Origin of the sequence: Neolewinella antarctica (genome assembly GCF_011927835.1) — a bacterium.
Taxonomy (GTDB): Bacteria; Bacteroidota; Bacteroidia; order Chitinophagales; family Saprospiraceae; genus Neolewinella; species Neolewinella antarctica.
In genome coordinates this window covers 57,672-115,342 of the sequence record NZ_JAATJH010000008.1, presented here as the reverse complement: position 1 = coordinate 115,342, position 57,671 = coordinate 57,672, and the positions used below count along the sequence as shown (strand labels likewise).

Below are 57,671 nucleotides of genomic sequence, written 5' to 3'. Positions count from 1 at the left end.
GGGGCGCTTCCATGCGAAAAGACTGCTGCAAAACGGGGCGGTCGCGGTCGACCTGGCAGGCGAAAAAGAGGAGGGTGGGGAGAAGGTACTTCAGCATGGCCCGGGCGAAGGTAGCGTATCTTGTGCCTTCAATTATCTTCCATGCGTTCGCTGCTTTTCGTTCTCCTCGCCGTATCCTGTTTTGCCTGTGGCGACGGTGCGCCCCCGCCCCCCGCAATGGCCCCGCTGAACGCCCTGCCCCTCGACCCACTGCCCTTCGAGATGAGTGGCCGCGAAGGCTATCTCTGGATCGACCCCGCCGCTAAGTACGATCTTTCGGGCGCGGACGCCGGTGCCGTGGACTACCTGAAGAGCAAGGGTTATGGGAATATCCCCCTAACCACTTACGTCGACGAAGAACTGATGCTCCCCGACGAGGCTTACTTGCTCGATATTTCTCCCGAGGGAATCACTATCACTTCCCCCGCCCCGGTGGGTGTTCTGACGGCCGCAAAGGCACTCGTCCAGATTATCGACCTCAGCCCCAACACCGGGCGGGGAATATTCTTGCCCGCCGGCACGGTGCTCGACCAGCCAATGCAGTGACATTAAGTTAGGTCGTTTCCCTGGTCGTGCGCGGATTCACGAAGAACCAAAAAAGCAGCCCGCCCAGCGCGTATGCGAGAAAATCCCACGGATCATAAGTAAATGCCTCCGACCAACGCGGAAAGAAAACCTCGAAAACTACCGCCAGCACGACCGTGGAAATTACCGTATCCAGCACCGTCAGGCGCTTCCGGTCGAATAACCAATTGCGCTCCACGCTCAGCAGGCCCAGCATGATGGGGATACTAAGGAGGGGATCTAGGTACGCGTGAACGAAGGGCACGTCGATGGAGAACCCTTTCTGGAGAAGCTGATGCACTAGGAAGAGGGCCAAGCAAGCCCAGAATACCGGTCGTATTGCCCTGATCATTACGCCGCGGCCAGGAAACCCAGCATTAAACCCAGGAGGATGAGTGGTGAAAGCGCCAGTAAGATGAGGATGCCGATGAGGCGCACACCGATTTTCATCGCCCCTACCAAGAACGGATCCTCGGCGTTGATCGTCGCCAGGTTATTCCACCACTCGTAGGTATCTTTGACTTTGCTCGTCAATTCCTCAGTGGCCGCCTTGGGTTGTTCCTTCGGCTCGGTGCGTTCGGCTGGTTCCATACTGTTGGGTGGTAGGGTTCGGATGTTGGTTTGCGACAAATTATTTGTTACTACTTTACTACGAAACGACGAACTACGGAACGGCCATCCCCCGTCGCAACGCGCAGTATTTGCACGCCGGCCGAGATATTGTTGGGTAAGTCAACCCGACTGTTACCGGCGGTAATTCCGCGTCCGGTCACCCGGCCGTTAATGTCATAGATAATGTAATCCAGCGCCTGATTGGACAATCCTTGAATGTTAACCACCTCACCCGCACGGACAGGGTTGGGGCTAATGGATATGTTAGTACGCTCAGTCAACTCACCGAGGCTGACCAACTGAACATCGATGTATTGTAGGAAGAAGTTGAGCGATCGCGTAAATGCCGGCGTAGCACAGCTTCTGTGCGTTATCGGCCCGCCGGATTCTAACCTGACGCTGGTCGAGCCATTAGCCCGCATGACAGAATCCGCCAAGATTGCATTTCTGAAGGGGACTTGTTCGTCGGCCGTACAGTAATAAATTACGGTAGGCGCTTCCGGCGCCCAGTCGTAGGTATCGTTGTCCTGAAGCGCTATGACCGTAGGTGAAGTAGGATCATCCGTACGTAACTGTGTTAGGATCGGCTCGCGGATCAGGTCGGAGAGGGAGGCGGTATCTTCACGCAATTGCTGTTCGAGCCGCGCATTGAATCGGCCGAGCTGAATCTGGCCGGTAGCAAAGGAGTCGATATTAGGGATGTACTTGTCCTCAAAGATTTCGCTAAAGTCGTCGAAGAGATCGTACACGTAGTCGTAAGCGATGTAGGTGTACACAATGTAGCCCGGCAGCGTGGCTTGACCTTCGGCGAAAAGCGTCTCGCGCATCACGTCGGAAATGGAGTAGGGGCCTGAATTATGCGTGGCGGCGGTAACGACGAAACCGTCTTCCCCAGGGTTAGTTTGTATGTCACGGTGCAGCGCCTGGGTGGCGTGACCTCCCTGACTGTACCCGGTAAGGAAAAGCTGGTCGTTGTAACTGATGTTCTGCTCATCCATCCACTGACGAGCGGCGAGCAGAAGATCCCGACCGGCGCTGGCCTCCGAATCGGCGTGGACGTACGGGTGGATGCCTTGGTTGTCTCCTAAACCTAAGTAATCGGGGGCAACGGTAATGATTCCGGTGGCGGCCATTCCCTGAGGAAGTAAGCGCTCTAAAACGCCGGTTCTGCTGGGAACCGCTTCGCGGTTGTCCACCGTCCCGTGGCTGTAAACACCGAGGGGGTAAGTATTAGCGCGGTTGGTAGGAATGCAGAGTAGGCCACTGGCCACCGTCGAATCCCCAAACACATCCGTTGTGTTGTAAGTGACCTTGTAATTTTGGACGTCATACTCAAACTGACGCATCAGAAAAATTTGGAGTATGCTTGCCAACGATCCTTCCTGCGGCTCCACGTTAACGTAAGTCTGCGCGGAAAGCTGAAAGGCAAGAAGAAAAAGGAACGAGGTAAAAATTTGCTTCATGCTAGCTAAAGTACGAAGGGCTTGCTTAAGTTTGGAACCGCCGATAATATAAACGTTCTCTACCCCGCGCATCCACCACGAGGCTCATTACCTACGGCCGTAAACAGATGATCTCGATGACCGAAGTTTGAATTTTATTACTCCGGTTTCCCGCCCGGTCCTGAATCTGGATGGCGTACGAGAAAGTATCCACCGGGAAGCGCGGGTCCGAGGCGCAGGCGACGCGATCGAAAATACAGCAGATCCCGGTAGTATTGGCCACCGTGATGAAGATGTCACCGCTGATGCCGTTGCCCGTTCCCTCTTTCGTGATGGTCGGGATGGCAAAGGCCTGTGGTATGCCCAACTGACTGTTGGTGAGAAACATATTGATGCTGTCCCCATTCAGGTCGCTCAAATCACCGTCGCCGTCGGTGAAACTGAACTGAATTTCAATGCTGTCGATTATACCAATGCCGTCCTGAAAGACCCGGTCCTTGTTGACGCCCTCAAAAGTAATGACGGGCTCCACGGGGTATTCGGGCGCATCCACGCAGGATGCCAGGAAGATGGGAAGGGAGCAGAGGATGGCGATGAGGTTGCGCATAGGGTTTGAACGTAAGAAACCATAAATAGGGTAGCGTGGCGTACCGACTTTTTAGCAGCTCGAGCGTTAAGCGGGGGACGTGCCAACGAACACCCAACATACAAACCCCGCCGCGGAACGCGACCGATTGCGAGCGCGAATTCGTGCGGTGGCCCCGGATACTTTCGCTTCCGTAGCCCTCGCGGTCTTTCGTTACCAGGCGCGGCACAACACTATTTACGCCCGCTACCTCGATTTGTTGCGCTGCGACCCCGCCTCCGTCACCGGCCCGACCGAGATTCCCCACCTGCCCATCAGTTTGTTCAAAACCCATTCGCTCGTGACCGGCCCCGGTTGGACGCCCGCCCGCGTTTTCACCAGCAGCGGTACGACCGGCGCCAGTACCAGCCGCCACCCCCTGCGCGATGAAGACTGGTACCGTCAGAACGCTCGCCATACTTTTGAACGGCAGTACGGACCGCTGCGGGGCCGCGCCGTGCTGGCCCTTCTCCCGGCTTACCTCGAAAGAACCGGCTCCAGCCTCGTCTTTATGGCGGATGACTTTATCCGCCAGTCCGGCCACCCGGATTCCGGTTTCTTTCTGGACGACCTGGCCGGGCTCGCCAAAAAACTGAAGTCTTTGGCGGGTGCCGAGCTGCCTACCCTCCTCATTGGCGTCAGCTTCGCGTTACTCGATTTGGCCGACGAATTTCCGCAAGCCCTTAGTAACACCATCATCATGGAAACCGGTGGCATGAAGGGCCGCCGGAAGGAGATGACGCGCGGGGCGCTGCACGGTACGCTCCGCCGGGCTTTTCGGGTTTCGCAAATACATTCCGAATACGGCATGACCGAGCTGCTCAGCCAGGCCTACGCACCGGCGGACGGTGTGTTCTTGCCCGCCCCAACCATGCGGGTTACCGTCCGTGACGTAACCGATCCGCTCACTAATTTACCCTGCGGTCGCAACGGGGCGCTCAACGTCACCGACCTGGCCAATCTCGATACGATTAGCTTCATCGCGACGGATGATTTGGGGCGGGTGCACGCGGATGGCTCGTTCGAGGTGCTGGGGCGGATGGACGCTAGTGACGTGCGGGGGTGTAATTTGTTGGTGCTTTGAATTGTACAGAGGGTTTAAGTCAATGTATGGATGCACGTTAAATGTTAGAGTTAAGACATTTTTTGTGGTTAAAAAGGGTTTCTATCCCAATCATATTGATATGTCCAGATCCGCCACCTATACGATCCTTCTGTTTCTCGCTGCCTTGCTACTTGGGACTATGGCTACCACGTACCACTTCAGTGAGTTGGACCGCCAAGCCGAAGACTTTGTGAACGCAACGACAAAAACGCACACGCAAACGATTGAGCATTACCACCAAGCCATTGAGAATCTGCGGCGCGAGACACAAATAATGTTGCAGGACGACTCCAAAGAAAGGTTTCATCCGTTACTTGAGCTGTTCCTAGTTGCGGAGCAGGGGCGGAACGATTATGCCGATGCTCAAAGCGGCGATTATGCTACTGACCTCATTTGTTCCTTTGTGGGTAGCCTGGATAGAGATGACCTTATTTATTACGCAGCGGGGAATGCTAATCAAAAGTTATTAGACAAGTCCAGCGCATTATTGCACTCCGAAGCCACAAATTTCAACTTAAAGGAAGAGGATGTCATCACCAGAATTACGTGGTTGCGTAAGAATTTTTTGACGAAGCCGCTTGCGCAGCAAAGACATCATGCTAACCTCTTAAAGCAGACCGCCATCGATCTAGTGTACATCGAATTATTACACACGCAGTTTGGCATTTTGCAGGATATGTTATCCCTGATGACCGGGAGAATCATAACTTGTGATATGGGTTTCTTTCCAGTATTTAGCGCTAAAGCTTCTCTAGTTTCCCCGGGCGAGCCACTCCAAGCCAAAGTCTACGTCGGTAGCTATTCTTCCAACCTCGACCCAGAGAACGTGGTGCTGATGGTTGACGGCAAGGTTCTAGAAATTCGGGATGATGGAACTGCTGACTTCAGTCGGATAACGCACCGTAGTGGTCGGCATACGCTGGAAACCGAGGTCAAAATTACCAATCCACTTACCGGTAAGGTGACAACCGGCGAGGGAAGCTTCACCTACGAAGTACGCTAACCAACAACTAAGCCCCACCCCCCACCGTTGCAAGATTCGGACTAAACACACCGCATGCAACGATCGCTACTCACCCTGCTCCTTCCCCTATTTCTCTGCACCAGCGTCCGCGCCCAACTCCCCGGCGAATGGTTCGCGATCCTCGACGCGATGGGGACGGAATTGCCCCTCGGCATCCAACTCGACGAGCAAGACGGGGCAATCACCGGCAGCCTCGTCAGCCCCGGCCAGAGTGAGGCACGCTTCGATTTCACGACGAGTTCCTTCGACGGCCAGCGCCTTCAGTTTACGCTCAACGACCTCGGCGCGAGCTTCTCCGGCGTGCTCGACGGCAAAGAACTGCGCGGCGTTTTTAACCAGGCCCGGGTTGATTTTCCACTGACCTTTTACCGCTACCGGCCCCAGGGTTACCCCGTGAGTGACGGGCCGGTCACCATCACGCAACGGAGCCAGCAGCCGACCGATTTTCCCTACGAACGCGAAGCCGTCACCTTCCCCGGTGGTGCCGCCGGCGTGACGCTCGCCGGCGAATTAACGCTACCCACGAAGGGCAAACCGCGCGCCGCCATCATCCTTGTCTCCGGCTCCGGGCCGCAGGATCGCAACTCCTACCTGGGCAGCCAGATCAACCACAGCCCCTTCCTCGTGCTGAGTGATTACCTGACGCGCGAAGGGTACGCCGTGCTCCGTTACGACGACCGCGGCGTGGGCGAAAGCACGGGGGACCACAACGGGGCCACTACGCGGGATTTTGGCGCGGACGCGGGTGCCGCAGTGGATTACCTGAAGCAGCGCAAGGACTTCCGGAAAATAGCCATCGGTATGGCCGGGCACAGTGAGGGTGGCCTCATCGCGCCCATCGTCGCGGCCGAAAACGAAGACCTCGATTTCGTCATTCTGCTGGCCGCCCCCGGCGTCCCGATTGACAGCCTCATGCTCGAACAACGCCGCCAGGTGGGGACCGCCACGGGCATGCCCGCCCAACTCATCGCCCGCGACGAACCCGGGCTACGGTCCGCTTACACCTTTATCAAGGAAAGCCCCGCGCTCGACCAGGACAGGTACGTCGATGGCCTCTACGCACTTTTTGAAAAGCGGATGGACAACCTCCCCACCGCCCTGCGGAATAGCATTAAGGACCCCCGCGCGTTCAACGCTCAGTACGTGGTGCCGCTGTCCAATCCCTGGCTGCGCAGTTTTCTCGCGATGGATCCCACGCCTTACCTCGAAAAATTAACGATCCCGACGTTGGCCATCAACGGCTTAAAGGATACGCAGGTCGCCGCCGAAAGTAACCTCAACGGCATCAGCATCGCGATGGCGAAAAATGGTAATAAGGACGCAACCGTGCTGCCGCTGCCCGGCCTCAACCACCTCTTCCAACCCGCCGACACCGGTGCGCCGAACGAATACGGCACGATCGAGACGACTTTCGACCCATTGGCGCTGGAGATGATTGGTAACTGGCTGAACGAACGGTTTTAGCGCTTTGCCTCTAAGGGATTTAGGTGCTCCTATGTATCGACCACGGCATGTTTTGGCATCGTGATCTGACGCACGGTAGCTCACCGCGCGGAGCGCCTAGTGAGTACGGGGCACCCGAAAAAGGACGAAGCCCGCCTAACCCCTTGGAAACCAAGAAAACGCAGCGTATCTTCGCCGCCCCTTAGCGCAACCCTTCGCGGCTGCGTAGGGGAATAACCAATTCTTTTCACTAAACATCAGTACGACTGATCCATATGAGAAATTACGAAACAACATTCGTCGTAGATCCAGTGCTGTCGACCGAAGATATCAAGTCGACGGCTCAGACGTACGTAAACGGCCTCCAGGGTGAGGGTTGTGAGATTGTTTTTGTCGACGAAATGGGCCTCCGGACCCTCGCTTACGACATCAACAAACGCAGCAACGGCGTTTACTACAGCATTGAGTACACCGCTCCTGACGGTGCTTTCCTTAGGAATTACGAACTCGGCATGAAGCGCGACGAGCGCATCCTCCGGTTCCTGACCGTCTCGCTCAACAAGTACGGCGTCCAGTACAACGCGGACAAGCGTGCCGGCAAGATCGGCAAGGCCAAGCGTAAGAAGCAGGAGAAGCCCGCCAAGAACGAGCCCGCTGCCCACGGTGTCAGCCGCAAGAAAGCGGACAGCCCGAAACTATCCGGCGTGCCTTCCGGCGACGCGGAAAGCTTCAAGGAAGAAGAGTAATTCGTTAATCCCCCTAAATTAGACAAACCATGGCATCCAGAGATGACATCAAGTTCCTGTCCAATCCTAAGATTGGCGGACGCAGAAAAAAGTACTGCCGTTTTAAGCGTTACGGCATCAAGTACATCGACTACAAAGATCCCGACTTCCTCCTCACGTTCGTGAACGAGCAGGGCAAGATCCTTCCCCGCCGGATTACCGGTAACAGCCTCAAGTACCAGCGTAAGATCGGCACGGCCATCAAGCGTGCGCGTCATTTGGCGATGTTGCCGTACCTGACGGACCTTCTGAAGTAGGCCGTTAGGCGGTAGGCGGTAGTCTTGTACTACGCGCCTACCGCCTAATGACTACCGCCTACAACCTAATTCCTAACCACTTACTCCAATGGGGCACCGCCCCGAAAGAGTGGGACAACATAATTCATTATGAAAGTAATTATGCTGAAAGATGTCGACAAAGTCGGCGACAAGCACGAAGTCATTACGGTAAAGAACGGTTTTGGCCGCAATTACCTACTTCCCCGTGGCCTGGCCATCATCGGTAACGCGTCCAACATGGGCCGTTTGAACGAGATGGTCCGCCGTGAGGACGCTCAGGAATCCAAGCGCCTGGACGTTTACAAAGAAATGGCCCAAAAGCTCGCCGGCCAGACCCTCAAAGTGGGCGTCAAGGCGGGTGCAACCGGTCGTATTTTCGGTTCGATCACCGAGTTGTCCGTTAAGCAGCAGCTGAAGGAGCAGTTCGGTATCACCATCGAGCGGAAGAAGATTCAACTGCCCGAGGATGCCAAGGAAGTCGGTGTGTACACCCTGACCTTGAATCTGCACCCCGAGGTGAAGCAAGAAATGCAGTTGGAGTTAGCGCAGGATTAAACCTGTTGTTAACCCCTCACGGCAAAAGCCGCTACTAACTTAGGTTGGTAGCGGCTTTTTTGTTGTCGTGCGCGCAAGGTCTGTACTTTTTCAAACGCCGTGCGCGTAACAACTTATTACCAAGCTTCTCCGTAGGCGTTTGCTCCCAAAGAAGAGGCGTGCGGGAACTGTAGATTATTTGGTTCGAGCAGTGATGCCAAAGGCACGCGTTCAACTCCGCATGGCTTCCACCGGGTCCATCCCCGCCGCCTGCCAGGCCGGTACGGCACCGGCGAAGATGCCCACCATCGCCGAAAGTCCAATGCCCAACAGGGCGTTCTTCATCGACAGGTTGATGGCAAAATCATCGATGAAACCATTAATTGCCAGCGTGCCGAAATAGACCAGGACCAAGCCCATCAAACCACCGATCACGCAAAGGATGACGGATTCCGTCAGAAACTCTAGCAGGATGACGAACTGCCGCGCGCCGAGGGCTTTCTTAACGCCAATCAGGCTCGTCCGTTCCTTGACGGAGACGAACATGATGTTGGCCACGCTGATCATACCGACGATGATGGAAAAGCCACCGATCATCCAGCCCATGAGGTTGAGCACACCGAAGAAGGAACCCAGGGCGTCGGCCATCATACTGAGTTCGTTGAGGGCAAAATTATCGTTCTCCCGGGGGCGGAGTCTTCGGTTCGCCCGGATGACGCCGCGAATCTCGTCCTGTAGTTGTGCCGTAGTGATGCCATCCTTTGCTTTGACGCCAACCGTCCCGCCGTACTGACTGCGGTTCTTCAGGTTGACGAAGCGGCCCGCGTTGTTGTAACTCACGACGATTGCGTCGTCAAAATCGAGGGGGTTAATCAAGTCGCCGCCGGATTCTTTGAAGACCCCGACAACTTCGTACTTACGTCCGCCCATCTTCACGGTTTTACCGACGGGTTCGATACCCTGAAAGAGCTCCGTGGCAATCTTCGCACCGATCAGCAGTTTATCGGCGCCGATGTTGTATTCATTCGGCGTCCAGTAGCGCCCCTTTTCGATCTCGATGTTGAAAATGCGGTCGAGCTCGTAGGTGGTGACGAAGAGGTAGCCCCCTTCAACGCTGTTTTTGTTGTACTTAAGGGCCTTGGAGCCGGGCACGGTCCAGTAGGAAACCAGGGAGGCAGTGGCGAGGTTTTTCTTGAGCGCTACGTAATCATCGTGGTCGGGGTAGGGGCGTTGAAAGAACTCCCACCAATCGCCACTATTATCTTTCCAGGGCCACTTGTCGATGTACACCACGTCGTCGCCGAGTTTGGCGAGGCTACCGTTGAGGCTGTCTTCGAGAGAGTCGACGGCGGAAAAAACACCGATGATGCAGAAGATACCGATTGAGATGCCGAGCAGGGAAAGAAAGGCACGGAGCTTGTTGCCCACCAACTGGGCCCATGCCTGGCGGATGCTCTCGGTAAAAACTTTGAGAAATAGCATGGGTGAGGATTTTGGACTGCAAGAATAAATGCCCCGACGGCCGCGGGCAGGGCTGCCAAAGATAAACACGGTACGCGGGGCCACGCGCGCGGATCGACGAACGATCGTTTAGAATAGATGAGTGACACCGGAGAGGAGGTAATTTTCCGCGCGCTCGAGCTCAATTCGCGGACACGGCGCAAGTTCACGCCACGCCCATAACACTACGAACCCGGAATTAGAACTTTAGCCCATTGCGGGGCTTTACAAAGGAGCGCCGCGCGGAAAGGGTGGGAGTTTAGTAAATCACCTACCTTTGCGCGTTATTTGCCGGCACCGTGCCACCTACAGAAAATTTAAACTTCGGGAATGAGGACTAAACTATCACAATTCAAATTCGAGCTCAACGAGAAACTCATCGCCAAAACCCCGACCAAACGGCGGGACGACAGCCGCCTCATGATCGTTAACCGGGAGACGGGTAGCATCGAGCACAAAATGTTTAGTGACCTACTAGATTACTACGATGAAGGTGATACTTTGGTTTTTAACAACACCAAAGTTTTTCCCGCCCGGATGTACGGCCTCAAGGAAAAAACCCAGGCGGAGATCGAGGTATTTCTGCTCCGCGAACTTAACCCCCAGGCTCGTTTGTGGGACGTCCTCGTCGACCCCGCCCGTAAAATTCGCGTAGGTAACAAGCTTTACTTTAACGATAAGAAAGGTAACAACAAGCTAATCGCCGAAGTCGTCGACAACACGACCAGCCGCGGCCGCACGATCCGCTTTCTCTACGAAGGCCCTAACGACGAGTTCCGTAAGGAACTTCACGCCCTGGGTAACACTCCCCTGCCAAAAGTCCTGGGCCGTGACCCCGACAGCCGCGACGTGGAGCGCTACCAAACCGTTTTCGCCGAAGAGATCGGTGCCGTTGCCGCCCCCACCGCCGGACTCAACTTTAGCCGCGAAACCCTGATGCGAATGGAGCTAAAGGGCATCAAAAAAGCGGACATTACGCTGCACCTCGGTTTGGGTACGTTCCGCGACATCGAAGTGGAGGACTTGTCTAAGCACAAGATGGACGCGGAATACTTCAAGGTCAACCAGAAAGCCGTCGACATCGTAAACGCTACGAAGAAGGATGGCGGCACGGTCTGCGCCGTCGGCACTACCGCCCTGCGCGCGTGTGAAGACAGCGTCAGCGCCGAACGCCTGCTCGCCACGAACGAGGGGTGGACGAACCGATTCATCTTCCCCCCTTACGACTTTCACATTCCCGATCACTTGCTGACGAGCTTTCACCTGCCGAAGAGTAGCCTTTTCATCGTCACTTGTGCCTTCGGTGGCATCGATTTGATTCTGGAAGCTTACGCCGTGGCGCAGAAAGAGAAATACAAGTTTTTTGCCTACGGGGATGCGATGTTGATTATCTAAAAGCATTTACCGTGATGAATGAGGGCCGTCATGATTCGTCGTGGCGGCCCTTATTGTGTCCGGATGGGGGCGGAGTTTCGGGGTTAATTCGGTTGCGCGTAACGGGGGCAGTATTTGACGGCGAAAACAGGACTTTCTAATTTGCGGGGAAATCCAACCCCGTGGAACTACCGCCGGGTTCGGGTAGCTGGTGGTAAAGCTTATGGATGAGGGGGCAGGATCGTCACGATTTTGCGCGAATTCTGCTCCTGCTCTAACCACGCGGCACCCGAACATTTCGAGTAGCTACCGCGCTATAAAAAATAAAAATCAACCATGGGAGACATCAAAAACCTCATCAATAAAGAAGCCATTGTCAAGATCCAAAAGTTAGCGACGGACGTGGACATTACGATGTTTTGCACCAACCTCGGTGGTAAACCATTTAGCACCTGCCCCATGTCCACCCAGCAGGTGGAGGACGACGGCACGATTTGGTTCTTTAGTAACAAAAACAGCGACCACAATAAGGACATCAAAAGCGATCCGGCTACGCAACTGATCTACAGCAGCAAGGCAGGGGACACGGACCACCTTAGTGTCTACGGGACGTCCGAGATCACTTTCGACCGAGCCAAAGCAGAAGAACTATTTACACCAATGATTAAGACCTGGTTCCCCGAAGGCGTTGACGACCCGGAGCTGACGATGATCAAATTTACCCCCAGTGAAGGTTACTACTGGGATACGAAAAACGGCCAGATGGTCGCTTTCGCCAAAATGATGGCCTCCGTCGTGACGGGTAAAGAAGGGATGGACGACGGCATTGAAGGCAAGCTAAAAGTCAACTGAAATTTTAACTAAATCGGCGTAAAATTTTTGGCTTCCACAATGAGCAAATTTATCCGCCGGACGTTTTATATCATTATCATACACACCGGCCCGGGTTGGGACGGCTTAACTAAAACACGTGAAAACTAAGCAAGAAAAGATCAACGAAGCTCGCAAAACCGCGGAGTCTCAGAAAGCCGCTAAGAAGGCGCAGCGTACGGCGAAATCTACCTCAACGGCCGCCTCTACCGGGGGCAAAAAGGGTAAGAGTGTTATCCCACAGTCGAAGACGACTAAGAAGTAGTGTAAGCTTAATTAGCCACTTAAGCCCCAGTCACCAACGCGGTGGCTGGGGCTTTCGCGTTTAACCCGGGAAGTTGAGATCGCCATTTGGTGGCTAATTAGTATATATTCGTTTTTAAACGAAAGTATTCGTTTAAATGGCTAGTGCGCGGCCGCGGGTGCAGAGTTTTGTGGCATCACGTAGCTACTAAAATCAGCACTACCATGAATGCACAACACCTGATTGACCTTATCGACCGGCTCACCACCGGTATTGACCCCACCACTAATCGCCCTTTCGACTTGGAGTCGTCTATTGTCCGGCAACCGAACGTCAGCGAAGCCCTGGCGCAGTTCAAAGGTGTCGTACTCGGGGTAAGCACTAATCAGGAAGGCATCCCCGATTCCGTCCTTACCGAAACTCACTTCGAACTGACCCAACTGGGCTACCGGCCCACGGTAGAGCAAATTGTAAAAGTTTTGCGGGGCAGCCGCTTGATCGCCGACCCGACGCTCAGGGCGGTCAGTGCGTACGGTGCCTACCGGAGTAAATTCAGCAAACGCTTCATCGAGCAGTCGGTGAAGGCGTTCGCCGCGCGGCAACCGACACTGTTTTCCGGTCTAGTAACGGTACCCGCAAAACGGTCAGCAAAACGAAAGAAGACACCGGCTCACAGCGAAATTCCCTTCTTTCGGGAGCAAGACTTCGATAAGTTGAGCGACGAAAAAGGCGAAGAATTAATGGCGGAAGTAACGACCCTCGGCCTCGCCAAACCCACCGACAAGCTCCCCGAATACATGGCGAAGGCCAGGGTAAACTACCCCCGTGCCTACGAACCCTGGAGCCGGGCGGAGCAAGCTTTACTAATCGAGGCCATGTGCTACACGAACGATGCCCAAAAAATTGGACTATTGTTCGGTCGCACGAAAAACTCGATCACCGGTATGGGACAAAAACTCATCTACGAGAGCCAACAAAAAAAAGCGGCTTAACGGATGAGGCGAATCGCTAACCAGTGACGTACAAATACAGTAAATGGTGACGTGAGCCCAGTTCGGTTGAGAAAAGCGGTTGTCGTTTGTAAACCTACGGCGCAAGGGCTCCGTTAACCACTCGTAGGACCGCAAAATAAATGGTGGTGGAGAATAGTACTTAAAAAGACTTGTCCGCGAGTTGTCCGAAACAACAGACTAATCTTTCCGTAAGCTCCTTTCCCCCGAAATTTTGTTATTGTCGCCAGAAAGCGATAATTTCGCGGGCCTTCACAATATGGCGCACGGAGGCACGGTTAAATCCGCGTCCAACTGGGCGTCACCTACGAAGACACTTCTAATTTTATACTGGGCCCCACAAACTATAGCCCCGATCTCTCATTTTTTCATACTCCATACATCGCTCTAATACATGACTCTTACTAAGTCTCCCGCATTCAAATACGTCAAGAACTTCATCATTGGCGTCGGTGCCGCCATCGTTATGATGGGCGCCCTCTATAAAATTCAATCCTGGGAGAACCCCGGTTTTCTGCCCGAAGGTTGGGATTTGATCACGATCGGTCTCGGAATCGAAGCTTTTATCTTCCTCCTGCTCGGTGTCCTCCCCCCCGACAAAGACTACTACTGGGATAAGCTCTACCCCGGCCTGAGCAACTACTCCGGCGACGTTCAACCGCTCGCAACCGGTGGCACCGGCGTCGTTACCACCCCAGCCCCCCAACTCAACGGTGAAGTCGTAGAACAGCAGCTCGGCGGCATGCTGACGGAACTGCAGACGATGTCGAAGAGCATGAGCAGCCTCAAGGCACTCCAGGATGCGGATTTTTCCGGCACGAGCCAACAGATTAAGCAAATGGGTAATTTTTACTCCAAGCTCAACGAAGCCATGGCTGATCTGGCCGCGACGGCTGAAGACACCAAACAGTACAAGGCACAAATGAAGCAGCTCAACGGTAATCTAACGACGTTGAACAGCGTGTACGGTAACATGATCAGCGCCATGCGCGTACCGGTTGCTAAATAGTCTCTGGGCTGAAATCTTTGGTAACAACGTAGACCAAAGACTTCAGACCAACCATTAAAGGCTGCTGTCTTTATCTCTCTTTCCAAAAATAATTACTCAGTGTGGGGCTAATCCTCGTGCCGAGCCCAATCAATACTATATATGTCAATTCCCAAGGAACCCCGGCAGTTGATGATCAACATCATGTACCTAGTGCTCATGGCACTACTGGCGCTGAACGTTTCCGCAGAAGTCATGAATGCCTTCCAGACCCTTGACGAGGGTAGCAAAAGCTCCATCGCTACGGTAGATAAGCAAGTTGGAGAAACCGTGAAGGGAGTTAACAAACTTCTCGACGAAGATTCTAAAGAACGCTTCCGCCCAATCCAGCCCGCCATTGCTGAAGTTCGCTCTATTTCCAATGGTTTTGGCCAATACATCGATCAGATTTATAACGAACTGGTTGATTTATCCGGCGATAAAGACGGAGTAGTCGGCCCGGGTGATTACAAAGAAAGCAAAGGTATCACCGCCGTTAAGGGCAAGAAGAACAAGGATGTTCCCACCCGTTACTTAGTATACGGTGAGGACGGTGCCGGTGGTGAACCAGGAGAGGGCGAAATGCTGAAGCAAAGAATTGCGGATACCCGCAAGGAACTTATTGCAGCTTATTCTAGGCTTCTGAACGACCACGGAACCGATATGGACCTTAAGCAAGCCGACATTGACGCACGCATTCAGAGCGTGGCCGTCAACATGCCTTTCAACATCGACGATAAGTCGTGGGTGGAGGCTGACCGCGATTCGTGGTCCGACTACAAGTTTGGTCATATGCCCGTCGCCGCGGTTCTTCCGCTGCTTTCTCAGATGAAAGCTGACCTGAAAATTTCCGAGGCCAACATGATCAACGACATGGTGAGTATCGCTGGGGGTAAGACCATTGAGATCGATGAGTTCTTTCCGGTCTTTTCCGCCGATCGTAGCTACGTTATTTCCGGTGAGAAGATCAACGCCAAGGTATCCGTTGGTTCGTATTCTTCAAGTTTAGACCCCGCTAACGTCGACCTACGCGTAGGTGGGCAGCGCTTGACTTTGAACGCGGACGGCACTGCTAATTATAACATTACCGGTACGGGCTCCGGACAAAAGAGTATTTCTACTTCTGTTGCCGTTACTAATCCGCTTACGGGCAAAGTAACTCGTGGGGAAGGAAAATTCACCTACGAGGTAGGTCAGCGATCCGTGGCCGTATCCGCCGACAAGATGAACGTGTTCTACATGGGCGTCGACAACCCATTAACCGTATCCGCGGCGGGTGTTCCGTCAAGTTCCGTACGGGTAAGTATTTCGGGCCCCGCCACCATTTCCGGCAGTGGTAGCAAGTTTACGGTAAGGGGTTCCAAGCAGGGCGATGCTACTGTGAACGTTTCGGCCGATGGTAAAAACCTTGGATCGTTTCCTTTCCGGGTAAAGCGTATACCCAACCCCATCCCCGTGCTCGGCAAGTCACAGGGCGGCAAGATTCCGACATCTCTCATCAAAGGCCAGAAAGGTATTTTTGCGCTGCTGGAGAATTTTGACTTCGAGGCCAGATGTGACATTGCGGGGTACGAGTTTGTCTACCAACCCAAGCGCGAGGATGTTCTGGTGACTCAGAACGCCGGTGGTAGTTTCACCAGGACGTCGAAATCTTACATAGCAAGGGCGAAGGCCGGTGATGCATTCTACGCCAACAACATCCGCGGCAAGTGCCCCGGTGACGTGGCCACGCGTGATCTCGGTTCCTTAGTTTTTCAACTACAGTAAGTTCTCCGTCAGGAGTCTGTCACCAGCCGGTGGTTTGCTTTATGGCGAAATAAAGGCGAATCCTCACTTCGGCAAACGGCGTGAGGGTTCGTTAATTAAAGCTTAGCGCTACACTACCGGATGAATGGCCGGCGTTTCCTTGTTCAAGTCCGTTACCGTACTACAATTAAAATCCTCCATGAAAGCAGTTTTTCAACTAGCGCTTCTGCTAACTTTTGGCGCCTCCACCGCGCTGATGGCCCAAAGGCCCGCTAACCCAACCATCAACAATTCTTCCATTGAGCTACCCGGTTCCGGCGACCCCACGGGGGCGGAAGACCCCGCCAACAATCAATTCATAAACCCCGTCAACGACATCGTCGAGAGAAAGATGGTGGCGGAGCGGAGCGTTCTTCCCTACGAGCACGTCCGGGAGGCGGACATCATGTGGCAAAAGCGCATTTGGCGGGTATTGGACGTACGCGAGAAGATCAACTTGCCGTTCGCCAATCCGGAGCGCCCACTGATCAGCATCATGATGGACGCCGCGGCGGAAAAAAAGATTCAGCTCTACTCCGTGATTGATGATAAATTTTCCACCGTCCTCCCCGCGGAAGACCTGGCGGCCCTCGGTGGTGGCATCGATACCGTCGAACAGTATGACGAGGATTTTAACGTCACTTACGTGGAAGTCGCCACGGAATTCAACCCCGACGTGGTGAAGCGGTACCGCTTGCAGGAAGTATGGTTCTTCGATAAGGAGAGCAGTACCATGCAGGTCCGTATCCTGGGCATTGCCCCGCTGATGGACCAGTACGACGAGAACGGTAATTTCCTTTACGAGCGCGCCATGTTCTGGGTGTACTACCCGGGGGCACGTCAAGTTCTTGCCAACGAGTCCGCTTTTGTTTTCGGAAACGACGCCGCGAACCGTAGTTGGGAAGACGTCTTTGAAAGCCGTTACTTCAACAGTTACGTTACCCAGGAGAGCAACGTACTCGATCGACGTATCGAGAGCTACATGCCCGGTGGCCGGGACCGGCTGATGGAGGCCGAACGCATCAAGCAGGAGATTTTCAACTTCGAACAGGATCTTTGGAGCTACTGACCGACTTTTCCTGACGACAGTTCTGAGTCATCCAGCAGAATTGAAATAGAGAAGCACTTTTCGCTACGGCGGAAAGTGCTTCTCTACGTTATATCGAGTTGCGAGTAAGGTCAGTTCATAGCCTCGTAGAGCGCGTAGATGGCCAGTCCTACTTTTAGTAATAGAGAACTGAACTCCAGCCAGGGCTTACTCTCGGCTACCTTACCCGCACGCTTGCTAGTGGTAATGGGATAGGTGACGAACACGACAATAATGTCGCGCAGGCGTTCTCGTGGGGAATCAGTGTCGTTTTGGGGGGCAGGTTCAGGTGGCTTATGGAGATCAGGCTCCTGATTGGTTTCTGGGCGGGTCATTTTCGTGAGTTTCACCAAAGTTAGGAACCAAAAGGCCATTTAACAAACAAATTGTTTTATTTAACGAGAGAATGTTGGTTTTGGTAATCAGCTCAAGCGTGTCGAATATATCTGGTGGGCGTAATCCGGTCAGCAGTGTGCCTTTATCAAATAAACCATGCACCCGCGACCGCGCAATAATTAGGCGGTAGGCTAGTAGGCGATAGAAAGAGTGCTACTGCCTACTGCCTACTGCCTTTTTTAATTCTCCGCCAAGTACTGATGCACGAACTTGATCGCCATCGCGCCTTCCCCAACCGCCGAAGCCACCCGGTTCATCGCCCCCGACCGCACGTCGCCCGCCGCGAAAATGCCCGGTTGGCAAGTTTCCAGCAGGAAAGGAGCCCGGGCGAGTGGCCAGTTGTTGCTTTTCGGGTCAGCCGCCGTGATGTCGCGGCCAGTGATCACGAAACCGCGCTTATCCGTCAGTATTTGACCCCGCTCGATCCAGTCCGTCCGGGGGCGCGCGCCGATGAAGATGAACAGGGCATCGGCCGGTGTTTCGTAGGTTTCTGACTTTTCCAGATCTTCGATGACCAATCGTTCGACGTGGTCGTCGTCACCGCATACCTTCTGGATTTCCCGGTAGCCGTGGATGGTGATATTGTCGATGCTTTCGAGTTGCTCGATCAGGTAGCTCGACATACTGGACGTCAGGTCCGGCTTGCGAACGAGGATGTGCACCTCCTTCGCGAATTTAGAAAGGTACACCGCCCCCTGCCCCGCGGAATTGCCGCCGCCCACCACGTAGACGATCTTACCCTCGGACGCCTTCGCCTCCGTCATCGCCGCGCCGTAGTAAACGCCCGCGCCGCTGAATTTTTCCGCCCCTTCCGCCGGCAGTTTGCGGTACTGAACGCCCGTCGTCAGAATAAGCGACAGGGCCTTAACCTCGGAGTTATCGTCGAGCGTAAGGATCTTGTAGTTGTCCTGAATCCGGATGTCTTCCACCGAGCGGGGGCTGACGACCTCCACGCCGAACCGCAGCGTCTGCGCCATCGCCCGCCGGGAAAGTTCGGAGCCGGAGAGTCCGTTCGGAAAGCCGAGATAATTTTCGATGCGGCTACTCGACCCCGCCTGCCCGCCCGGCGCGCGGGCTTCGATGAGCAGCGTTTTTAAGCCTTCCGAGCCACCGTAGACCGCCGCGGCCATCCCCGCCGGGCCGCCACCGACGATGACCACGTCGTAAAGGTCTTCGGATACCGTAGCGCTCATGCCCAGCTTTTCGGCGAGGTCCGCCAGTGCGGGGTCGGATAGCGTGTTACCGTCTTCCAGCACGACCACGGGCAACTCTTTACTGAGGCATCCGTGTAAGTCCAATAGTTCTTTCCCCTTCTCGCTGAAGGCATCGACCCACTGGTAGGGCATCAGGTTAGAAGCGAGCCAGTCCTTGATGTTGTGGCTCTTGGGGGAATACTGATAGCCGACGACCTTGAGCCCCTGGAATTCCGGCCGGAAGGAAAGTCGCCAGTCGGCCAGTAATTCATCCAGGATAGGAAAGAGCTTTTCTTCGGGCGGGTCCCAGGGTTTGAGGAGGTAGTAATCGAGTTGTACGTCGTTGATGGCCTTGATGGCGGCCTGGGTGTCGGAGTAGGCGGTCAACAGCGCGCGTTTAGCTTTCGGGAAAAACACCTGGGCTTTTTCCAGAAAATCGACGCCCAGCATTTCCGGCATACGTTGGTCGGATAAGTAGAGCGCCACGACCTCGTTCTTCTTTTTGAGTTCTTGGATGGCTTCCAGTGCTTCGGTGGCACTCGTGGTGGAAATGATGCGGTAGTCGTCCTTATAGTGATTACGCAGGTCCCGCTTGAGGGAGCGAAGAACCTGTTGGTCGTCGTCGACGGAGAGGATGATGGGTTTAAGTTGGTCGGCCATGGGGCGGGTGCTGGTGCGTAGTTAGAGGGGGAGGCAGATGCGGAAGCAGGTTTTGCCGGGTTGACTCTCGACGGAAACCGAGCCACCGTGGCGTTTCAGGGAGCGGCGGACGATGTCGAGCCCCATACCGGTGCCCTCGCCGATGCCTTTAGTCGTAAAGAAAGGCTCGAAGATGCGGCTCTGGATATCTTCCGGGATGCCGGTGCCATTGTCTTCGACGTCGACGCACACGTTGTCGCGCCGCCGGTACGTACGGATGGTGATGAGCCCGCTGCCGTCGGGGGTAACTACGTCGAGGGCGTTTGCGATGAGGTTGGTCCAAATCTGGTTCAGTTCGCCTTCCAGGATCTTGACGTTGGGCAGATCCTTGTCGAATTCCTTTTTAAGCTTGACGTGCTTCTCTTTAAACTTAAATTTAAGCATCGTCAGGGTAGATCTAATGCCTTCGTGAATATCCTTAGCGATCATGCTGGCCTGACTGTCCATGTGACTGTACGCTTTAATGGACCCAATTAACTCCGCGATGCGATTGCTGGCGGTCTGGATTTCTCCGACTAGCCCCTCGGTGGTCAAATTTGCCTCGATCCACCAGAGGACGGGTTCGAGCGCTTCCGTAGGCACGGCACCCGCGACCGCGTCCAGATGCTCCGGGCTCCAGTCCCAGTCGATGAAGGTGTCGATAATTTCATCTCCGTTGGTAATGTCGTGAGCGTCGAACCAGTCCTGGAGATCGTCGTTGCGCGACTCGCGTTGCAGCAGGGAAAGGTCGGAGGCGCCGGAGTAACTGCGAATCCTGTCGAAAAGAACTTGGTTAAGATTGTCCACGGCATCCGTGGTCACGCGCATGGTGACGATGCTTTTGAACCGCTCCGGCGTCTGCGCCAGGTGCTTATGGAGCTCCTGGCTGGAGCGGACGATCGCCGAGGCGGGGTTGTTTAACTCGTGGGCGAGGCCAGCGCTCATCTTACCGAGGGCCATGAGCTTTTCGTCCATCAGGCGCATGTTTTGAAAGTCGCGGACGCGGTCGGTCATGATGCCGACGAGTGCTTGGACGAGTTCGTAGCTCACGTTGACCATTTCCACAAAGTTCTCCTTGTGGATCCGCAAAACCTGGATGTTCTCGAGCGCCACGCCCTCGGCCGCAGTAGTTTTGAGGCGGCTGAAGGGAAGGACACCCATAACGTGGGGCGCTTCCCAAATGCCCATCTCTCTGCTGTGACCATCTTGCTCCCGCCGGAGCAGGCAACTCCCTTTGAGGATGATGTCCATGTGATCGACGACGGAGTTATATTCGAAGATGGTCTCTCCCTTATCGAAGCAGACAAACCTGCTTATATCGATCAGCCACTGCAGAACGTCGTCCGTTACTTCGGTGAACATGGGCATGGCCCGTAGCTGGGCCAGGAGGTTAGTAGGTTTGTCGCACTGGTACATGGGGGTGATTGTGTGGTAAATACACCGGGGCGAGCCTTGCAGTTCTGCCCGCGGACCAACTACGGCTCGCCGCCGTATGTTTGCGCCCTAAACGGAGGACATGACGGCGAATAAACGGGGTACACAGGCGGGTTTTGAATTGCTTTGGCTGGCGTTTACCCTCGTCGTGGCGGCGCTGATTCTGTTGCCGTTGTACACGAAGGTGCCGGACTTTCCTTTCTTTCTGCCTAATTTCATCTACGTGGTGGTCGCGGTGACCTTCACGCGGTACATGTTTTTGCTCGACTTGAGTTGGCTGCGGGACAGATTGTACCTACAGGCTGGCATCAGCCTGGCCGTTATCCCGTTGATTTTCTGGATGGTACAGTCGTTCAACGGATTCATCACTTACTTCGACGAGCAGGGGCCGGACGTGCTCGTTCGCAACCTCTCCTCGGACTGGCGCAGCATCATGGATAAATACATGCACGCGGAGTATCGCTTCTTTGGGGTCTGGGCAATCATGGCTTCCGCGGTTTTGCCTTTTCGATTACTCTACAACACCTGGGTTCGGTACCGGGCGGGGGTGCGCTGAGGGAAAGTATGTAAGTAGGCTTTTTGCCACGAAAGCACAAAAAAGTGCCGTAAAATAGTAACCAACGTAATTTTGTGTTTACGTGCTTTTGTGGCTGGTAAATAGTTTAAATGATTAACTATGCATTTCGACATCATCACGGTATTACCGGAACTACTTTCCTCCCCACTATCGCACAGCATCATGCAACGGGCTAAAGATAAGGATTTGCTGACGGTGGAGATCCACGATTTGCGCGAGTACGGCCTCGGTAAACACCGGAGCACGGACGATTATCAATTCGGCGGCGGGGCCGGCATGGTGATGCGCTGCGAGCCCCTGGCGGCGGCCATCGACGCCCTCAAAGCGCAGCGGGAGTACGACGAAATTATTTACCTAACGCCCGACGGCGAGCAGTACAAACAAACCCGCGCCAACCGACTCAGCCTGGGTAAGAATTTATTACTGATTTGTGGGCATTACAAAGGTATCGATCAGCGTATTCGGGATGAATACGTAACGCTGGAAATTAGTATTGGTGATTACGTGCTGTCCGGCGGCGAACTGGCCGCGGCGGTGTTAATTGATTCCATTGGTCGGCTACTGCCCGGCGTCCTGAACGACGAAACGAGTGCGCTGACGGATTCTTTTCAGGACGATTTGCTCGCCCCACCCATTTACACCCGCCCGGCCGAGTGGCGGGGGCACAAGGTGCCGGATATTCTCCTGACCGGTAATTTCCCGAAGATTGAAGCCTGGCGCGAGGAGCAAGCGGAGGCGCGGACGCAGGAGCGGAGGCCGGACTTGCTGAGCAAGGAGGATGGGGCGCACGGTTAAATCACTGCTGGTACTGATTATGTTACGCAGATTTTTTTAGCCACGCAAACACAAAAGCACAAAAAGCTCCTTTCGGCTACGCTGGAATACTTTTAGATGATGCTTTTCTGATTTGCTGCGTAGTACTCCGTATTACGTGGTGGTATCTAATTGCGCAAAGTGAAATGCGCGTTACTCCGGTAAGCCCGTAGGGAGCCCGTCGATACTCACCCGATTTTTGGTTTGCTGGTAATTCTTCATGCGTTCCGGTCCCTGCTTACTGGCCCAACTCACTAATTGCGTCCGGTCTTCCCGGAAGTCCATGTACGGCACGGCGTAGCCACAGCTCGTCTGTACTTTCTCTACCACGAGGTCGAAGATCTGGCGGGCTCCCGGGGTATCCGGTAGGTGAACGGCAAGCTCGGCGAAACCCGCTTCTCCCGGGTGCACCGTACGGGCCGTTCCGTAGGCGCGCAGGATCAGGGGTTTACCTTCCGTAGCGCACCACATCAGCGTCATCCGCCCGTTCTCCAGCACGTGCGCCGCCGTTTCGTTGCCGCTGCCCGTCAGGTTTAGCCAGATGATGCGGTTGGGGGCAATCACCCGGAGGGAGTCCATGCCCTTGGGGCTGAGGTTGACGTGGCCGTCGTGGGGAGCGGTAGCTACGAAGTAGATGTGCTGGCGGTGGATGAAATCGGTTAGTTCGGGGGAGATGTTGTTGTAGGAGGTAGCCATGGTGGGGTTTTTTTATGCAAATTATCGCGGGTCGCACCGGACTTCGTGATCATAGTAGCCATTTGCATCGCTAAACTATTACTGTCAAGTTAGTAATTTGTTGATAAGCGTCCGCTGCGGCTTTGATACCTTTTCTAACAAAACCTGCTGGCAGGGCGCTGCGCACTTCAGTTGTAGAAAGCTACCAGGCACTTGTGCCAACGGAGTGCAGGCATGGCTTCAATTTTTGGCAATTTTTAAGTAGTACATGGATAAGTTGAAACAGAGGGAGCGGACGTTGGGAAGTTTGGGAGTAATAATTGAGTAGAGGAGTCGTCAACTAAATTATGGTTTGCAAGCGTTTAAAGAGGTACATTTGGTAAAAAAATATAAATCCATGCTTTTAAGCTTCTCTATAGAGAATTTTAGGTCGATACGGGATTCTACCACCATTGACTTCAGCGCGACCCACCAGAAGCCAGCTTACAGTTGGTTAAAGAACAACGTTGCCCTATCGGGTAAAAAGGATAAAGTACTGAAAGTTAAAGCGATCTATGGAGCCAATGCAAGTGGGAAGAGCACGTTATTACTAGCCATGTCCGTTTGGCAGGGAGTCGCGCTACTATCTGGACGCGATCGATATGAGCAGCTCCCCGTGGAACCATTCAGGCTAGATGCCGCCTATTCAGAATCGCCTACAACCCTGTGTGGCACCTTTGTTTACGGAGACAGGAAATATGAGTACGGGTTGGAGATGACGCGGGATAAGATTGTGCGTGAGTGGTTGCTGGACCGTTCCGTACGTAAAGCCACCGTTTTTACCCGCCAAGATCAAACGGTGACCCCCAACCCCGAATACTTTGGGAAGGACGATCGGCTTACCTTTTTGCTGAAGGAAAACAATGAAGTATTTCAACCAAGGATCAGCTTCTTGGCAGCGGCATCCTTACTCAAGATTGCACCCGTCGTCGATCAGGTGGCCGCCGCTCTGCGCAAACTGATGATTCTGTCGGATGCTGGCCTCCACCATCTGGAAGAATTGCCGGCGCAATTAATGTATGAGGACGGAAGCTTACTGCGTGAGACCAGCGAGATGTTGAAATTGTTGGGTATCGATCACGATAGCCTACTATCATTTGACAAGGAGAAGATTTCTCACGTAAAGGAGTTACCAGGATTAGAGAAATTCAGTGATCAGACCGATAAGCGATTTTTTACCGTAACAACCCGTAAAGTAAAAGGCCGTGAAGATAAGAGTCTGGCTTGGTTAAGCGACCAATACGAATCAGCCGGCACGCAAAAAATACTACAACTTGCCCCCCTCATTATCATATGCCTACGCCAGGGTGGAATACTGCTCGTTGACGAGTTTGAGGCACGATTGCATACGCGGCTGTCGCGGGAGATCGTCCAGCTGTTTAATTCTACATCGGGTAATCCAAACGGTGCCCAGTTCATATTCTCTACTCACGATACCAATCTGCTGGACAACAAACTTCTGCGGCGAGACCAAATTGCTCTAATCGAAAAGGACGATTCCGGAGCATCATTTCTCTATTCCCTGTCTGATATCACCGGAGTAACGAATACGGCCAATTTTGAAAGAGAATACCTAGGGGGGAGCTATGGAGCGGTACCTCAAGTGAGTGACTTAGATATTGCATTAGACCTAGAACCGGCTGCCCATGAGTAAGCGAACTGTAACTAGGAAACGGAAGATGCGTAACCGAGGAAAAAGATTCCTGATTCTCTGTGAAGGGCAAACGGAGCGTCTGTATTTTCAGGCCTTTCGCAATTTTGGGGTAGAAATATTGCCGCGGGACCCCAGTAGCGACCCCGTCCGTCTGCTCCAAGATGCGCTCACGGCACAGGAATATGAGGACTACGATCAGATTTGGCTGGTTTTCGACCTTGACTTCGTTCCAAGCCAAGGTATCGGCCAGTTCGAAATTTTTTCGCGGGTGATTAGGGATGCTACGAAGGCAGGTATTCGAGTCGCGTATTCGGTTGATGCTTTCGAATTGTGGTTTTGCCTTCATTATGCATACACAGAGCAACGTCATAATCGTGCCTTTTATTACGAGCAACTCAGTAATCACTGGGGGATTAACTACGCGAGCGTAGGGAAGAAGAAAAGATTTGCCGCTGGCATCAGGCAACGCCTGATCGATGATCCAAACGCTAGCGAGGAGGAAGCGCTTAAAAGAGCGAAAAAGTTATTTGAAAAGTTTTCCGGCGAGCTGTTTCGTGATCGCAATCCGATTACTACCGTATTTCAACTGGTGCGTGAAATTACTCGGCCATAAAAATGCTCCATTACTTCCTCGCTGTCTTTCTTGATCTTTTGTATGGTTACAACTGGACTTTGTCAGGTTGACATTCTATACCTCAATTAAGTCCATATTTCTCATTACTGAGGTAATATTTGATGACCGGCAATGAGTAAAGAATTCATTACTGCGGGTTCAACCAGCTAGCTCGCCGAATTAGCGCTTTCGCGTTTGCCGTCTTGTTAACCTGCAAAATCAATTTCGGACTCGCCACCGCCACGAAGCTTCCGGTTTTCTCCACGCCCAACTGCTCGAATTTAAGCGCGTAAGTCTGACCGATTTTTAAGTCCCGAACGACTTCGTCCCAGTCGTCGGTGGAAGCTACGCTAACGCCGTTCAGGCTGATGATTTCACTATCTACGTCCAGGCCGGCGGCGTAAAGGGGTGAGTTCTCGGGCACGGGCCGCACGACCGAAACGACGCCGTCCCGCTCGCGCAACCGTAATCCGTAAAAAGCGACCGAATCCGGCTGTTCCTGACGTAAGGTAAGTCCGTATTCGGCGAAATAAGGCGCGAAGTCCGGTAACTCGCTGTTGTAGATGTGCCGCATAAACCAGGCTTCCGCCCACGACTGATCACCCGCGACCGCGCCCACTACCAACTGAATATCGCGGATGTGGTAGGGAATTTCTGTCTTGCCGTACCGCTGCCACATCAGCTGCATCACGTCGTCGAGCCGCTGGCCGCGCGCGCGTAATTCCAGGTCCAGCGCCAGGCCGATCGTGGAACCGTAAGGGTAATAACTTACGAAAGTGTTGCCGAAATTATCCGGATCGTTGGCCGTCGCCGCGTCCACGAAAGGCGCCTGCTGGCTCATCGCGATCGGCCCCCGGTGCTGGCGGCCGGGGCTGAGGAGCACGTAGTTTAGTTGATTCGTCAGACCGGCCGCGTAGTCTTCCGGCGACTGGATACCGGCGCGCACGAGGCTCAAATCGTCAAAATAACTCGTAAATCCTTCGGCGAACCACAGCTCACCGCTCACGTTGGCGTGGTCGAAATTGAAGGGCTCCAGACTCGCCGGGCGAATCCGCTCGACGTTCCAGCAGTGAAAAAACTCGTGGCTGACCGTGCCGATCAACCGTTCCGCCGCCTCGGCCAGACTAGTCGAGGCGGAGCAGATGGTAGAATTCCGGTGCTCCATACCGTCGCCGCCAATCCAGGGGTTGTAGGCGCAGAGGAAAGTGTAGCGCCCGTAGTCGAAGTCGGGCAACTCGCCGAACACGCGTTGCTGGGTCAGCACGACGTCCTTTGTCCAGGCCAGGTAAGCGTCGAACTCCGCCCGCGTGCCCTCGTGCATCATGGCCAGTTCGATCATCTGGGTCTTACCGTCGGGGTTCTCCACCGCGAACTCACCGCGCATGATCGTCCCGACCAGCGTGGGGGAGTCGTAGAAGTAGGCGTAATTGGGCGCGGCGCGGTCACGGCTGCCGTAATGGGTGAACGGAAGGGGGACGAGTTGGCTGGCCATCGTCCAGTCCGGCTGTTGCCCCTCCTTGATCTTCAGGATGATCGGCCGGTCGTTGAGTTCGTCGCCGTAGAGGAACGTGGCGGGCATGTTGAGGTGCAGTTTCCGGGCATCGATGCCGGAGTAAGTGCCGTCGCCACCGTTCGCGAAGAGGGTGTAGACCAGCTTGACCGAGCCTCCGTGGCCGGCGATCCGCCACTCCGCAACGTCGCTTGGGTAGACGGACAGTTCCTTGCCGCTCGCCGAATAAGCCTTCAAGTCGTACACGTTCTTCGCAAAATTGTGCTGCGCGTACCGCCCCGGGCTCGACTGCGGCATCCTGACGGTAAACACGCCGGGAGACACCGCCGGGAAGTCGGCCGTGATCCGCAGCTCGTGCTGCTGGACGTTCTTTAAATCAAGCGTGTAAACGATGGTGCCGGGGTGGTCAACGACCCAGTCGAGTTGGGCGTGGCCGGTAAGGGAGAGGACTGAAAAGAATACAAGGAGAAAGGTCCGCATGATTAGTTTTGACTGTTCGGAGCCAAAATTAACCGAAAGACTTTACATGCGAGCGGTTACCCCTCCACCAATCGTTCGCCCGCGGTGACGCGCGACAAGAAATCGTCGAGGTACTGGTTGAACTCGCCCGGCACTTCCATCATCGGCGCGTGGGCGCACTTATCGATGAAGTGCAGCTCGGAATTTTCGATGAGTTCGTTGAACTGCTCACCGACGAAGGGCGGGGTGATGTTATCCTGATTGCCCCAGATGAGGAGGGTGGGGGCTTTGATGCCGTCCAGCTTGTGCGCCAGGTTGTGGCGGACGGCCGACTTGGCCGTCATGATGATGCGCAGGCCGCGGTTACGGTCGTTGACGGTGGCGAAGACTTCGTCGACCAGTTCTTTGGTCGAAACGGCGGCGTCGTAGAACGTGCTTTCTACCTTTTTCTTGATGAAGTCGTAATTCTTGCGGGGCGGTAGGCTGTTGCCCATCGCGGATTCAAACAGCCCGGAACTGCCGGAGAGCACGACGGAGGCAATCCGGCCGGGGTGCTCCAGGACGTACAGAATGGCCACGTGGCCACCGAGGCTGTTACCCATCAGGTGGATCTTATCCCAGCCTTTGGTCTCAACGAACTCCGCGAGGTGGTCGACGAGGCCCGCCAACGAGACCTTCCGCAGGGGCAGCGTCATGATCGGTAGGGTGGGGACGATGACGTTGTACCGGTCACGAAAATGCTCAATTTGGGAGCCGAAGTTCGACAAGCCGCCGAACAGGCCGTGCAGCAACACGAGCGGTTCCCCCGAGCCGCCCGTTTCCAGGTACTCGAATTTTCCGTCTTGTTGCAATTGATCGCCCATGTAGCTATTTGGTTACGCCTAAAGGAACGACAAAATAAGGCGATTTGTTAGTTTCGGCCGTTCGGTGTCGCATCTACCCGGCTTTTTCCCGCTGACCCGGTACTCGTCCCGACTCAGTCGGGACGCAAGCATCTACGTAATACATGTGCACCAGCCCCTTATTCTTAGCCTCCACCTGGCCGCGGTACGTACAGTAGAAATCATTACGAACGAGCGCGTGGGTGGACGCCGAGATGTTGACCTTCCCCGGTTCGCTGTTCGCTTCGATGCGGGCGGCGAGGTTGACGGTGTCGCCCCAGACGTCGTAAGAAAATTTGCGCTCGCCAACGACGCCGGCCACGACCGGCCCCGTGTGCAAACCCACCCGGCCGGTGAAGAATGGGACGCCACTCCGCCGCCGTAACCCGGCCTCTTCCCGCAGAAAAGCCTGCATGGCCAGGGCGACCTTGATGATCGCCACCGGCGGCCCCGGCGCCTCCGCTAAGCCACTGGCCACCATGTAGGCATCGCCCACGGTCTTGATCTTTTCCACCTCCGCGTACTCGTCCACGATGCGGTCGAAACCGCGGAAGCACTTATCTAATTCCCGCACCAGCGCCTCGGCGCCAAGCTGCTCTGCGATGCTCGTGAAATTGACGAAGTCACAGAACAGGATCGTCGTCTGGGGGAAGGACCGCGCTTTTGCTTTGCCCGTTGCTTTGAGTTCCTGGGCCACGTCGGCGGGCAGGATGTTTTCCAGCAGACTATCCGACTGTCGGCGCGCTTCCCGCAAGTCTTGATTCACCAGTTCCAGGGCGGCGGCGGCCCGCGTTTTGGCCCGCGTGCGGTTGTAGAAAAAGCCCGCCAGGAGGGCCAAAATCAGCGCCGCGCCCAGCGACGTGTAGAGCCGGAAAGACTGCTGCTGCGCGCGCATCTCACTGGCCTGGCGATCTAACCTTTGCCGCGCTACTTCCTCGCGGGCGGTGGTGGCGAGCGTGTTCTGTTCGAGGGCTTCGCGGCTCAGTTCCCGCAGGTCCGCGCGGGTGGATTCGGCGTGCTGTTCGACGACGGCCTTCTGTTCTTTGGTCTTACTCAGTTCGTTCAGGTGGCTTTTGAGGTCGCGGTCACGTTGGTTGTTTTCGCTGGTGATTCGTTTCCTTTCCGCGAGGAGGGCGGCCAGGTCGCGGTCCAGGCGGGCTCTCGCCGCAGTGATGTCTTCCTGCTGGCGAAGTAGCCGCGCCTTGGCGACAACGAGGTCGGAGCGGAGGCGGGCCATCCCCCCTTCGTCGCCCCGGCGGATGAAGTAGTCGAGCGCGCGCTGGGTGCTTTCGTTGGCCTCACGGTAGCGCCCCCGCCCGGCTTTGAGGCGGCTGTTCTGGGCGGCAGCGCGGAGGATTAACTCCGGGTTACTGGCGTCCATGGCTTGATTCGTAGCTTCCTCCAGCGCGCGTTCGGCGGCTTGCGTTTCGTCGTCCCGCTGGTGAGCCTGAGCCAGTTGAAAATAGGCCGGTCCGGTGAGCGTCGGGTCGCTGATTTGGTCGGCTACGTGGGTCAACTTCTTAGCCATATTGACCGTCGTGCCGCCGTCTTGTTCCCGCTCGCTAGCTAACATTGTTTCTACAATTTCGTAGAGAATGCCGTAGGCTTCCAGGTCCGTCTTGGCGAGTTCCAGCGCGTGCACGTTCTCCTCAACGTTGGTTTGGGCGAGGCCGCGGGTGCAGGGGAGGAGGGCTAGGAAGCAGAGCAGGAGGGGTAGGCGGGGCATTTGGCGAAGTTAGGGGTTTAGGTTAGGTTATTAGGCGGTAGGCTGGTAGGCGGTAGGGAATTAGGCGGTAGGCTGGTAGTGCGGTCGTCCGCGATAAAACATTTACGTAGCTGAGCTATTTGTATTGACTCTACCGCCTACCGCCTACCGCCTACCAGTGCCTACCCCCTACCGCCTAAATTTCTACCACCTAAAAATGCCCCAACACACCACCCTAACCTTCTTCCGCTACCAAGGCGTGCAGAACCGCTTCTGGGCCATTAGCCAGATGGGGATTGCGCGGTTGGCCCTGGCGAACGTGCCCGGTCTCCGGTTCGGTCGCTTACTGGGGAGTGGTGGCGGGAACGGGTTCAGCCTCAAGCCCAACTTCGGCGTTTATGCCTACCTCGGTCACTGGGAAAGCCGGGAAGCGGGAGATACCTTTCTGCGGGAGAACGAGTGGTTGAAAACTACCGACGCGCACGTGCAGGAGCGACTGACGGTCCACCTGTCACCGACGATGTCGCACGGTACTTGGTCCGGGGAGCAACCCTTCGATTCCGACCCGGCTGCTTACGACCCGAACGCGCCCGTTGCCGTCATTACCCGCGCGACGATCAATCCCGCGCGGCTGACCGAGTTCTGGAGCCACGTCCCGCGGACGTCCGCTTCCCTGGAAGATCAAGCCGACCACCTTTTCTCGATTGGCGTGGGGGAGTTTCCGGTCTTCATGCAAGCGACGTTTAGCATCTGGACGAACGGCAAGGCCATGCAAAATTTTGCGTACAAGAGCCGTTACCACAAGGAAGTGGTCAAACTTACCCGCGAGCGGGGTTGGCACAAGGAAGAGATGTTTACCCGCTTCACCATTCTGGGGGCGGAAGGCCACTGGACCGGGCTGGACCTGAGTCGCCTGGGGCTGTAATCACGCCACGGTCACAAGCCGGTCCACGTGGGCGTTAAAAATTTGTTTCGGATACTATAAATCCGTAAATTGTCTTTAGTGGTTTAACGCTTCGAGTCTTTCCTTCCCCCACGCGGTGGGAGTCAAATTTACCCAACGTTTACGGGCCCCGGGCCGTCTTTCACCGGTCAGTCATTTTACAACTCGCTACCTTTTCTCATGCCACAACTCTCCTGGAGCATCACCGGCCACACGGGCCAAATTTACCGCCTCGGTTTGTTCCACGGTGATGCGGACGGGCACGTCGTGGTGCACTGCAACGACAAGGTGATGGCCATCGACTTTAACGTGGCGGAGTCGAAGACCTATTCCGTCTTCCTAGATCAGGAACTGTGCGAGGTTTCGATCGACCACACGGGGGGCAACAATTTCGATTACGACTGCCGGATTAACCGGGAAGTAGACACACCACTAAATGAGCGACGGAACAAGCTAAAAGAGGAGGATCGTCGTATGGAGCAGTTGCAGTTGATTGGGTTGTTGGCGGTGGGGATTGTTTTGTTGTTGATTTGGTGGTTTTGAGAGACTATTGCCTGGGGCTTTCTTGAATGACGACTTTACTTAACTTTCGATAAAGGTTCCGAATGGGTTTACTGGAATCACCGCGGTCACGCAGAAAATAGGTGAGGACCTTTTCGTGCGTTTTTACTCCTGATATATACATTTCGTGTGCTTTTGCGATCGGACCGAGGTTGAGTAGCTGATTTGAACGTACGGTCAGTGCAAATAATGAGAAGTTAGAAGATTGCCTAAATTCAATTCAAAAGTATTTCTTCCCACCTTTTTCACAACCCTTTGGTCATTCTTCTTGTAGCTATTATGAGACCCTGATTTTTATAAAAATCTGTGTTTCATTTTTTCCTAGAGGCTTATCCTTAGCACGGACTACACTTATCCCGTAACTCATTTTATTGTAAACAAATTTTGGAAAGCTGAAAAAAGTTGGTGGGGCGACGGCATTAGAGACATGATTCATATTTTGAATGGATGAAAAGTTTGACATAACGTAGCTTTCGATGTGGTTCCACATAGTGTCATCGTGCGTTTTAAAAAACACCAAATGTGAACGCTTGTCCGCAGACGATGACAGAAGAGCCTCTCCACAGACCTGAATGTCACTAAATTCAATACAAAAATTGTCGACACTCAGTGCTGATAAGTTCGAATGATTAATCTTTTCTATTGTAATCCTTTGGGTCAACCTCTCCACATTTAAAGTGCTCGAGAATTCATTGACTATAGGGTTAGATAGGAATAGTGTTAAAATAAAAAGTGAATCCATATTTTTTGTTGCGTTGATAACGAGAATGGCATAGAAGTTTCTAGTTGCAGACACTAGGAAGCCAAGTTTCACTATAGACGCCGATCTGATTACCTGATGCACCATTCGATTGGAGCCCCGCTGTGCCACCCCACGCTGACATCTCATCATTTAATGCGCTAAGAATAAAATTTTCAACAGCCGACGGGTTAGATCCCCATCCACTGTGCCCAAAGGCATCTTTTAATCTATCGTTTACTTCACTAATGGCTGCCGCAGTAAGGTTAGCGCTCTCGGCGTTAGTAAACGGTAATGGAGCCGTAAAATATAATATATTGTCAAAAGTGTATCTATGGTATTCGAACTCAAAGTCAACTATGCCATTCGGCCATTGAAACGAAATATAGTCGAAGTATACGTTATGAGCTCCGGAGATTCGATTAGTAAAGCCACTGTTCACCTCATACGGAAAACTTTCGCAATCTGGGGGATCATTATTAAGGTGAACATTAGTGCCTCCACCGCCGCCGCCTCCACAAGTTATAGCTGTTGTGGGATCCTCACAGGCGCAGTTACATCCCAAAAAAGCTGAATCCGCTAACACTCCATTCACGTAAGTATCCCAGTACCAGCAAGTACAACCAGACTTAGAATCTCTATCGCCTTTTGTTTCGTTCCGGTTAATGCTGTATTGAGCGTTTGGTAGCTGATGCTCTCTCTTAATAAAGAGGAACTCACTTCCACTGTTCAAATCCTTTATGACAGTATAGGCATTCTTCGCCGTCGTATAATCACCTTTTATCTCTCCGCTACTTAAATATTCATCTAGCAATAAGGGTATATTTAATTTGAAAGAGGTGCTCTCTTCAGACTTCGGTATGAAAATGGAGATTGATTTTCGTCCAATTGACGGTTCTTGAATATCGAAACTCATAGCAATGAAAGCTGGATCAAAGTATCTTCCTGGATCAACAAGACTTGCCTCAGATAGAACAACCTGGTGATCTCCAACATCGATACTACTGGTACTGGTGTCTAAACCTTGCAGAGTAGGTTCAAAGTAAGCTTCTTTCACATCCGGACAATATGCTGATCGATAATAATAAGAGAATACATTTTACGTAGAGGTCAAACTTAAGCATAATCACTTTTTTCTATAAATATAGGGGGGGGGCATATATGATGCAAGACTTACGCAAAATAATTCAGAATCATTTATGAGTATAAAATAAGTTATGACGAGTATATTGCTCTGTAATTGATGTGTGTGAATTCTATTGCGGAAATAGAAGATAACTATTCAGGGTGTACATTTATGCTTTTATAGTTACTCTCATTTGAAGCAGAAAAATGTCTGAATGTCTCAGTAAAATAACCAAACGCTCTACTGCTTGGCCACGGAAGAACCTAAATTCATAAACACCGACGCCACCGTAGTGAATTTGAAGCCGCCTGATATCTCTTGTCCCATTGTATTCATGCGTAGAATCGCTTTGTCTGATTTTTGTTAAAACAGACATCATTGCAGGGTGTATTTGTTTTGCTTTAATGGAGGGTTCTTCAAAGGCCTTACCAAGTATGCGGGTTCTTTGTGCATTTGATCGCTTGGAATTTTGATTGGCCGCGAATTAATTTGCCTTCTTGCCTAAATCCCCCCCAACCCCCGCAACCAAGGCTCCCGCCCAGAAATCCCCTGCACCCGCGACCGCGCCCTCAACCCCTCCGCCCGCGTCGCAAACGGCCCGAGCAAGATCCGGAAAGCCGTCCGCCCGTTCACCGCGCTAATGCTCACCATAACCGGTAAGCCGTAAAGTTTTTCCGCACTCTCCACTTCTTTCAGGACGTTCGATAGCTCCGCCAGTACGCTCATTTGCAGGCCGTAGCCCGTAGCTGCCTGCTGGCGCACGCTGAAGCGGTACAGACCCGCGCCGCCAGAAACGTTGACCTGGGGCGGATTAGCCGGGGCCGGGGCGGGCGGTCGTCTTGGAGGCGTGACCGGCGGCCTCGGGGCGGGTGGCGGCGGAGTAGGTCGCGAAGTACCGCCGGCCTTCAAACGTAGCGCTTCCGCTACGGCCGCATCCGCATTGACGCGACCGAAGCCGTATTTATTGGAATACCCCCGCGCGTCGTAATCCCATTTATTACCGATCTTATCCGCCGTGCTTTCCAGGATGCTTTTTACCTGCACGCTCGTCAAGTTGGGGTTAGCGGAAAGAATCAACGCACAAATACCCGCAACCAGGGGCGTGGCCGCGCTCGTCCCCCCAAAATGCTTGTAATACGGGCCGCGGTCGACCCCATCCACGTAATACTTTTTAATACCGGCCTGTCGCGTATTTCCTTCGTCCCAATTCGCCCGTGCGGCGAGGATCGGCCAGCCACCGTCCGACGGCGCGACGACGGATATGCCCGGCCCCTGGTTGGAATAGCTCGCGTGCGTGTCCGAACTCGTGCTCGCCCCCACGGCAATGACGCCGGGGATATTGGCGTAGTAGTTAATGACGTTGCGCCCTTCGTTGCCCGCCGCGAATACAATGACGCAACCCTTACCACCCCGCCCCTGCGTGAGCGCCTTGCGCACCGACCGCGCGTGCTCCGAATCCGGCCGGTAGCGCCCGTCGATCGTGCCCCAGCTGCAACTGATCACGTCCGCGCCGTTGCGGATGCAGTGGCTGAACATGCGCTCGGTTAGGTATTTGGAATACGTCAGGCCGTGCAGGGGCATGAGTTTGGCCAGCGGGGCCGCCCCGACCAATCCGCTACCGTTTGCCGCCGCGACGGCCACGCTTGCGCAGGGCGTAGCGTGGTCACCGAAGCGCGCGCCAGTGGGGAGTTTATTTGAATTATTATTGATATTCAGCGGCGCGACGGATTTGCCGCCGAGGTCCGGGTGGCGCAGGTCGAAACCATTGTCAATCACGGCTACGACAATGTTCGGATTGCCTAAGTTGCCGAGCCGACGCCAGGCGGCTTTGACCTTCGCGTCGGCACCGATCTTCAGTGGGAAGTTGGGTACGTCGCGTAAACTACCCTCGTTTTGAAGGTGCCACTGGCTGGAAATGAGGCCGTCACGTGGTTCGCTGAAGTATTGATCAAGCGGCACGTCGAGGTCGGGGTAAGCTTTGATGACCATGCTCAGGTTCGTCAGCGCGGTGGCGACCTTGAGGGGGTTGGGGCTTTTGGCGGTTACCCGGCAGACGATTGTGCCGTCTTCGCGGTCTTCGAGAATTTCCAAGGCGAAGGTTTCGAAGAGGACGGCGCGTTCTTCCAGGCCGACGCCTTCGGCCATTTCCACGTAGAGCACGCCGGTGGGAACGACCGGGCGGTTGTCGCCTTCGGCAAAGTACACGTGGGTGCCGACTTCTACGTTTGCTCCCTTGCGGACTTCGTCGAGGGCGTCATCTACGCCCGCTTCGCCGGTTAAGGTAACGACTTCGAAGCCGCCGAGGCTGGGGATTATGTTTGCGTCTACACCCGCTAGTTCGGTGTCTTCCGAGTGGCGTTTGAGGCCTACTAGTTTACTGGATTTTTTTAGGGAGAGTAGTCCTTGTTCGGAGGGGATGAAGTAGTTGGCCATGGCGTCGGGTTGTGGACTGGCGCAAAGTAGGGGAAAATTGCTTGGATTAGGTGTCGAGATAGGCTTCGCCAACTTTGAACCTATGCTCAAGCACAAAATCTTAGGATAAGTAGCGCTATAAGCTAGCGTAGTCGCTTCAGTAAGAAAGTCGGCCATCAGCGCTAAGCAAAAATGCAATTAGGCGTTTGGCATTTTTGGTGAGTTTTATACTTAGCCAATGGCAATATTGGATTTATGCATCAGCCGCTTTTCCAATTCCCTTTATTGATGCGGGGTAGTTGTCCGAGAGCGCAAAAGCTGCCTCCGAGGTACCAATCCTTTGTAATAGCTCTAACTTTGCCTTAGCTTCCGCAACCGTAGGCCGCGCGCCTTTTGCTACCCACCAACAGGCAACCTGCGGGTGGCCGAGGCCAGTGAACCAGCGACCGCGCTTACGCAGAAAATAGCTGTGGACGGTCTGGAAGGTGAAGTCGCGAAGTTGCTCCACGCTTTCCCAGACGGACAGATTGACAATAATGAGCCCGTCGCCGAAGGGTGGGGCGGGCTGTTTTTCCTGTACGCCGGCCCCCTCCTCGTAGCGCCAGACGAAGCCGGGGCTTGATTCGGCCAGGGCGTTGACGGGGTCGAGAAAATCGCGGAACTCCTTCATGGAATCCGCGTCGAGGGGCGCCTGCATGCGGGCGATGTTGATTTCGGCGATGTGCATGGGGGCAAAATTAAGTCGCGCCCGTCTGGACTTTTCGTGGGTCTTTCTGGCCGTTTCGGTAGTCGAGCGGGGTGACGCCGACGTGTTTTTTGAAGAAGCGCCAGAAATAATCCACGTCGCGAAAACCCAGTTCGTCGGCGATAGTGGACACGGTGGTGGTTTCCTGAAGTAGCCGATTGCGGGCGTCTTCCAGCGCTAATTCCCGTAAATACTGTCCGGGCGGTCGTTGGATTTGGGCGCGGACGCAGGTGCCAAGGTGGTTGGTGGAGCAGTGTAATTGGGCTGCGTACCAACTCACCCTGCGTTCCGTAGCATAATGCACCCGCGCCAGCGCCAAAAACCCTTGCGCCAGATGGTGATTGGACTTTTCCACCATTGGCCCGGCCTCCGCATACCCTGATTCGAGGAGTAAGGTCAGCAGGGATTGAAGCAAGGTTTTCACCAAACTGGGTGATGCAGGCTTGGCCAGGTGATCGAATAAGCCCGTAATCAATGGCCAGCTCTCGGCGGGAAAACGCGTAAAGTAATAGGTTTGATGAAGTCGTAACCGCAGCTCGTAACTGAGCAGATCCGGCGAAAAGTGGCAAAGCCGACCCCGCAAACCCCGTCCCGAACAGGCATGCGCCGTTTGCGGAGCCACCAAATAAAGCCCCCCCGGCACTAAGGGCGGTGCCGCATCCCCGACGTAATGTAATCCCTCGCCGGCCGTGACAAAAGTCAACTGAAAAAACTGCGGGTGGCGATGATTCCGGTGCCGCCGGCCTTCGCTGGATTGATAATCTACAAGCTCGGTAGAAAAGAGGAATTCTGAGCTTGGGTCTTCCGGATTCATTCAGCCAAGTTACGTGGTTACGACCTCAATAGCAGGTAGACGGCGAATATTAACTGACCTCACGTGACCAGATTTTGCCACAAAATCACGATGCATGAAATACTGCGAAGCAAATCACAAAAGCGCAGGTAAGTGGTGTTTTGGCGTAACCAAAAAGAGTTTTTTCTGTGCTTTTATGTTTTTTTGGCCAAAAAAATCTGCGTAACATCAGAACCTGAGTATGACGAGACGTGCACAAGCGTGCCAACAATCCCCCTTTAGTAATTCATTCAATCTTCGCTTACTTTCTTCCTAATCCCTTTCCTCCAGAACCCGCCAAACGCCCTACCTTAGCCCCAATGGCAAAAGCAAGCAAAAAGTCCAAAAAGGTAACCCCCCTGATGGCCCAGTACAACAAGGTCAAGGCCAAGCACCCGGACGCCCTGCTGCTCTTCCGCGTCGGTGATTTTTACGAGACCTTCGGCGAAGACGCCGTCAAAGCCAGCCAAACGCTCGGCATCACCCTGACCAGCCGCAACAACGGCGGCTCCGACGTCGAACTAGCCGGTTTTCCCTACCACAGCCTCGACGTGTACCTGCCCCGCCTCATCAAATCCGGCTTCCGCGTCGCCATCTGCGAACAGCTCGAAAAGCCATCGAAGGAAAAGAAGATCGTCAAGCGGGGCGTGACCGAGATCGTTACGCCGGGCCTCGCCACCAGCGACAAACTGCTCGAACACAAGCTCAATAATTTTCTGGCCTGCGTTACTTATTCCGGCGGCAAAAAAGACTTATTCGGGCTGGCCTTGCTGGATATTTCTACCGGTGAATTCCTCGTCGCCGAAGGTGCGGCCGATTACGTCGATAAACTGCTGCAAAGCTTCCAACCGAAGGAAGTGCTGATCAGCAAGGAACACCGCAAAGACTTCCCGGAACGCTTCGGCGACCGCTTCTACCTCACCGCCCGCGACGAGTGGATTTTCACCGAAGATTATACCCAGGAAAAGCTCCTTAAGCAATTTAAAGCCATTACGCTAAAGGGATTCGGAATCGAAGGAATGAAGCAGGCACAGATCGCGGCCGGCGGCGTACTCCACTACCTCGAATCCACCGAAAATCGTAACCTCCAGCACGTCACCCGCATCGCCCGGCTGGCCAACGACCGCTACGTTTGGCTCGACCGCTTCACGATTCGCAATCTCGAACTGCTCTACAGCCCCCACGACGGTGGCGTCCCATTGGTGAACGTGATGGACCACACCGTCACGCCGATGGGTGGGCGGTTGCTGCGGAAGTGGGTGGTACTACCTTTAATTGACGTGGAGGCCATTCGCGCGCGCCATTCCGTCGTCCGTGCTTTTGTGGGTAGCCCGGTCCTATTGCAGGATGTGGATGCCGCCCTCAAAGAGATCGGTGATTTGGAACGTCTCATTTCGAAGGTTCCTCTCGGACGGGTAAATCCCCGCGAAGTTCGGGCGCTCGCCCAGGCACTCTGCGCCATCGGGCCGATCAAAAAATTGCTCGCTGGCTCCGGCAACGAGATTTTATCCGCAATGGCCAAAAAGCTGGATGCGCTGCCGGCCGTTTGTGACGAGATTAATCGGCAAGTAAAAGAAAGCCCTGCCGTAAACCTCAACAAAGGAGGTGTGATCGCCGACGACTTCGACCCCGAACTCGACGACCTGCGCGACATTACCCGTAACGGTAAAAAGCGACTCGCCGGCATCCAGGAACGGGAAGCCAAGCGCACCGGCATTACTAATCTGAAGATCGGTTTTAATAACGTCTTCGGCTATTACCTCGAAGTCACCAACAAGCACAAAAACGACGCTCCGCCCGAGTGGACGCGCAAGCAAACCCTTGCCAACGCGGAGCGCTACATCACGGAAGAGCTTAAAGAGCTCGAAGACAAAATTCTTAACGCGGAAGACTTAATTCTCCAGCGCGAAGAGACCCTTTATGAGGAACTCGTCATCTGGCTCCAGCAATACATCGGCCCCGTCCAGGCGAATGCGCTACACATTGGCCGGCTGGACTGCCTACTGAGCCACGCCAAGCTCGCCAACCGGAACCGTTACTGTGAGCCGGTGCTGGACGATACGCAGGATATCGACATCGAGGAAGGCCGCCACCCCGTCATCGAAAAGCAGCTCGGGGTGGGGGAGCGGTACGTGCCCAATGATGTCAAACTCGATACGAGTAATCAGCAGATCATCATGATTACCGGGCCAAATATGGCGGGTAAATCGGCGCTGTTGCGGCAGACGGCCCTTATTTCACTCATGGCGCAGATGGGCAGTTTCGTGCCGGCCAAAGCGGCGCGGTTGGGGCTCGTCGACCGAGTATTTACGCGCGTCGGGGCGAGCGATAATATCTCTTCGGGGGAATCGACTTTCATGGTGGAGATGAATGAGACGGCGAGTATTATGAATAATATTACGGACCGGAGTTTGATCTTGCTGGACGAGATCGGCCGGGGTACGTCGACCTTCGATGGTATCTCGATCGCTTGGGCCATCGCCGAGTATTTGCACAGTAATGGACGCGCGCGGCCCAAGACACTTTTCGCTACGCACTACCACGAGCTTAACGAGTTGGCCGACCGGCTCGACCGGGTCAAGAATTACTCGATCGCCATCAAGGAGCACGCGGGGAAGATCATTTTTCTGCGCAAGTTGATTCCTGGAGGGAGTGCGCACAGTTTTGGCATCCACGTCGCGCAGATGGCGGGTATGCCGCCGGAGATCGTGCACCGGGCGACGGATATTCTGGCGCAACTAGAAAGTCAGCACATCGACCAGGGTAGTTTGGATATGGGCGTCCCGACAGAGTCCGGGACTAACTCGCGTGTCGCGGCCGCGGGTGATAAGCCGAACGGTAAAAAGCAGGGTGGGGTACCGGCCTCCCCGAAGATTGCCGCCAACCAGTTCTCCCAACCCGCCCCCCAGCTGAGTATCTTCGAAACGGTAGACCCCACGGCGGGGAAACTCAAAGCCATGCTGGAAGAACTCAACCTTAATCAGATGACGCCGATCGAGTGCATGATGAAGTTGAATGAGCTGAAGGCGGTGTTGGCTTAGTAACTGATCTTACGCAACCGGATTATGCCACACAAACACAAAAACACACAAGAATAAGTAAATTGGTGTTTCGGCGTAGCCGTACGCCGATTTTTGTGCTTTTGTGTTTTGCTTCGCAGTACTTCGTGCTATGTGGCGAAATAATCTGCGTGACATCAGTTAGTGGGATCACTCGGAAGCTGCCAGACGCGCGCTAAGAAGAGGGAACACAGAAAACACACAAGGAAACATAAGTACAAAACAGCGTAGCTACGGAGGTCGCTGCTCACCGTCATTTTGTGCATTCTCTTCTGCTTTTATGTTTTTTGTGTTAAAAACGTTGACTCACGTATTCCGTCCCGTCACGTAGCGACAATAATTACGCGCAACGGGTTACGCCTAATACTCCCTGCTTTACCTGATTATTCTTGCACCTGCGTCCGCGCCAAACAATTCGACAAAGCTATTTTACTTGATAGGTAATAAATAGCAATCGATTGCCAATTAACCGCAATCGATTGCCGCTCAAATGAAAACTGAAATATTTGACGAGCAACTAAAATTTGGGTTACCAAGGAAACGTAAGTAATTATTAGTGTATTACGGAGATACGCCAACTAAAATAACGAATAGTGGCATCGTATAATGAAATTAATTGGTGCATTATTTGGTGGGCCAGCCGGCCGGCCCTACTTTTGGCCGACCTGGAGTTTAGTACTACGCTTTTAGTTTTCAAGCCTTTCTTCAAAATAGTTTTTAACCAACCAAGTCCATGCGAAATTTTTATTTGTTTGCGATCCTCCTGCTGGGGGTTGCACTACCGGCTACGTCCGGTCAACTCCACGCGCAAGCGTATCCCTTTCAGGGGCTCGGCACCGTTACCGCCGAAGTGAACGTCCGGTCGGACGTAAAGGAACCCGTTAATAATCGCCTGCTGTCCGTCAACATCGGTTGGGACTCCGGCGTCTTTGCCCTGGATGGTTACGACAATTTCCGAGCCAAAGCATTCATGCGCGATTTCGCACCCGTTTCCGTGCGGTTTCCGCACGGCGTGTGGTCCAACTGGTACGACTGGGAAGAGGACAAGCCCGTGCTCCGAGACGACTACGAATTCGGTGGCTTCCAGGAGGTGATCCGCGGGAACGTGCAGTACGACTGGACGTTCGGCTTCGACGGCCTCAAACAACTGCACGACGAGCGGGATTTCGACGTGCTCTGGACCTTTAGCATGCTGTACAACGATGCCACCAACAAAGCGGTACGCCGCGTCCGCGACCACCGCGCGAAGGGCTTCGCCGTCACCCACGTCGAAATGGGCAACGAGCACTTCTGGAAGGACCAGCGGAGCAACCGCCTCAAAGAACCGGCGGATTACCTGCGGGCCTGCCGGGAAATGTCCGCCGCGTTCAAGCGGAACAACTTCGGTACCAAACTATCGATTACCACCTCCTGGCGGCGGGGCGAAGGCACCGGGCGGACCGCAAACATCGACCACACCGAATACAACCGCATCATCAAGGGCGACGGCAGCCACTACGATGCCCTCACCATGCACCGCTACGTTAACGCCGGAAAAGGGGGTACGCCGACGCAGGATAATTACCGTACGCTACTCACCTCTCCGCTCATCCTTGAAGAAGATATGCGTTTCATGCGCAGTGGCGTGGCGGCCAACAAAGAAATCTGGCTCACCGAATGGGGCGTCAGCGGTGGTTACCGCGCGGCCAGCTACCTCGGCATGGCGGACGCTTACCTCTACCTGTTCGAGAATCAGAATATTTACAAATACGCCAACTGGTTTCAGATTCACGGAACGAATAACTTCTTCCGCCAGACGACCAGCGGAAACAGTTTGTCAACCGCAAAGACTGGCTTCGGATCCACTTACGAAGTCCTCCGGGGTGTATTTCAGGACGGTACTCTGCTGAAAACGGACGTAACGACCAAGACGCTCCGCGGTAACTCCAAGGCCGTCGTCGCCCGCGCGGTAACGCGCAACGGGGAAACACAAGTGCTGGCGGTCAACAAAACGAACCAGCGCGTGAAGCTGACGCTCAAGTTCAACGGGGCGCAGTACCGGGGTGCTTTCCGCCACGAAGCCTTCGCGTTCAATAACTTGTCGCAGGACATCGGTGACGTGCCTTTCGATCGCAACCCGCTTGCCCTGCTGGGCCAAGGGAACAGCTCCGGTGAGAACACGCTTTTCCTGCCGCCGTATTCCATTAGCGTAATTAAAAACATTACCATCCCCGCCCCCACCGGCGGGCAACTCATTGCCAACGGCAACTATTTTCTGCGCAATCCGAACGTCGGCGAAAACCTGACGGCTACCGGCGGGACCGTCGTCATGGGCGGCGTAAATAACCGGTGGGTACAACAGTGGACGTTCGACCACCTGGGAAATAATGTGTACACCATTCGCAACCGGGGTAACAACCGCTACCTGGAAGTCCCCAACGCCGGCTGTGGCAAAGGTGAAAGAGTCGCCACCTGGACGGGCGGCGGCTCGGCCCACCAGCGGTGGCAAGTCACCCTGAGCGGAGGAAAATACTTCCTGCGGCCAAGTCACTGCACCAGCCAGGCGGCGGACCGCAAACCGGGCCCGGATAAGATCGTACACACCTGGAATTTTAGTACCGGTAACGTAAACCAACAGTGGAACATCATCCGGGCGGGTGGTGCGAGTAGCCGCGCTAGCAATGCCTCCGGTAATGAATTAGACGCAATTAGTAATGGTGGAATTCGACTGAACGTTTTTCCTAACCCCGTCGGTACGGAGGACGTGACCGTTCGGGTCGTTGGCGCAGCGGAAGTCGGTGAAATTAACCTGACCGTCCACGACATTACCGGCCGGGAAATAACGCGGATGACTGGTGGGGACCGCGTGCTCATTCCCAGGGCCGTATTCAAAACGAAGGGCGTTTATACCGTACGGGTGGTCGTTGCCGGTAAGGAGTACCAAAGGCGGGTCGTTATGCAGTAAACCGCGTTCGAGCGCGAAGGCGCGCAGGCCGCTAGTTCCCGATCACGGAGCTAGCGGCTTTGCCGTGCCCGCCCCGCCGGCACTTATCCCATTTTGCTTGCACCCGCGACCGCGCAACCTACCCTTCACATTACCCACACACGGAGTGGGCACGAACATCATCAAATAAATAACTAAATTTGCCGGCGGTAATACTGGCCTACCGAAAGCGGCGTGTGCATTGAACGACACCGCCGCCTCAGCCGTTACCATTTATTTGCCCCACACAAATCAGCATTTTTTTAACCGGGGCTACTTTACGACTATGCCAAAATTGAATTTTACCCTGACGGGTACTGAGCCATTTTACGCCCGCTATACGAATTGGGTGGAAGAAAATTCCGGGACTGCTTTCACCACCACCGTCTACGACGAAGCCGCAGCGCTCTACCAAAAGAATAAAGTGGAGCTCACCGATACCCAGCCCGGCGTTGCGACCGCCGTGTTCAAAGCCCGTGGCCGCGCCCAGCAGCGCCTCGAGACCGACGGCCAGGAAGTGAGCGTCACCTGCACTTGCCGCTACACCAAGGGGCCCTGCAAGCACATTGCCGCCTTCCTCTGGGTCGTTGACGATTTGGGCGCGGACGGAGCAGCCGTGTTGGCCCAGACGGCGGAGGTAGTTGGGCAAGAACCCGAAGCTGAGCCCGAGACTGAGCCCACACCCACCCCGCCGCGGGCTGATAAGCAAGCCGGTAAAGCGGAAAAGAAGAGCAAAAAAGCACGCGCTTCGCGAAATAAGACCTCCCGCAAGGACACGCCGGAAGCGCCCGCGACGAACGCGGGAGAAGCCGCGCCACAGCCAGCAACCGAGGAAGCCGCACCCAGGAAACCCCAGCGCGGAAAAAGAACGGCCCGCAAACTAGACGCGGACCAACCGGAAAATAACACACCGGAAACGACCCCCGAGCCCGCCGCAACGAAAGGAACCGAACGGAAATCCAAACGCGGGAAAAGGGCGCCGCGCCAGGAGGAGCAGAAACAGGCGGAGGACCGCACGTCGACGCCGAATCAGGAAGCAGAGGCCGGAGCTAACGGGCGGACAAATTCGCGGCGGGGCAAGCGCGCACCGCGCAACGGCGAGACCAATAATATCGAGCGGACGCCGAACACCGGTCCGGCCACCGCCACGGACCCGAACGCAGACCTGATTAAGGAGCTCATTCAGCTCAATCGCCGGCAACTCGCTAACCTGCTAGTCGAGCACGTCCCGGTGGAACTGCGCGACCAGCTCGTGCCGGGTCATGTACCCAGCAAGGAGGTGGCAGCCAGAAAAACTACGTCGGCCCCGGTGGCCGCCCCCGAAGAAGTGACTGCGGATACCCCGGAAGACACGCCGCCGGTGTGGGAAGTCATTTCGCAACCGCGCCCGGAAATTGAAGTAACGCCCGTTTTCGACGACGATGACGACGATGAAAGCGACATCCCGCTCGGCACCATCACCCGGCTCGACGAGCGACTGGCCACGGCCTACAACTACGAGCTCGACGCCGACCGCTCGGAGATCTACCGCGTCCGCATTCAACTGGCCGCCGATTACGAAGGTGCCGAGTGCGAACTCAACTGGCTGGACGACTACCTCAAAGCCATCCCCACCGTCGAAACCCTACAGTACGTCATCGAACGGCGCCCGGAAGTGGAGCAAAAGGCCACGGCCACCCTCCGGAGCACGCACGCCGCGGCGTATTTGGACTACCTGGCGGCCGCGGGTGACCAGGATAAGCTAGCTAGCTTCCTCGCCGAAGACTACGAACGGCTCGACGCCGTCAGTACCCTCATTCCTTTCTTTCTGGAGCACCCCCGGGTGCAGCCCAAACTGGCCGAGAAAACCATTAAAGAATTACTCGACATTACCCTGCCGGAAAACGACCCGGAGCGGTACGAATTCATCAGCGACATGATGGGCTTGCTGAAAAAAGTGGCGACGGACCAGGTTTACGAGCGTACGGTGGATGATATTAAGGCGATGTACGGAGAGCAGAAGGAGATGTTGAAGGTTATATTTAATTGAATTTATCAGATATTTCGAGCGGTACTATTCAGGCGGTTTAATTAACCGCATTAACTAGAACCTAATTAGCAACGCCACTTTCTTCTCAGAAGGTGGCGTTGTTCATTAGGTGCGTAAAGATGAAGGCAGCTACGCGCTGCGGGTGGGGATTCTTGGCATTGAATGCCCCGCACGTCCGGGGGGAGGGGTGACAATTATGATTGCCTTTCCAGGGTTGACTACTCCTTCGGTGTTAGTGATGCTGTCTTGTTCTGGTGTGAACCAGCATGATGTTTTGTGATCGTATTCACGTAATAACATAATGATTCGTGAATTCAAGTATGTTTTTGTCCATTTTTGGCTCAAAAAATTGCTGTTAGTAACCCAACCCCTCAAACCAAATGCCACCCCCCATCCCCAACCTCCGCCTGCCCTAACGCCACCAGCGTGTCCAGTAACCCTTCCGCCTCGGCCAGTTTCGTCTTGGTCAGTTTCGGTTTAAAGGCCGTCGCCACGGCGGCCAGCGACAAATCCCGCTCACCGGCCACGGCCAGTAACTCGCGCAGCGCCGTGGCCCGCGCGGCCAGGGTAGCCGGCCACTTGCGGGCTTCCACGACGACGGGGGCGGGGGCGTCGTCGTCTAGCTCCAGGGCGGACTGGACGCCGCGGACCTCATCCGGGGCCTGGTACTCGGGGCGGAGCCAGCGGACGAGCCCCCGGGCTTCCTCGGCCGCCCGCACGGCGTTGAGGTCGACGAGGCGTTGTAAAATCTCCTGTTCCTCCAGATCGGCCGGCCAGCCGTAGGCCAGCGCGACGGCCGCATCCAGCTCGTCGTGCAGCTCGCGGAGGATGCCGACGAGGCCGTGGTCGTAGATATTCTTTTCCTTATCCGTCAGCGGTTCGCCGGCGCGGACTTGCTCCAGAACGTTGTACATCCCCGTCATGGTTAACTTTTCATGCTGGGTCTGCTGGCGCTTACGGTGGGCGTCGAGGCGCTCGGCTAGGTTGCGGATGTGGATTTTTTGGGGTTCGGTGGGGGTTGGGAAGGGGAAGGTTTCGAAGGTTCTAGAATGCATGTATCTAGAGTCATTGCCTATACCCATCCGGCCTCCAGCAAGATCAGCAAATAGAGTGTGAATTTTAGAAGATAAGACGCCAAGGAAGTAGTTGTCATCCAACGTAATGCAAATCACTTCACTTTCCGGAACAGTAGAACTATTTAACAAAGTAAAAAATCTGTGTTTAGCGGTTCTCGGTGTTACGATGATTTTTTCTAACCCAATTACGCGATCCCGGAGTGACGGATTTGGCTCTCCAAAGATCCACCAGTTATCGCGTCGAACTTTTCTATTGTTTTGATCTCTGATGGGTTTTACTTTATCGCGTAGCCATTGATACTCTCTTGGATATTCGCTGAGTAGTTGCTGAATTTCCAGGCCAAAAGCATCGATAACTCTTAAGTTTCTGTTGTTCTGTGTAATATCTCTTCCTCCAATAAATTCTTTAACAATTTCTGACTGTGGAAACGTTTCGTCTACGAAGAAGCCTTTGCCAATCAGGACTACGCCTATTGACGCCACGTTAATATTTGCAGCGAGAGTTATTGTGCCTGCTATATTTGCCCCGATGGTTAAATCAGAATAAATTTTACCAATCTGGGCAAATAGAATATTATCTGTTCCAATCTTGTTCAGGACTCCCTCTTCCTCACCTTTACTTACGACACTCATAGCGATTCGAACCGCCGCGCCGTCTTGAGAATCTACCCAAGGGTGATCGGGAATTGCAAATTTTAGTGATAAAGGTTTCTTATGATTTAGAAATTCCTCTATTACTCTGCGATTAAAAGTTTGCTTTATACTATTGGTAGTTATCAATCCAAATTGAACAGAATTACCACTATGTACTTCTAACCCGGATTTAAACCACCAATACATAACAAAATCAATACTGTTTGGCAGCTTTGAATATACTTTTCTAAGTGCTGTGACATACTCCTTTCCAAGGGTGTCATTCATCCGCTTATCCCCAATAAACGGAGGATTCCCAACAATAAAATCCGCCCGCGGCCAGGTCGTAGCTTTTGCACCCACTAACCGCTGCACCCGCGTCCGCGCCAAATCATCCGGCACTTGTTCGCCCGTGACCGGGTGGGTTTTGTACGTCACGCCGTCCCAGCGGGTGACCGGGTTGCCGTCGTCATCCAGTACGTCTTCGGCGTGGTCCCAGGCCAGGACGGCGTCGCGGTTTTCGATGTTGTGGTAGTCGCGCAGGACGGGGTCGCCGAGGTCGGCCAGGTCGCCGGTGCTACGCAAGTGCCACTGGAGGTAGCCGATCCAGAGGACGAGCTCGGCGATCTTGGCGGCGCGGGGGTTGAGCTCGATGCCGAGCATGTTTTCGGGCGTGATCGTGGCCCCGGTCAGGCCGATGCTGATCTGCCCCTGGCCCAGGCCGCGCAGGACGTTGCGGACCTCGCCCTCCAGCCGCTTGAGCAGTTCGAGCGTGACGTAGAGGAAGTTGGCGCTGCCGCACGCGGGGTCGAGCACGCGGAGGTCGGCCAGGCGCTGCAAAAAGCGTTCGATGGTGACCACGGCCGCGTCGTTCTTGCCCTCGTTGGTGAGTTTGAGGGCGGCGGCCTGCACGCCGTCCCACTCCCGCCGCAGCGGCTCCATGATGGTGGGTTGCACGAGGCGCTCCACGTAGGCGCGCGGCGTGTAGTGGGCGCCGAGTTTGTGGCGTTCGCGGGGGTCGAGGGCGCGTTCGAGCAGGGTGCCGAAGATGGCGGGCTCCACCTCCTTCCAGTCGGCGTTGGCGGCTTCGAGGAGGAGCTGGACCTGGTCTTCGTTGAGGGCTACGGCCGTGGTGTCGGCGAACAGGCCGCCGTTGAAGCGGCGGATCTGGGCGTCGAGGACGACCGAGTAACCGCCGGTATTCATTTTATTCCATAACTCGGTTATTTTCGGAACGAAACTAACGGGCTTGCGACGACAGTCCTCCAGTAATCTGGTGAAGGCGCGATCTTCCAGAAGACCGACGTCCTCGGCGAACATGGTAAAGAGACAACGCATGAGAAATTCTGCTCGTTGCTCGTTGCTCGTTGCTCGTTGCTCGTTGCTCGTTGCTCGTTGCTCGTTGCTCGTTGCTCGTTGCTAAGGTATTGACCTTCAAATTATTAGACAAGTTTTCGTCTAAAGATTTGGCTAATTTTGCCAAGCTATCAGCAATGTCTTTTGTCACGCGTGCGCTGCGGCGGGCGGGGTCGAGGCTGAGCGGGTCCGTCCAGATAAGGCGGAGGCGTTCCCGGATGTCTTCGCGGGCGAGGTCGGCCAGGGGGATGCGGTAGTTGTTGGGGTCGGGGAAGGGTTGGTAGTGGCCGCCGGCGCGCGACCAGTCGGCGTACACGGCGATGCTGTGGCCGACGTCGGCGACGAGGATGAAGGGCGGGCGGCCGCCGGCGATCTCGTCGCCGGCCAGCAGGCGGGCGTAGTTTTCGGCTTGTTTTCGGGCTTTTTCCATGGCCGTGTCCCAGGCCGCCGTGCCGCGTTTGCCGTGGCCGGTCTTGCGGGCGCGTTGCTCGGCTTGCTTCTTGGCGCTCAGCACGGCACCTGCGTCCGCGCCCGCCGCGCCCTGCTTGTTTTCCAGGATGAAGTGGCCGCGTTTGTAGCAGTCCACCTTTTTGACGCCGCGCGGGGAGGGGACGGACTTTTCGAAAACGTAGGTATTCTGGCTCTCGTCGGGCCGCGTCGGGTCGGGCTTCGCTACGCCGAGCAACACGCAGATGTCGTTGGTGAACGACTGGGCGTTGGAAGATTCGGCGGCACCGGAAACGGACCATTTTTGGAGGAGGGCGGTGGGCGTCATGCGGCGTGTTGGGGCGAACTGGGGTCGGGGAGCGGGCTAAGGTAAGCAAACGCGTAAAAGGGTGGGCGCGGTCGCGGGTGCCGGGTTTCTTTGGGAGAGGCGAAGCGATTTCTCCAAGCCCGGCATTAACTTTCCTAACCAAGCCTAAATTCCTTGCCGGCTACGCCCGAAACCCAACCTCCGTCCGCATTCCGTCAGCGTTGACATCTTTCAATTCCCCCTCCACCAACATCGCATCCCGTGGCCCCGCCTTCGTGGAATTTAGTTAGCACCGTTCCGGATTCCTGACGCGGAGCGGCCACGCAGCGCCTACCCCGGCTACTGCGCCAATTTGGACGAGGCCATAAAACGGAGGGTTCGCCGCTTGAAGCAACGAACCCTCCGTTAGCCGTAAATATTTACGGATGCCCGTAGTTGATTACGGAAATCAATCCCGCGACCTACTCAATCACCAGGCGCTTCGTCAGCCGGGCAACACCATCGTTGAGGGCGACAAAGTACATACCAGCGGGGAGCCCCCGCAGCGGCAGTCGATGCGTTTGCTCGCCGGCTAAAAGGTTGACGGACTGCTCGCGCAAAAAGCGGCCAGTTGCATCGAACAGTTCGATGCTGACGCTCCCACCGAGTGCGGAGCCGATGCTGAGTCGAACCTCTCCGGCAGCCGGATTAGGATAAAGTTCCAGGACGTAGCGCAGCGCGATTTCCCGCACCGCCGTAATGTTGTCGTCGCAGAGGTCACCGATGTAGTCGCCGTCCGTATCCTGGAAGTTGATGGGCGCACCCAGTGCAAAATTGGAGTTGGGGTCGGCTAAGGAAAAGCCACTGACCGTGCCGTCGTTGCCCGCAGGGGTATTATCCGTGATGGTGGCGACGCTGCTGTTGTCCATACCCGGTACGCCATCGTTGAAGGTGTAGTTGACCAGGAGGCCTTCCTGGGTTCCCGTTAATTCCTGGCGGTAGTTGTCTCGGATGTCTTTACCGGAGCGGAGGGTGCTCCACAGGCGGTAATCGTCGATCCGGCCACCGTAAGCGCGGCCAGCGTTGTTCCGGTCTCCGAAGCCGATCTCATTGCCCGGGACTACGAAGGGGTGCCAGGATTTCCAGCCCGAAGATACCCGCTGCCCGTCGACGTAGAGCACCGGCTGGCCATCGATGAGTTGCAGCGCGTAATGGTGCCAGCCGGACAGGTCGGCGTAGTACACCAGGTTAGGAGTGCTGTGGTCATTGGCCTGGGTTAGGACGATGACGCCGTTTGCACCGACCATCATCCCGACGCCCGCTGTTCCGTTGCCGTTGGCGTTTGGCCCCAGCCAACTTTCGTCCCAGTTGGGGTAGATGACGTAAGTCTGCTCGGTAGGGAAGACATAGAATTGTGGGTCCTGCGAGACTTCCTGGATATTCTCCCGCACGGTCGCCTCGGGGCGGGCCCAGAACTCGACGGTCCAGAACCGGTTGATAATGTCCAGCGCATCGCGGGGAACCATCACCTGGTCGTCCGTGCCGTCGAAGCGCAGTCCCCGGGATGCCAGTTGGGGGCAGTTGTCGCAGGCAATGCCATCGGAGTCGTCGTCCGGCCCGCCGAAGCCGGGCAGTTCGGGGCACTGGTCGCAGCCGTCGGCGGTATCGTCGCCGTCGAGGTCCTCCTGGCCGGGGTTGAATTCGTCGGCGCAGTTGTCGCAATTATCGCCGACGCCATCGATGTCTACGTCGGCCTGGTTGTTGTTCGCGACGATGGGGCAGTTGTCGCAGGCATCGCCGATGCCGTCACCGTCGGTGTCGGCCTGATTGTTGTTGGCTACCCCGGGGCAATTGTCGTTGGTGTCGGCTACGCCGTCGAGGTCGTCGTCGATGACGCAGGTATTGGTTACCCCGTCGCCGAAGGTGACGTTGAGGACAATGGACTGCGCCAGCCCGGGATCATCGGCCGGGTAGATCTCCAGAATGAGGTTGTCGTATTCGGTAAAGTCGGGCGCGTCGGGGTTCTGGCGAACGGATAACTGGGGTAGCTCGCCGTTTACGTTGACGCAGCTATTCGGTGGGATACCAGCGTAGAGCCTACCGTTGTCGTTAGAGCCCAGCTCCGTACCGCCAAGGCGCAAAACGGCTCCGTTTACGTTGGCCCCGACGAAACGGACCAGGTAGTCGCGGGCCTCGTCGCTGTCGTTACAGATGTTAAGCGGAAAGATCAGCGCCTCCCCCAGCGGAGCGTTAACGGCGTTGATGATCCGGGGGTCGGAAGCACAGCCATCCGTTCCGTTCTCTAGCCGGGGCTGATCGCGCTGGAAACCACCTTCGAAGGGCGCGCTGGTCCGGCTGCCGGACCGAAGTTTGAACAGCGGTGTGCCGTACACCGGGTCGTTGAAGACGTCCACCCGGAAAATATCGCCGGGGTCATTATCCGTAAAAGTGTAGCGCGTTTCCGAGCCACTACCGCTGGAACCGCCCTGGCTGCCGCTGGAAGTACGGGTGTTAGAATACCCTGCCCCGCCACTAATGCCGGTACCAGCGATCTCCGCCAGAAAATCAACCCGCACGCCTGCGGTGAAGGTGTTTTCGTAGGAAAGGGACTGCGTTAGGGTAATGTTCTGCGCCTTGCTGAAGGTCTGCGTGCCGGCCTGACCGTTAAAATCGAGGTTGTCGATCGGGTTGGTTGCGTTGGCCTTGACGGTTTCATTGTTGGTCAGCACCTGCTCCCAAACGGAAATCTGTTGCCGCGCGAGGTTGATCTCCGCCGGCTCGGTGGCGGTAGCCAGGATGGTGCGCTGGCGTTCGAGGTCTTCCTCGATGCCGGCCTGCGATAGGGCAAAGTTGCGAATCTCGTCGGGGTCGTCGGCCATCACGATCTGGTCGCCGAGTTTGATCTTGCAGTCTTCCATGTACCAGGCCCGGTATTTACCCAGTAGGACGCGGGTGCTGCGGCCGATGAAAACGTCGCCGCCGCCCTCAAAGGGGTTATTGTCTCCGGAAGTGGAGAAGTCCGTGGAGAAGGAATAACATATTTCCTGCGCCGTTTCGGAGGCGCGGGAATAATTTCCGGCAACGCTCCCGGTTACCTTTACGTAGGCTTCGTAGTCCACGTTGGCGATGAAACCGATGCTGCCTTTTACGCCGATTTTGAATCCCAGGTTGGCATCAAAACCATCGGATACCCCCTGGTTGTACGACTGACTGACGCAGTAGTTATTAGTCGTCACGATGCCAGAGGAGCTGCCGTCTCCCGGCGGGTCGTGCAGCACCAGATCGGGCATCATCGGGGTGATGGCCTCGGCCAGGATGGGTACCTGCTCGTTGGGGTTGACCGGGCCGATGAGGTAGTAGGGAATGTGCAAAAAAGTGCGCACTCCGTTCTTAATAAAAGTGATGCGAATGGCGTAGGTAAATGGGTTCGGCAAATCCCCGGCGTGGAAATCACCGAAGGGGTAAATGCGCTGACTGCCCACGACGGCTGCGCTGCCTGCTGGTCCGAAGGCATTACCTGCGACGAGCTGGGACCCCGCAATCGCGCCCTCCACTTGCCAGTCGAGGGGGGTGATTACGACTGCGGAAAACTGCTGGGCGTAGTCCAGCGTCACCCGGTAATTGTTGCGGCTGGCACTGACCGCCTGGGCAAACTGCTGGTTGTTCATCGGTTCCGGGGTGGCGGTAATGGCCCCCTCGGGCTGGCAGCCGTAGGTTTTGTAGCCCGCTACCTTAAAGAGGAATTCCTCGCCATTGAGGGCACCGGCATAGTAGATGGTGTCGTTGGCGGTATAGATGTCCGTTGTGGTCACCTGGGCGACCAGCCCGTCGGGCAGTATCAGGGACAACGCGGCGAGTAAAAAAGTGAATACAAAACGGGAGGATTTCATAGCGACGGGTTTGTTCCCCCCAAATATGGGGGCGTTCATCACCTAAAAACCACCGGGTTTTCCCAAAGGCGGGGTTTGGTTTTCCGGGGCGTGGGTTTCGTTTCCCGAAGCATCCACGCGTCCTACCCGGAAGCTTACCTCCGTGCGTAATCCACCGTCGTTTACTTCCCGTAACTCTCCCTCCAGTTGCTGCACGAGCATCCCCACCAGACGGGTACCGAAACCGGTTCCGCCAACGGTCTCGACCATTTTGCCGCTACCGTTGTCGCCGACCGCCAATAGCCATCGCTCCCCCACTCTGCTCATTTCAACGTCCACCGTACCTGCTCCGAGAGCTACCGGAACGCCCCCACCGTCTAAGGCAGCAGCGGAGCTAAATGCGTACTTGATGGAATTAGTGATCAGCTCGTTGGCGATCAGGCCGAGCGGCACGGCGGTGTCAATGTCCAGCCGCAGTTCTTCCGGCACGTCGATGCGAAAGGTGATCTGGCCGTTAACCCCGAAAGTATGTCCCAAATTTTTGGTCAGGTCCGTAAGGTATTCTCGCATCCCGACGGTGCCGAGGTTGTCTCCCTGGTAAAGCTTCTGGTGCAAGATGCCCATCGTAGATACCCGACTGCGCCCGGCCAGCATCGCGTTGCGGGCACCCTCGTCGGTTAGGCCGACGGACTGTAATTCGAGTAAGCTGGAAACAACCTCCAGGTTGTTCTTTACCCGGTGATGGATCTCTTTAAGCAGGAGTTCATTCTCCTGGTTTCGCTCCGCCAGCAGCGCATTTTTGCGATTATCCTCCCGCAAGCGATCAGCTTCTAATGCATCTTTTTCCCGCAACAGCACACTCTCGCGGAGGGCAAAGTCCGCCCGCTCTTTTGCCTGGATCTGCTTTTTCTGTTCGTAGGCCAGCCCCAGGGAAAAGATCAGTACTTCCGCAACCACCCCCAGCTTGAGGTAGAAGATGGAAAAGGGTGGGAAGGCGACCCTGCTCAGGGCCGAAATAAGGGCACCGATACTAATGACCGCAATACCGGCAATAACGAAATATCCTTTGCGGTCCTCCGTCCGGTACAGCGGGTACAGCAAAGCGATACAGGAGACGAAGGTCAGGATAATGTAGGGCGTCGATATCCGATCTTCCAGAACGAAGCTAAAATTGGAATTATAGCTAACCCATAAGTGGAAGATCAAAAGGGGCAAGCCCAGCCAGGTAAGCAACCGAAAATAGCGGCCCCACCCCGGTAGCAGTACGTTGATGTTGGTGAAACTGCGAATGAAAGCCAGGTAACTCATCAGGCCCACGAATATCGCCGACTTGAAATAGCCGTAGTTCTGAGGTGCGGCCGCGAAAAGGTAGCTACCGAATAAATCGGTGAGATCATCGTTAGACTGGATGGCGTAGATCACCATCATCAATAAATAGCCGGAATAGTAGACGTAGCTGCGGTTGCGCCCGAAGAAGTAAACGATCAGGTTGTACAGCAGCATCATGCCCAGGAAACCGATGAAGACGGCATTGGTAACCCGTGCATACCCCATCCGGCCGTAAAACCGATCGGTGGTCTGCAGGTAAATATGGCAGGAAGGCGGATTGGCTTTGCGCTCGCTTTTACCCCGAAAATAAACGGTAGTCATTTCCCCGGGGGGAAGGTTCAGCCGAATCAGGCTGCCCCAGGCGGTCGGGCTGAAGCGTTTTTGGTTTGACGGAAGGAATGCTCCGGCCCGTTCCGCACGCCAATTCCCCTTATGGTCGCGGGAAAATACTTCGAGGCTGGTCCAGTCCGTCGCAAAATAGAGCACCCATTCCAGGTGTTCGGCGGCCTGCGGCACCTGGTTCACCACCTGGATTTTCCCCCAGTACCAGAGGTGGGTAGCCAGTGGTTCCGTAAAATCCCGGTACGGCCGGAAGCCGGTTGGCAATGAAGGTTGGCCAACGTCCGCAAAAGTTAGCCGCCCCGCGGTATCCGGCAAAATTTCCACGTGGTTGACGAGCCGGTAATTCCAGCTAAAGTTTTCCAGTTCGCAGATGCCACCGCGAGCGTTCGCATCCTGCGGGTTTGGTCCGCTGGGGGTTTGGCAGCCGGCAACAAACAACAGCAGCAGCAAGAACGCGCGGTAGCGATGGTAGTTATCCGTGAAGTAGTTTGCGGTAGTCATACGATGGTGATAAAATGCTGCCTGCTACCGCACCATATTTACTCGCCGTAGCAATTCCGCCCGCTGGTCTCTGCCCACGATAATGGCGGTTTTACCGATCACGAGGTGATCGTCGGCCACCATGTCGACCTGGCGCAGGTTGACGACGTAGGAGCGGTGCACGCGCAGGAAATCGGAGGAAGGCAGTTGGTCGGCCAGTTTGCCCAGCGGCATGCTCAGCAGGTACTCCGCCTCCTCAGCGTGGATGTGGCAATAAGAGCGCTCGGCGGATATGTAGTGGATGTCCTTCAGGAAAACCTTTACCAGATGATTTTTGTGGCGCACGAAAATGCGGTCGCTCAGGAGTTGGGAGCCGTCGGGTGGCGGCGGTTGGGGCGGGCCGACTTTTTTGCTTTGCAGTACTTCGTGCTCGGGCGCTCCGCTAGCTACCGGACCAGGTGCGTGGTGACTTTGAAGGGCAAGGCTGATGGCGCGGTGGAGCTCCGTCTGATCGTAAGGTTTACCGAGGAAGGCGTGCGGTCGGGTGCCTTTGGCGCGCTCGAAGGTCGCCTGGTCCGTATTGGCCGTCAGGTAGATGGTGGGAATACGGATGCCTTCTTTTTCCAGGGTGCGGGCGGTCTCGATGCCGTTGAGGTCGCCCTTGAGGTTGATGTCGAGCAGCAGGATGTCAGGCGGTTCCTTGCGGCAGTGGCGCACGGCGGCTTCGCCCCGGGCCTGGATGCCGGCCACGACGTAGCCGAACTCCTCCAGGTGATGACCGATCTTGTTGGCGATGATGATTTCATCCTCGACGATGAGGACGGTGACGGGTTGGGACAAGCGTTAAGTTTGATGGTGTTGCCGGTTAAGGTAGCTATTTGATTGTGGAAACACGGATCGGGGCTTGATTAAGCGTTTTGATACGGGGGTAAACGGGCAGAAGTACCTGTTTTGGCGATTATACGGGGTCGAGGTTTCTCGGGTCCGTTACCCTTAGCTCCGCTGCTGCCTGCGGCGGTCACTGCACCAGCGACCGCGCCCCAAAAGCTACCCGAAAGAACCTTACCCCGCAACCTAATCCGTCTTCGGTCACCTGAAATCGACGGGGTAATGATGCCCTGGTAATTGTGTCGTGCGCGCCATGAGGAGACATAAATTCAATTATGGGTACAGCCCGTAAGTTCAACCCGGAATTGTTTGCCTTCAAACAAGCCAGTGAAGCGGCACTGGAGGTAGTCGGCTCCGGGAAGTGGGCGTTCGACATTAGAGACCGTATTGCAATCACCCCAGGAAGTGGATAGCCGGCTTATAATCAATGCCGAGCACCGACTCGCTCGCCCCGGCATCGTAAACGGTGCGTGGCCTGCCAACCGGAGCCTTTCCGTTCAGCATCAGGGAGAGATCGGAAACCGGATAAGACTCCGAAGACAGCAAAAAATGCCGGCCGTGCAGCCCGGGGGTGGTCGCGGCGGAGCAAATAGCGCTCGCCACGTCTTTCACGTCGACCACGGCGAAAGTGGCGTCCTGATCGTACAGCATTTGGAAAAATTCATCCGGGGCAATCTTGTTCCGTATCAGATGCTGCATTCCCATGGAGGTGGAATCTTCCCGCTTGGAAAGGGACTTGCCCATCACCCCCACCGGGCTCACGGAAACAACTGCGCAATCGCCTTTGTAGGTGTCGACGAATTTGCGTACCTCCTGGTCCGCCAAGAATTTGCCCTGGGCGTAGGGGTGATCCTGGTCGGAAAAATGGGGCGTATCCGTTTCAGAGACAACCTGGCCTTCCCGGCCCGGTATATCCAGCGGGAAATGGGTATTGTGTGCAGCGACCGAAGCCACTACTACCAGCTGCTTGACGGTCGGGTTTTGCGCTACCGCATCCAGTAAGTTTTTGGTGCCGGTGATGGTTGGGTCGAGCAATTCACCGACCGGGTCTTCAAAGGCGAGCTGAAAGGGAGTTCCCGCGTGAATGACCACTTCTTGTTCGTAGAGAAAGTCGGGGAGGTTATCAGCTTTGAGGAGGTCGAGTTGGACAAGCTCCAGACGGTCGGAGGCTCCGGGAAGCTGGTTCAGGTGGGCGTACCGTACGGTGTCTTCCGGCCGGGTGGCGGAAACGCGGACCCGATGTCCGGCTGCAAGAAAATTTTGCGTGACGTGGCTGCCGATAAAACCGGCGCCGCCGATGATGGCGATATTCATTGCAGTATTGTTTATTGGTGAAAGTGTGTGTCTTGGTATTGTATCCCGAAGCTCGGGGTATTCGATCGTTTTTTTGGGGGCCGTCTTCCGAAACGGGATTTTTGGTTTCCGGGAGGGGAGTACGGCTGTCCGGGCGCCCCGATAGCTAGCGGGGCGGGTGCGGGGTTTTGGTTGACGAGCAGTGCTCTGTCAATCAGTTTTCGGTCAGTCATCATTCGCCACAACCACTCCGGCGGGCCGTATTTGTAGCCGGTAAACCACCATTTGG

General features: G+C 55.2%; 46 protein-coding genes and 1 pseudogene (2 of these 47 cut by a window edge). 23 read left to right on the top strand and 24 right to left on the bottom strand.

What is annotated here, in order from left to right:
- Positions 1-97: the start of a M15 family metallopeptidase gene (locus GGR27_RS17755; protein ID WP_245184743.1), read on the bottom strand. It extends 575 nt beyond the left edge of the window; the window shows 97 of its 672 coding nt (coding positions 1-97); it begins with the start codon at positions 95-97; the stop codon falls past the left edge of the window.
- 44 nt (positions 98-141) lie between these two features.
- On the opposite strand from GGR27_RS17755, the gene GGR27_RS17750 reads away from it, so the two are divergent.
- Complete coding sequence (locus GGR27_RS17750) at positions 142-585, top strand: beta-N-acetylhexosaminidase family protein (protein ID WP_168039833.1); 444 nt, start codon at positions 142-144, stop codon at positions 583-585.
- A 7-nt stretch (positions 586-592) separates the two neighbouring features.
- Here GGR27_RS17750 and GGR27_RS17745 read toward each other — a convergent pair whose 3' ends face one another.
- The 4 genes from GGR27_RS17745 to GGR27_RS17730 form a co-directional block, all read right to left on the bottom strand.
- Complete coding sequence (locus GGR27_RS17745) at positions 593-919, bottom strand: hypothetical protein (protein ID WP_209037988.1); 327 nt, start codon at positions 917-919, stop codon at positions 593-595.
- A 35-nt stretch (positions 920-954) separates the two neighbouring features.
- Positions 955-1,194: a hypothetical protein gene (locus tag GGR27_RS17740; protein WP_168039829.1), complete on the bottom strand. Its 240-nt coding sequence runs from the start codon at positions 1,192-1,194 to the stop codon at positions 955-957.
- Positions 1,195-1,244: 50 nt separating this feature from the next.
- Positions 1,245-2,678, bottom strand: a complete 1,434-nt coding sequence (locus GGR27_RS17735) for a T9SS type A sorting domain-containing protein (protein ID WP_168039827.1) — start codon at positions 2,676-2,678, stop codon at positions 1,245-1,247.
- Positions 2,679-2,769: 91 nt separating this feature from the next.
- Positions 2,770-3,264 (bottom strand): hypothetical protein, encoded by a 495-nt coding sequence (locus tag GGR27_RS17730; protein ID WP_245184742.1) that lies wholly within the window; start codon positions 3,262-3,264, stop codon positions 2,770-2,772.
- Between the two features lie 79 nt (positions 3,265-3,343).
- Between GGR27_RS17730 and GGR27_RS17725 the strand changes: the two genes are divergently transcribed.
- From GGR27_RS17725 to rplI, 6 genes are all read left to right on the top strand, one after another.
- Positions 3,344-4,366: an acyl transferase gene (locus GGR27_RS17725; RefSeq protein WP_320060369.1), complete on the top strand. Its 1,023-nt coding sequence runs from the start codon at positions 3,344-3,346 to the stop codon at positions 4,364-4,366.
- Positions 4,367-4,466: 100 nt separating this feature from the next.
- Positions 4,467-5,390, top strand: a complete 924-nt coding sequence (locus GGR27_RS17720) for a hypothetical protein (protein WP_168039825.1) — start codon at positions 4,467-4,469, stop codon at positions 5,388-5,390.
- A 54-nt stretch (positions 5,391-5,444) separates the two neighbouring features.
- Complete coding sequence (locus GGR27_RS17715) at positions 5,445-6,875, top strand: alpha/beta hydrolase family protein (RefSeq protein WP_168039823.1); 1,431 nt, start codon at positions 5,445-5,447, stop codon at positions 6,873-6,875.
- Between the two features lie 254 nt (positions 6,876-7,129).
- Complete coding sequence (gene rpsF / locus GGR27_RS17710; protein WP_168039821.1) at positions 7,130-7,600, top strand: 30S ribosomal protein S6; 471 nt, start codon at positions 7,130-7,132, stop codon at positions 7,598-7,600.
- Positions 7,601-7,629: 29 nt separating this feature from the next.
- Positions 7,630-7,896 carry a 30S ribosomal protein S18 gene (rpsR, locus tag GGR27_RS17705; protein ID WP_168039819.1) on the top strand — a complete coding sequence of 89 codons (267 nt, stop codon included), beginning with the start codon at positions 7,630-7,632 and terminating at the stop codon, positions 7,894-7,896.
- A gap of 129 nt (positions 7,897-8,025) precedes the next feature.
- Complete coding sequence (rplI, locus tag GGR27_RS17700) at positions 8,026-8,472, top strand: 50S ribosomal protein L9 (RefSeq protein WP_168039817.1); 447 nt, start codon at positions 8,026-8,028, stop codon at positions 8,470-8,472.
- 210 nt (positions 8,473-8,682) lie between these two features.
- Here the strand turns inward: rplI and GGR27_RS17695 are convergent, their stop codons facing one another.
- Positions 8,683-9,933 carry an ABC transporter permease gene (locus GGR27_RS17695; RefSeq protein ID WP_168039815.1) on the bottom strand — a complete coding sequence of 417 codons (1,251 nt, stop codon included), beginning with the start codon at positions 9,931-9,933 and terminating at the stop codon, positions 8,683-8,685.
- Between the two features lie 348 nt (positions 9,934-10,281).
- Between GGR27_RS17695 and queA the strand changes: the two genes are divergently transcribed.
- The 7 genes from queA (at position 10,282) to porN (ending at position 17,330) form a co-directional block, all read left to right on the top strand.
- Complete coding sequence (gene queA, locus GGR27_RS17690) at positions 10,282-11,346, top strand: tRNA preQ1(34) S-adenosylmethionine ribosyltransferase-isomerase QueA (RefSeq protein WP_168039813.1); 1,065 nt, start codon at positions 10,282-10,284, stop codon at positions 11,344-11,346.
- A 315-nt stretch (positions 11,347-11,661) separates the two neighbouring features.
- The gene (locus GGR27_RS17685; RefSeq protein ID WP_168039811.1) at positions 11,662-12,177 is read left to right on the top strand and encodes a pyridoxamine 5'-phosphate oxidase family protein; all 516 of its coding nucleotides are present in this window, start codon (positions 11,662-11,664) and stop codon (positions 12,175-12,177) included.
- 118 nt (positions 12,178-12,295) lie between these two features.
- Positions 12,296-12,460, top strand: coding sequence for a hypothetical protein (locus GGR27_RS17680; RefSeq protein ID WP_168039809.1), 165 nt, complete (start codon positions 12,296-12,298; stop codon positions 12,458-12,460).
- A gap of 203 nt (positions 12,461-12,663) precedes the next feature.
- Entirely contained in the window at positions 12,664-13,431 is a 768-nt protein-coding gene (locus GGR27_RS17675; protein ID WP_168039807.1) for a hypothetical protein, read from the top strand.
- Positions 13,432-13,843: 412 nt separating this feature from the next.
- The gene (locus GGR27_RS17670; RefSeq protein WP_168039805.1) at positions 13,844-14,458 is read left to right on the top strand and encodes a GldL-related protein; all 615 of its coding nucleotides are present in this window, start codon (positions 13,844-13,846) and stop codon (positions 14,456-14,458) included.
- A 141-nt stretch (positions 14,459-14,599) separates the two neighbouring features.
- Complete coding sequence (gene porM / locus GGR27_RS17665) at positions 14,600-16,243, top strand: type IX secretion system motor protein PorM/GldM (protein WP_168039803.1); 1,644 nt, start codon at positions 14,600-14,602, stop codon at positions 16,241-16,243.
- A 178-nt stretch (positions 16,244-16,421) separates the two neighbouring features.
- The gene (gene porN / locus GGR27_RS17660; protein WP_168039801.1) at positions 16,422-17,330 is read left to right on the top strand and encodes a type IX secretion system ring subunit PorN/GldN; all 909 of its coding nucleotides are present in this window, start codon (positions 16,422-16,424) and stop codon (positions 17,328-17,330) included.
- Between the two features lie 110 nt (positions 17,331-17,440).
- Here porN and GGR27_RS17655 read toward each other — a convergent pair whose 3' ends face one another.
- The 3 genes from GGR27_RS17655 to GGR27_RS17645 form a co-directional block, all read right to left on the bottom strand.
- Positions 17,441-17,683 (bottom strand): hypothetical protein, encoded by a 243-nt coding sequence (locus GGR27_RS17655; protein ID WP_168039799.1) that lies wholly within the window; start codon positions 17,681-17,683, stop codon positions 17,441-17,443.
- Between the two features lie 240 nt (positions 17,684-17,923).
- Entirely contained in the window at positions 17,924-19,597 is a 1,674-nt protein-coding gene (locus tag GGR27_RS17650; protein ID WP_168039797.1) for an FAD-dependent oxidoreductase, read from the bottom strand.
- 21 nt (positions 19,598-19,618) lie between these two features.
- A complete protein-coding gene (locus GGR27_RS17645; RefSeq protein WP_168039795.1) occupies positions 19,619-21,031 on the bottom strand; it encodes a sensor histidine kinase in 1,413 nt (470 codons plus the stop codon).
- A 100-nt stretch (positions 21,032-21,131) separates the two neighbouring features.
- Between GGR27_RS17645 and GGR27_RS17640 the strand changes: the two genes are divergently transcribed.
- Both GGR27_RS17640 and trmD read left to right on the top strand, forming a co-directional pair.
- The gene (locus tag GGR27_RS17640; RefSeq protein ID WP_168039793.1) at positions 21,132-21,605 is read left to right on the top strand and encodes a hypothetical protein; all 474 of its coding nucleotides are present in this window, start codon (positions 21,132-21,134) and stop codon (positions 21,603-21,605) included.
- Positions 21,606-21,725: 120 nt separating this feature from the next.
- Positions 21,726-22,421: a tRNA (guanosine(37)-N1)-methyltransferase TrmD gene (trmD, locus tag GGR27_RS17635; RefSeq protein ID WP_168039791.1), complete on the top strand. Its 696-nt coding sequence runs from the start codon at positions 21,726-21,728 to the stop codon at positions 22,419-22,421.
- A gap of 171 nt (positions 22,422-22,592) precedes the next feature.
- Here trmD and GGR27_RS17630 read toward each other — a convergent pair whose 3' ends face one another.
- Entirely contained in the window at positions 22,593-23,135 is a 543-nt protein-coding gene (locus GGR27_RS17630; protein WP_168039789.1) for a pyridoxamine 5'-phosphate oxidase family protein, read from the bottom strand.
- A 331-nt stretch (positions 23,136-23,466) separates the two neighbouring features.
- On the opposite strand from GGR27_RS17630, the gene GGR27_RS17625 reads away from it, so the two are divergent.
- A complete protein-coding gene (locus GGR27_RS17625) occupies positions 23,467-24,807 on the top strand; it encodes an AAA family ATPase (RefSeq protein WP_168039787.1) in 1,341 nt (446 codons plus the stop codon).
- Positions 24,808-24,832: 25 nt separating this feature from the next.
- Complete coding sequence (locus GGR27_RS17620) at positions 24,833-25,420, top strand: RloB family protein (RefSeq protein WP_168039785.1); 588 nt, start codon at positions 24,833-24,835, stop codon at positions 25,418-25,420.
- Between the two features lie 148 nt (positions 25,421-25,568).
- On the opposite strand, the gene GGR27_RS17615 is transcribed toward GGR27_RS17620, so the two are convergent.
- The 3 genes from GGR27_RS17615 to GGR27_RS17605 form a co-directional block, all read right to left on the bottom strand.
- On the bottom strand, positions 25,569-27,410 hold the full coding sequence (locus GGR27_RS17615; protein ID WP_209037987.1) for a M61 family metallopeptidase: 1,842 nt from the start codon (positions 27,408-27,410) through the stop codon (positions 25,569-25,571).
- A 56-nt stretch (positions 27,411-27,466) separates the two neighbouring features.
- On the bottom strand, positions 27,467-28,252 hold the full coding sequence (locus tag GGR27_RS17610) for an alpha/beta fold hydrolase (RefSeq protein WP_168039783.1): 786 nt from the start codon (positions 28,250-28,252) through the stop codon (positions 27,467-27,469).
- Between the two features lie 73 nt (positions 28,253-28,325).
- The gene (locus GGR27_RS17605; RefSeq protein WP_168039781.1) at positions 28,326-29,996 is read right to left on the bottom strand and encodes an adenylate/guanylate cyclase domain-containing protein; all 1,671 of its coding nucleotides are present in this window, start codon (positions 29,994-29,996) and stop codon (positions 28,326-28,328) included.
- A 196-nt stretch (positions 29,997-30,192) separates the two neighbouring features.
- Here GGR27_RS17605 and GGR27_RS17600 point away from each other — a divergent pair, with 196 nt between their 5' ends.
- Both GGR27_RS17600 and GGR27_RS17595 read left to right on the top strand, forming a co-directional pair.
- Positions 30,193-30,900, top strand: a complete 708-nt coding sequence (locus GGR27_RS17600) for a hypothetical protein (protein ID WP_168039779.1) — start codon at positions 30,193-30,195, stop codon at positions 30,898-30,900.
- Positions 30,901-31,098: 198 nt separating this feature from the next.
- Entirely contained in the window at positions 31,099-31,461 is a 363-nt protein-coding gene (locus GGR27_RS17595) for a hypothetical protein (RefSeq protein WP_168039777.1), read from the top strand.
- A gap of 800 nt (positions 31,462-32,261) precedes the next feature.
- Here the strand turns inward: GGR27_RS17595 and GGR27_RS17590 are convergent.
- The 4 genes from GGR27_RS17590 to GGR27_RS17575 form a co-directional block, all read right to left on the bottom strand.
- Complete coding sequence (locus GGR27_RS17590) at positions 32,262-33,275, bottom strand: hypothetical protein (protein WP_168039775.1); 1,014 nt, start codon at positions 33,273-33,275, stop codon at positions 32,262-32,264.
- A 570-nt stretch (positions 33,276-33,845) separates the two neighbouring features.
- Entirely contained in the window at positions 33,846-35,777 is a 1,932-nt protein-coding gene (locus GGR27_RS17585; RefSeq protein ID WP_168039773.1) for a S8 family serine peptidase, read from the bottom strand.
- A gap of 232 nt (positions 35,778-36,009) precedes the next feature.
- A complete protein-coding gene (locus GGR27_RS17580) occupies positions 36,010-36,483 on the bottom strand; it encodes a DUF3291 domain-containing protein (protein WP_168039771.1) in 474 nt (157 codons plus the stop codon).
- A 10-nt stretch (positions 36,484-36,493) separates the two neighbouring features.
- Positions 36,494-37,315: an AraC family transcriptional regulator gene (locus GGR27_RS17575; RefSeq protein ID WP_168039769.1), complete on the bottom strand. Its 822-nt coding sequence runs from the start codon at positions 37,313-37,315 to the stop codon at positions 36,494-36,496.
- A gap of 338 nt (positions 37,316-37,653) precedes the next feature.
- On the opposite strand from GGR27_RS17575, the gene mutS reads away from it, so the two are divergent.
- The 3 genes from mutS (at position 37,654) to GGR27_RS17560 (ending at position 45,383) form a co-directional block, all read left to right on the top strand.
- Entirely contained in the window at positions 37,654-40,374 is a 2,721-nt protein-coding gene (gene mutS / locus GGR27_RS17570; RefSeq protein WP_168039767.1) for a DNA mismatch repair protein MutS, read from the top strand.
- A 751-nt stretch (positions 40,375-41,125) separates the two neighbouring features.
- Positions 41,126-43,336 (top strand): RICIN domain-containing protein, encoded by a 2,211-nt coding sequence (locus GGR27_RS17565; RefSeq protein WP_168039765.1) that lies wholly within the window; start codon positions 41,126-41,128, stop codon positions 43,334-43,336.
- Between the two features lie 304 nt (positions 43,337-43,640).
- Positions 43,641-45,383, top strand: a complete 1,743-nt coding sequence (locus tag GGR27_RS17560) for an SWIM zinc finger family protein (protein ID WP_168039763.1) — start codon at positions 43,641-43,643, stop codon at positions 45,381-45,383.
- Positions 45,384-45,754: 371 nt separating this feature from the next.
- Here the strand turns inward: GGR27_RS17560 and GGR27_RS17555 are convergent, their stop codons facing one another.
- From GGR27_RS17555 to GGR27_RS20665, 7 genes and pseudogenes are all read right to left on the bottom strand, one after another.
- Complete coding sequence (locus GGR27_RS17555) at positions 45,755-48,430, bottom strand: class I SAM-dependent DNA methyltransferase (protein WP_168039761.1); 2,676 nt, start codon at positions 48,428-48,430, stop codon at positions 45,755-45,757.
- Positions 48,333-49,223, bottom strand: coding sequence for a type IIL restriction-modification enzyme MmeI (locus GGR27_RS17550; RefSeq protein ID WP_168039759.1), 891 nt, complete (start codon positions 49,221-49,223; stop codon positions 48,333-48,335). Before GGR27_RS17550 ends, GGR27_RS17555 begins: the two co-directional genes overlap by 98 nt.
- Before the next feature lie 440 nt (positions 49,224-49,663).
- Positions 49,664-53,071, bottom strand: coding sequence for a T9SS type A sorting domain-containing protein (locus tag GGR27_RS17545; RefSeq protein WP_209037986.1), 3,408 nt, complete (start codon positions 53,069-53,071; stop codon positions 49,664-49,666).
- 42 nt (positions 53,072-53,113) lie between these two features.
- A complete protein-coding gene (locus GGR27_RS17540; protein ID WP_168039754.1) occupies positions 53,114-55,222 on the bottom strand; it encodes a histidine kinase dimerization/phosphoacceptor domain -containing protein in 2,109 nt (702 codons plus the stop codon).
- 24 nt (positions 55,223-55,246) lie between these two features.
- Positions 55,247-56,041 carry a LytR/AlgR family response regulator transcription factor gene (locus GGR27_RS17535; protein WP_168039752.1) on the bottom strand — a complete coding sequence of 265 codons (795 nt, stop codon included), beginning with the start codon at positions 56,039-56,041 and terminating at the stop codon, positions 55,247-55,249.
- A gap of 441 nt (positions 56,042-56,482) precedes the next feature.
- Positions 56,483-57,403 carry an NAD-dependent epimerase/dehydratase family protein gene (locus tag GGR27_RS17530; protein WP_168039750.1) on the bottom strand — a complete coding sequence of 307 codons (921 nt, stop codon included), beginning with the start codon at positions 57,401-57,403 and terminating at the stop codon, positions 56,483-56,485.
- Positions 57,404-57,414: 11 nt separating this feature from the next.
- Positions 57,415-57,671 (bottom strand): annotated as a pseudogene (locus tag GGR27_RS20665) (DUF418 domain-containing protein); its annotated part runs 112 nt beyond the window's last position; the annotation flags it as partial.

Coding starts and splice junctions, on each gene's coding strand:
- GGR27_RS17585 (WP_168039773.1), bottom strand. CDS start 35,777: ATGGCCAACTACTTCATCCCCTCCGAACAAGGACTACTCTCCCTAAAA.
- GGR27_RS17655 (WP_168039799.1), bottom strand. CDS start 17,683: ATGACCCGCCCAGAAACCAATCAGGAGCCTGATCTCCATAAGCCACCT.
- GGR27_RS17565 (WP_168039765.1), top strand. CDS start 41,126: ATGCGAAATTTTTATTTGTTTGCGATCCTCCTGCTGGGGGTTGCACTA.
- GGR27_RS17555 (WP_168039761.1), bottom strand. CDS start 48,430: ATGCGTTGTCTCTTTACCATGTTCGCCGAGGACGTCGGTCTTCTGGAA.
- GGR27_RS17545 (WP_209037986.1), bottom strand. CDS start 53,071: ATGAAATCCTCCCGTTTTGTATTCACTTTTTTACTCGCCGCGTTGTCC.
- GGR27_RS17730 (WP_245184742.1), bottom strand. CDS start 3,264: ATGCGCAACCTCATCGCCATCCTCTGCTCCCTTCCCATCTTCCTGGCA.
- porM (WP_168039803.1), top strand. CDS start 14,600: ATGTCAATTCCCAAGGAACCCCGGCAGTTGATGATCAACATCATGTAC.
- GGR27_RS17630 (WP_168039789.1), bottom strand. CDS start 23,135: ATGGCTACCTCCTACAACAACATCTCCCCCGAACTAACCGATTTCATC.
- GGR27_RS17605 (WP_168039781.1), bottom strand. CDS start 29,996: ATGCCCCGCCTACCCCTCCTGCTCTGCTTCCTAGCCCTCCTCCCCTGC.
- rpsF (WP_168039821.1), top strand. CDS start 7,130: ATGAGAAATTACGAAACAACATTCGTCGTAGATCCAGTGCTGTCGACC.
- GGR27_RS17620 (WP_168039785.1), top strand. CDS start 24,833: ATGCGTAACCGAGGAAAAAGATTCCTGATTCTCTGTGAAGGGCAAACG.
- rpsR (WP_168039819.1), top strand. CDS start 7,630: ATGGCATCCAGAGATGACATCAAGTTCCTGTCCAATCCTAAGATTGGC.
- GGR27_RS17740 (WP_168039829.1), bottom strand. CDS start 1,194: ATGGAACCAGCCGAACGCACCGAGCCGAAGGAACAACCCAAGGCGGCC.
- GGR27_RS17735 (WP_168039827.1), bottom strand. CDS start 2,678: ATGAAGCAAATTTTTACCTCGTTCCTTTTTCTTCTTGCCTTTCAGCTT.
- porN (WP_168039801.1), top strand. CDS start 16,422: ATGAAAGCAGTTTTTCAACTAGCGCTTCTGCTAACTTTTGGCGCCTCC.
- GGR27_RS17595 (WP_168039777.1), top strand. CDS start 31,099: ATGCCACAACTCTCCTGGAGCATCACCGGCCACACGGGCCAAATTTAC.
- GGR27_RS17750 (WP_168039833.1), top strand. CDS start 142: ATGCGTTCGCTGCTTTTCGTTCTCCTCGCCGTATCCTGTTTTGCCTGT.
- GGR27_RS17720 (WP_168039825.1), top strand. CDS start 4,467: ATGTCCAGATCCGCCACCTATACGATCCTTCTGTTTCTCGCTGCCTTG.
- GGR27_RS17650 (WP_168039797.1), bottom strand. CDS start 19,597: ATGGCCGACCAACTTAAACCCATCATCCTCTCCGTCGACGACGACCAA.
- GGR27_RS17580 (WP_168039771.1), bottom strand. CDS start 36,483: ATGCACATCGCCGAAATCAACATCGCCCGCATGCAGGCGCCCCTCGAC.
- GGR27_RS17610 (WP_168039783.1), bottom strand. CDS start 28,252: ATGGGCGATCAATTGCAACAAGACGGAAAATTCGAGTACCTGGAAACG.
- queA (WP_168039813.1), top strand. CDS start 10,282: ATGAGGACTAAACTATCACAATTCAAATTCGAGCTCAACGAGAAACTC.
- GGR27_RS17715 (WP_168039823.1), top strand. CDS start 5,445: ATGCAACGATCGCTACTCACCCTGCTCCTTCCCCTATTTCTCTGCACC.
- GGR27_RS17645 (WP_168039795.1), bottom strand. CDS start 21,031: ATGTACCAGTGCGACAAACCTACTAACCTCCTGGCCCAGCTACGGGCC.
- GGR27_RS17685 (WP_168039811.1), top strand. CDS start 11,662: ATGGGAGACATCAAAAACCTCATCAATAAAGAAGCCATTGTCAAGATC.
- GGR27_RS17695 (WP_168039815.1), bottom strand. CDS start 9,933: ATGCTATTTCTCAAAGTTTTTACCGAGAGCATCCGCCAGGCATGGGCC.
- GGR27_RS17600 (WP_168039779.1), top strand. CDS start 30,193: ATGCCCCAACACACCACCCTAACCTTCTTCCGCTACCAAGGCGTGCAG.
- mutS (WP_168039767.1), top strand. CDS start 37,654: ATGGCAAAAGCAAGCAAAAAGTCCAAAAAGGTAACCCCCCTGATGGCC.
- rplI (WP_168039817.1), top strand. CDS start 8,026: ATGAAAGTAATTATGCTGAAAGATGTCGACAAAGTCGGCGACAAGCAC.
- GGR27_RS17540 (WP_168039754.1), bottom strand. CDS start 55,222: ATGACTACCGCAAACTACTTCACGGATAACTACCATCGCTACCGCGCG.
- GGR27_RS17575 (WP_168039769.1), bottom strand. CDS start 37,315: ATGAATCCGGAAGACCCAAGCTCAGAATTCCTCTTTTCTACCGAGCTT.
- GGR27_RS17670 (WP_168039805.1), top strand. CDS start 13,844: ATGACTCTTACTAAGTCTCCCGCATTCAAATACGTCAAGAACTTCATC.
- GGR27_RS17675 (WP_168039807.1), top strand. CDS start 12,664: ATGAATGCACAACACCTGATTGACCTTATCGACCGGCTCACCACCGGT.
- GGR27_RS17640 (WP_168039793.1), top strand. CDS start 21,132: ATGACGGCGAATAAACGGGGTACACAGGCGGGTTTTGAATTGCTTTGG.
- trmD (WP_168039791.1), top strand. CDS start 21,726: ATGCATTTCGACATCATCACGGTATTACCGGAACTACTTTCCTCCCCA.
- GGR27_RS17560 (WP_168039763.1), top strand. CDS start 43,641: ATGCCAAAATTGAATTTTACCCTGACGGGTACTGAGCCATTTTACGCC.
- GGR27_RS17550 (WP_168039759.1), bottom strand. CDS start 49,223: ATGACGCCCACCGCCCTCCTCCAAAAATGGTCCGTTTCCGGTGCCGCC.
- GGR27_RS17530 (WP_168039750.1), bottom strand. CDS start 57,403: ATGAATATCGCCATCATCGGCGGCGCCGGTTTTATCGGCAGCCACGTC.
- GGR27_RS17615 (WP_209037987.1), bottom strand. CDS start 27,410: ATGCGGACCTTTCTCCTTGTATTCTTTTCAGTCCTCTCCCTTACCGGC.